The organism is Stenotrophomonas sp. X, assembly GCF_055721025.1.
The window spans coordinates 2,171,100-2,228,103 of the sequence record NZ_CM146756.1; the positions used below are offsets into that span (position 1 = coordinate 2,171,100).

General features: G+C 66.8%; 47 protein-coding genes and 3 pseudogenes (2 of these 50 only partly in view). 16 read left to right on the plus strand and 34 right to left on the minus strand.

Annotated features, from left to right (window positions below; genetic code table 11):
- The 4 genes from ptsP to ACZ75I_RS10060 form a co-directional block, all read left to right on the plus strand.
- A protein-coding gene (gene ptsP, locus ACZ75I_RS10045) for a phosphoenolpyruvate--protein phosphotransferase (protein WP_346476091.1) crosses the window boundary here: on the plus strand, positions 1–966 show its 3' end. The gene continues 1,548 nt to the left of window position 1, outside the view; the window shows 966 of its 2,514 coding nt (coding positions 1,549–2,514); its start codon lies off the left edge, out of view; its stop codon occupies positions 964–966.
- Complete coding sequence (locus ACZ75I_RS10050) at positions 963–1,919, plus strand: 1-phosphofructokinase family hexose kinase (RefSeq protein WP_180867822.1); 957 nt, start codon at positions 963–965, stop codon at positions 1,917–1,919. Before ptsP ends, ACZ75I_RS10050 begins: the two co-directional genes overlap by 4 nt.
- Positions 1,920–2,005: 86 nt before the next feature.
- Positions 2,006–3,712 (plus strand): PTS fructose transporter subunit IIC, encoded by a 1,707-nt coding sequence (locus ACZ75I_RS10055; RefSeq protein ID WP_180867820.1) that lies wholly within the window; start codon positions 2,006–2,008, stop codon positions 3,710–3,712.
- Positions 3,713–3,726: 14 nt separating this feature from the next.
- Positions 3,727–4,980: a carbohydrate porin gene (locus ACZ75I_RS10060; protein WP_346476090.1), complete on the plus strand. Its 1,254-nt coding sequence runs from the start codon at positions 3,727–3,729 to the stop codon at positions 4,978–4,980.
- Positions 4,981–5,069: 89 nt separating this feature from the next.
- Here the strand turns inward: ACZ75I_RS10060 and ACZ75I_RS10065 are convergent, their stop codons facing one another.
- The 7 genes from ACZ75I_RS10065 to ACZ75I_RS10095 are packed head-to-tail and all read right to left on the minus strand — an operon-like array spanning position 5,070 to position 17,106.
- The gene (locus ACZ75I_RS10065; RefSeq protein ID WP_180867816.1) at positions 5,070–5,915 is read right to left on the minus strand and encodes an aldose epimerase family protein; all 846 of its coding nucleotides are present in this window, start codon (positions 5,913–5,915) and stop codon (positions 5,070–5,072) included.
- Positions 5,905–6,942, minus strand: a complete 1,038-nt coding sequence (locus ACZ75I_RS10070; protein WP_180867813.1) for a glycoside hydrolase family 43 protein — start codon at positions 6,940–6,942, stop codon at positions 5,905–5,907. The genes ACZ75I_RS10065 and ACZ75I_RS10070 overlap by 11 nt, the downstream gene beginning before the upstream one ends.
- 16 nt (positions 6,943–6,958) lie before the next feature.
- Positions 6,959–8,443: an MFS transporter gene (locus tag ACZ75I_RS10075; protein ID WP_472957785.1), complete on the minus strand. Its 1,485-nt coding sequence runs from the start codon at positions 8,441–8,443 to the stop codon at positions 6,959–6,961.
- 59 nt (positions 8,444–8,502) lie between these two features.
- Positions 8,503–11,202, minus strand: coding sequence for a glycoside hydrolase family 3 protein (locus ACZ75I_RS10080; protein WP_258009375.1), 2,700 nt, complete (start codon positions 11,200–11,202; stop codon positions 8,503–8,505).
- Positions 11,199–12,893, minus strand: coding sequence for a glycoside hydrolase family 43 protein (locus ACZ75I_RS10085; RefSeq protein WP_472957786.1), 1,695 nt, complete (start codon positions 12,891–12,893; stop codon positions 11,199–11,201). The genes ACZ75I_RS10080 and ACZ75I_RS10085 overlap by 4 nt, the downstream gene beginning before the upstream one ends.
- 53 nt (positions 12,894–12,946) lie before the next feature.
- Complete coding sequence (locus ACZ75I_RS10090; protein ID WP_472959055.1) at positions 12,947–14,899, minus strand: sialate O-acetylesterase; 1,953 nt, start codon at positions 14,897–14,899, stop codon at positions 12,947–12,949.
- A gap of 32 nt (positions 14,900–14,931) precedes the next feature.
- The gene (locus tag ACZ75I_RS10095; protein WP_472957788.1) at positions 14,932–17,106 is read right to left on the minus strand and encodes an alpha-glucuronidase family glycosyl hydrolase; all 2,175 of its coding nucleotides are present in this window, start codon (positions 17,104–17,106) and stop codon (positions 14,932–14,934) included.
- Between the two features lie 92 nt (positions 17,107–17,198).
- Between ACZ75I_RS10095 and ACZ75I_RS10100 the strand changes: the two genes are divergently transcribed.
- Entirely contained in the window at positions 17,199–18,257 is a 1,059-nt protein-coding gene (locus tag ACZ75I_RS10100; RefSeq protein WP_032954175.1) for a LacI family DNA-binding transcriptional regulator, read from the plus strand.
- A gap of 8 nt (positions 18,258–18,265) precedes the next feature.
- Here ACZ75I_RS10100 and ACZ75I_RS10105 read toward each other — a convergent pair whose 3' ends face one another.
- From ACZ75I_RS10105 to ACZ75I_RS10140, 8 genes are all read right to left on the minus strand, one after another.
- A complete protein-coding gene (locus tag ACZ75I_RS10105) occupies positions 18,266–20,824 on the minus strand; it encodes a glycoside hydrolase family 3 protein (protein WP_472957790.1) in 2,559 nt (852 codons plus the stop codon).
- On the minus strand, positions 20,821–22,230 hold the full coding sequence (locus ACZ75I_RS10110) for a sugar porter family MFS transporter (protein ID WP_472957791.1): 1,410 nt from the start codon (positions 22,228–22,230) through the stop codon (positions 20,821–20,823). Before ACZ75I_RS10110 ends, ACZ75I_RS10105 begins: the two co-directional genes overlap by 4 nt.
- A gap of 31 nt (positions 22,231–22,261) precedes the next feature.
- Positions 22,262–23,596 carry a xylose isomerase gene (gene xylA / locus ACZ75I_RS10115; protein ID WP_346476083.1) on the minus strand — a complete coding sequence of 445 codons (1,335 nt, stop codon included), beginning with the start codon at positions 23,594–23,596 and terminating at the stop codon, positions 22,262–22,264.
- A 43-nt stretch (positions 23,597–23,639) separates the two neighbouring features.
- Positions 23,640–25,133: a xylulokinase gene (gene xylB, locus ACZ75I_RS10120; RefSeq protein WP_472957792.1), complete on the minus strand. Its 1,494-nt coding sequence runs from the start codon at positions 25,131–25,133 to the stop codon at positions 23,640–23,642.
- A gap of 162 nt (positions 25,134–25,295) precedes the next feature.
- Positions 25,296–26,828, minus strand: a complete 1,533-nt coding sequence (locus tag ACZ75I_RS10125) for a tryptophan halogenase family protein (protein WP_472957793.1) — start codon at positions 26,826–26,828, stop codon at positions 25,296–25,298.
- 11 nt (positions 26,829–26,839) lie between these two features.
- Positions 26,840–27,862 (minus strand): cupin-like domain-containing protein, encoded by a 1,023-nt coding sequence (locus ACZ75I_RS10130; RefSeq protein WP_472957794.1) that lies wholly within the window; start codon positions 27,860–27,862, stop codon positions 26,840–26,842.
- Between the two features lie 3 nt (positions 27,863–27,865).
- The gene (locus tag ACZ75I_RS10135; RefSeq protein ID WP_472957795.1) at positions 27,866–28,624 is read right to left on the minus strand and encodes a SapC family protein; all 759 of its coding nucleotides are present in this window, start codon (positions 28,622–28,624) and stop codon (positions 27,866–27,868) included.
- A 130-nt stretch (positions 28,625–28,754) separates the two neighbouring features.
- Positions 28,755–31,883: a TonB-dependent receptor gene (locus ACZ75I_RS10140; protein ID WP_472957796.1), complete on the minus strand. Its 3,129-nt coding sequence runs from the start codon at positions 31,881–31,883 to the stop codon at positions 28,755–28,757.
- Between the two features lie 423 nt (positions 31,884–32,306).
- Between ACZ75I_RS10140 and ACZ75I_RS10145 the strand changes: the two genes are divergently transcribed.
- Positions 32,307–32,867, plus strand: coding sequence for a fasciclin domain-containing protein (locus ACZ75I_RS10145; protein ID WP_180867790.1), 561 nt, complete (start codon positions 32,307–32,309; stop codon positions 32,865–32,867).
- 97 nt (positions 32,868–32,964) lie between these two features.
- Here the strand turns inward: ACZ75I_RS10145 and ACZ75I_RS10150 are convergent, their stop codons facing one another.
- From ACZ75I_RS10150 to ACZ75I_RS10160, 3 genes and pseudogenes are all read right to left on the minus strand, one after another.
- Positions 32,965–33,177: a hypothetical protein gene (locus tag ACZ75I_RS10150; protein ID WP_049411161.1), complete on the minus strand. Its 213-nt coding sequence runs from the start codon at positions 33,175–33,177 to the stop codon at positions 32,965–32,967.
- Between the two features lie 106 nt (positions 33,178–33,283).
- Positions 33,284–33,523, minus strand: a pseudogene (locus ACZ75I_RS10155) (penicillin-binding protein); the annotation flags it as partial.
- Positions 33,490–33,681, minus strand: coding sequence for a hypothetical protein (locus ACZ75I_RS10160; RefSeq protein ID WP_472957798.1), 192 nt, complete (start codon positions 33,679–33,681; stop codon positions 33,490–33,492). The gene ACZ75I_RS10160 and the pseudogene ACZ75I_RS10155, both read right to left, overlap by 34 nt.
- A gap of 295 nt (positions 33,682–33,976) precedes the next feature.
- Between ACZ75I_RS10160 and ACZ75I_RS10165 the strand changes: the two genes are divergently transcribed.
- Complete coding sequence (locus ACZ75I_RS10165) at positions 33,977–35,224, plus strand: arsenic transporter (protein WP_472957799.1); 1,248 nt, start codon at positions 33,977–33,979, stop codon at positions 35,222–35,224.
- A 24-nt stretch (positions 35,225–35,248) separates the two neighbouring features.
- Here ACZ75I_RS10165 and ACZ75I_RS10170 read toward each other — a convergent pair whose 3' ends face one another.
- The 5 genes from ACZ75I_RS10170 to ACZ75I_RS10190 form a co-directional block, all read right to left on the minus strand.
- On the minus strand, positions 35,249–36,682 hold the full coding sequence (locus ACZ75I_RS10170; RefSeq protein ID WP_472957800.1) for an OprO/OprP family phosphate-selective porin: 1,434 nt from the start codon (positions 36,680–36,682) through the stop codon (positions 35,249–35,251).
- 134 nt (positions 36,683–36,816) lie between these two features.
- Positions 36,817–37,593 (minus strand): ABC transporter permease, encoded by a 777-nt coding sequence (locus ACZ75I_RS10175; protein ID WP_005409726.1) that lies wholly within the window; start codon positions 37,591–37,593, stop codon positions 36,817–36,819.
- Entirely contained in the window at positions 37,577–38,410 is an 834-nt protein-coding gene (locus ACZ75I_RS10180; protein ID WP_049467258.1) for an ABC transporter ATP-binding protein, read from the minus strand. The genes ACZ75I_RS10175 and ACZ75I_RS10180 overlap by 17 nt, the downstream gene beginning before the upstream one ends.
- 14 nt (positions 38,411–38,424) lie before the next feature.
- Positions 38,425–39,483, minus strand: a complete 1,059-nt coding sequence (locus ACZ75I_RS10185; RefSeq protein ID WP_346476078.1) for an ABC transporter substrate-binding protein — start codon at positions 39,481–39,483, stop codon at positions 38,425–38,427.
- A 75-nt stretch (positions 39,484–39,558) separates the two neighbouring features.
- Positions 39,559–40,680: a 4-oxalomesaconate tautomerase gene (locus ACZ75I_RS10190; RefSeq protein ID WP_346476197.1), complete on the minus strand. Its 1,122-nt coding sequence runs from the start codon at positions 40,678–40,680 to the stop codon at positions 39,559–39,561.
- Positions 40,681–40,789: 109 nt separating this feature from the next.
- Here ACZ75I_RS10190 and ACZ75I_RS10195 point away from each other — a divergent pair, with 109 nt between their 5' ends.
- Positions 40,790–41,692 carry a LysR family transcriptional regulator gene (locus tag ACZ75I_RS10195; RefSeq protein WP_010485668.1) on the plus strand — a complete coding sequence of 301 codons (903 nt, stop codon included), beginning with the start codon at positions 40,790–40,792 and terminating at the stop codon, positions 41,690–41,692.
- 61 nt (positions 41,693–41,753) lie between these two features.
- Here ACZ75I_RS10195 and ACZ75I_RS10200 read toward each other — a convergent pair whose 3' ends face one another.
- A complete protein-coding gene (locus tag ACZ75I_RS10200; protein ID WP_346476077.1) occupies positions 41,754–42,134 on the minus strand; it encodes a hypothetical protein in 381 nt (126 codons plus the stop codon).
- 96 nt (positions 42,135–42,230) lie between these two features.
- The gene (locus tag ACZ75I_RS10205) at positions 42,231–42,770 is read right to left on the minus strand and encodes a DUF6622 family protein (protein ID WP_346476076.1); all 540 of its coding nucleotides are present in this window, start codon (positions 42,768–42,770) and stop codon (positions 42,231–42,233) included.
- 205 nt (positions 42,771–42,975) lie between these two features.
- Here ACZ75I_RS10205 and ACZ75I_RS10210 point away from each other — a divergent pair, with 205 nt between their 5' ends.
- Positions 42,976–43,254 carry a hypothetical protein gene (locus ACZ75I_RS10210; RefSeq protein ID WP_346476075.1) on the plus strand — a complete coding sequence of 93 codons (279 nt, stop codon included), beginning with the start codon at positions 42,976–42,978 and terminating at the stop codon, positions 43,252–43,254.
- Positions 43,255–43,260: 6 nt separating this feature from the next.
- On the opposite strand, the gene ACZ75I_RS10215 is transcribed toward ACZ75I_RS10210, so the two are convergent.
- Both ACZ75I_RS10215 and ACZ75I_RS10220 read right to left on the minus strand, forming a co-directional pair.
- Positions 43,261–44,130, minus strand: coding sequence for a methylenetetrahydrofolate reductase (locus tag ACZ75I_RS10215; RefSeq protein ID WP_346476074.1), 870 nt, complete (start codon positions 44,128–44,130; stop codon positions 43,261–43,263).
- Positions 44,130–45,044, minus strand: coding sequence for a LysR family transcriptional regulator (locus ACZ75I_RS10220; RefSeq protein ID WP_346476073.1), 915 nt, complete (start codon positions 45,042–45,044; stop codon positions 44,130–44,132). The genes ACZ75I_RS10215 and ACZ75I_RS10220 overlap by 1 nt, the downstream gene beginning before the upstream one ends.
- A 75-nt stretch (positions 45,045–45,119) precedes the next feature.
- Between ACZ75I_RS10220 and msuE the strand changes: the two genes are divergently transcribed.
- From msuE to ACZ75I_RS10235, 3 genes are read left to right on the plus strand one after another with little or no spacing between them, the layout of a single operon-like run.
- The gene (msuE, locus tag ACZ75I_RS10225; protein ID WP_346476072.1) at positions 45,120–45,707 is read left to right on the plus strand and encodes an FMN reductase; all 588 of its coding nucleotides are present in this window, start codon (positions 45,120–45,122) and stop codon (positions 45,705–45,707) included.
- 56 nt (positions 45,708–45,763) lie between these two features.
- Entirely contained in the window at positions 45,764–46,741 is a 978-nt protein-coding gene (locus ACZ75I_RS10230; protein WP_346476071.1) for a DUF1852 domain-containing protein, read from the plus strand.
- 39 nt (positions 46,742–46,780) lie between these two features.
- Entirely contained in the window at positions 46,781–47,815 is a 1,035-nt protein-coding gene (locus ACZ75I_RS10235; RefSeq protein WP_346476070.1) for a methionine synthase, read from the plus strand.
- Here the strand turns inward: ACZ75I_RS10235 and ACZ75I_RS10240 are convergent.
- The 3 genes and pseudogenes from ACZ75I_RS10240 to ACZ75I_RS10250 all read right to left on the minus strand — a co-directional run bounded on the left by ACZ75I_RS10240 (position 47,772) and on the right by ACZ75I_RS10250 (position 49,991).
- Positions 47,772–48,329: a hypothetical protein gene (locus ACZ75I_RS10240; protein ID WP_082783285.1), complete on the minus strand. Its 558-nt coding sequence runs from the start codon at positions 48,327–48,329 to the stop codon at positions 47,772–47,774. The two genes, ACZ75I_RS10235 and ACZ75I_RS10240, sit on opposite strands and share 44 nt — an antisense overlap.
- Positions 48,330–48,407: 78 nt before the next feature.
- Positions 48,408–48,882, minus strand: a pseudogene (locus ACZ75I_RS10245) (trypsin-like serine protease).
- Positions 48,879–49,991: a serine hydrolase domain-containing protein gene (locus ACZ75I_RS10250; RefSeq protein WP_472957803.1), complete on the minus strand. Its 1,113-nt coding sequence runs from the start codon at positions 49,989–49,991 to the stop codon at positions 48,879–48,881. The pseudogene ACZ75I_RS10245 and the gene ACZ75I_RS10250 overlap by 4 nt, the downstream one beginning before the upstream one ends.
- A gap of 199 nt (positions 49,992–50,190) precedes the next feature.
- Here ACZ75I_RS10250 and ACZ75I_RS10255 point away from each other — a divergent pair.
- Positions 50,191–50,886 (plus strand): annotated as a pseudogene (locus tag ACZ75I_RS10255) (TonB-dependent receptor plug domain-containing protein); the annotation flags it as partial.
- 531 nt (positions 50,887–51,417) lie between these two features.
- Here ACZ75I_RS10255 and ACZ75I_RS10260 read toward each other — a convergent pair.
- Positions 51,418–52,992, minus strand: coding sequence for a S15 peptidase family protein (locus ACZ75I_RS10260; protein WP_346476068.1), 1,575 nt, complete (start codon positions 52,990–52,992; stop codon positions 51,418–51,420).
- 159 nt (positions 52,993–53,151) lie between these two features.
- Here ACZ75I_RS10260 and ACZ75I_RS10265 point away from each other — a divergent pair, with 159 nt between their 5' ends.
- Complete coding sequence (locus ACZ75I_RS10265; protein ID WP_180867178.1) at positions 53,152–54,165, plus strand: DUF4034 domain-containing protein; 1,014 nt, start codon at positions 53,152–53,154, stop codon at positions 54,163–54,165.
- A gap of 311 nt (positions 54,166–54,476) precedes the next feature.
- Positions 54,477–55,217 carry a DNA/RNA non-specific endonuclease gene (locus ACZ75I_RS10270; RefSeq protein WP_072167103.1) on the plus strand — a complete coding sequence of 247 codons (741 nt, stop codon included), beginning with the start codon at positions 54,477–54,479 and terminating at the stop codon, positions 55,215–55,217.
- A 16-nt stretch (positions 55,218–55,233) separates the two neighbouring features.
- Here ACZ75I_RS10270 and ACZ75I_RS10275 read toward each other — a convergent pair whose 3' ends face one another.
- Positions 55,234–55,641 carry a hypothetical protein gene (locus tag ACZ75I_RS10275; protein WP_472957804.1) on the minus strand — a complete coding sequence of 136 codons (408 nt, stop codon included), beginning with the start codon at positions 55,639–55,641 and terminating at the stop codon, positions 55,234–55,236.
- Between the two features lie 194 nt (positions 55,642–55,835).
- Between ACZ75I_RS10275 and ACZ75I_RS10280 the strand changes: the two genes are divergently transcribed.
- Positions 55,836–56,531: an HAD family hydrolase gene (locus tag ACZ75I_RS10280; RefSeq protein ID WP_346476066.1), complete on the plus strand. Its 696-nt coding sequence runs from the start codon at positions 55,836–55,838 to the stop codon at positions 56,529–56,531.
- 7 nt (positions 56,532–56,538) lie between these two features.
- Here the strand turns inward: ACZ75I_RS10280 and ACZ75I_RS10285 are convergent, their stop codons facing one another.
- Together ACZ75I_RS10285 and ACZ75I_RS10290 are read right to left on the minus strand one after the other, a co-directional pair.
- A complete protein-coding gene (locus tag ACZ75I_RS10285) occupies positions 56,539–56,769 on the minus strand; it encodes a hypothetical protein (RefSeq protein WP_061478310.1) in 231 nt (76 codons plus the stop codon).
- On the minus strand, positions 56,766–57,004 hold the 3' portion of the coding sequence (locus ACZ75I_RS10290; RefSeq protein WP_346476065.1) for a VOC family protein. It continues 187 nt past the right edge of the window; 239 of the gene's 426 nt are visible here — the last part of the coding sequence; its start codon lies off the right edge, out of view; the stop codon is at positions 56,766–56,768. The genes ACZ75I_RS10285 and ACZ75I_RS10290 overlap by 4 nt, the downstream gene beginning before the upstream one ends.

Genomic DNA, 57,004 nt, shown 5'->3' on the forward strand with positions numbered 1-57,004 from the left:
GCCGAACAGCAGCAGATCCGCGAGCGCGAAGCCGCGCAACGCGCGCAACCCGCCCAGACCCCCGACGGCCACCGCATCGACATCGGCGCCAACGTCAACCTGCCCGACCAGGTGCCACTGGCACTGGAACAGGGTGCGGAAGGCGTCGGCCTGATGCGCACCGAGTTCCTGTTCCTCGAACGTGGCAGTACGCCCAGCGAGGAGGAGCAGTACACCACCTATCTGGCGATGGCCAAGGCACTCAACGGCCGCCCGCTGATCGTGCGCGCGCTCGACATCGGCGGCGACAAGCAGGTGGCGCACCTGGAACTGCCACGCGAGGAGAACCCGTTCCTCGGCGTGCGCGGCGCGCGCCTGCTGCTGCGCCGCCCTGACCTGCTGGAGACGCAACTGCGTGCGCTGTATCGCGCCGCCAAGGACGGTGCACGCCTGTCCATCATGTTCCCGATGATCACGTCGGTGACCGAGCTGGTCGCACTGCGCGCCATCTGTGAGCGCCTGCGTGCCGAGCTGGATGCGCCGGTGGTGCCGATCGGCATCATGATCGAAGTGCCGGCTGCCGCCGCTCAGAGCGACGTACTGGCGCGCCATGCCGACTTCTTCTCGATCGGCACCAATGATCTGACCCAGTACGTGCTGGCGATCGACCGCCAGAACCCGGAACTCGCCGCCGAGGCCGACAGCCTGCATCCGGCGGTGCTGCGCGCGGTCCGCGCCACGGTTGAAGGCGCACGGCTGCATGGGCGCTGGGTCGGCGTCTGTGGCGGCCTGGCCGGCGACCCCTTCGGCGCCATGTTGCTGGCTGGCCTGGGCGTGGACGAACTGTCGGCGACTCCGAACGACATCCCGGCGGTGAAGGCGCGCCTGCGTGGCACCGCGATGACCGAACTGCAAGCGCTGGCCAGCACCGCACTGGGGTGCGAAACCGCCGAGCAGGTGCGCGGCCTCGATGGGGCGCGCGCATGACTGCCCGCGCCGTCACCGTGACCCTGAACCCGGCCATCGACCAGACCGTGCGCCTGGCCCGCCTGCAGCCAGGCCGCGTGCATCGCGCCGGCAGCTCCCGCGACGACGCAGGCGGCAAGGGCATCAACGTGGCGGCCTGCCTGGCCGACTGGGGCGTGCCGATCACCGCGCTGGGCGTGCTGGGCGACGGCAACGACGGCGTGTTCCGCACGCTGTTCCGTGAGCGGGGCATCATTGACGGCTGCCTGCGCGTTCCGGGCCATACCCGCACCAACATCAAGCTGGTCGAAGAGGCCAACGGCGAAACGACGGACATCAACCTGCCAGGCCTGGCCGTGGACGCTGCCGATCTGGACGCGGTGTCGCGCCAGCTCGGCGCCCTGCTCGCGCCCGGCCTGCCGGTCGTGCTGTCCGGCAGCCTGCCGCACGGACTACCGGCCGATGCATGGGCGCGGTTGCAGGCGCAGGCCGGAACGGCCGGTGCGCGCGTGCTGCTGGACACCAGCGGCGATGCGCTTGCAGCTGCGCTGGACGGCGCGCAGGGCGCGCTGCCTTACGCCATCAAGCCCAACCGCCACGAACTGGAGGCCTGGACCGGCACGTCGCTGCCGGATCGCAGCGCACTGCGCGCTGCAGGCCAGGCCTTGGTCGAACGCGGTGTCGCACTCGTCGCCATCTCCATGGGGACCGACGGCGCGCTGTTCATTGATCGCGCCGGCGCACTGGTCGCGCGACCGCCGCGTCTGGCCCAGGGCAGCACGGTGGGCGCCGGTGATGCCATGGTCGCCGGCATCGCCGCCGCGCTGTTGGAGCGCTCCCTCGACCTGGCCGCCTGTGCACGACTGGCCACGTCGTTCTCGATGAGCCGGCTGGATAGCGGAGACGCGCGGCGGCTCGATCCGGCGCAGGTGCGCGCCGGGGCCGGCGATGTACTGATCGAGCGGTTGGATTGAAACACCTGCCGGAGGAGCAGCGGTTGGCTTCGGGCCACCCGCGATGCCTCCGGCAGGAACGAACCCGAAGCATTCCAGGAGTTCCCATGCACGCTTCCACCGTAGTCATCGCCGCTGGCGAACGCAGCATCGAGGCGGTACTTGCCGCCGAGGCCCTGCGTCGCGCGGCCCGCCAGCGCGGGCTTGAGCTGATGATCGAAATCCGCAGCGACCAGGGCGTGACCGGCGCGCTGCCCGCCTCGGACGCCGCCTCCGCGACCCAACTGCTGCTGGTGGGCGATAGCGAGGCAGACATCGCGCGCTTCGGCAATGCCCGGATCGTGCATGCCAGCCTGGGCGAGGTATTGGACGATCCGGTCGCCGCGCTTGCACCGCTCGCAGCCGCGCCGGCCAGTGTCCCCGCCACCGGGGCTGGCAAGCGCATCGTTGCCGTCACCTCCTGCCCCACCGGAATCGCTCACACCTTCATGGCGGCAGAAGGCCTGCAACAGGCTGCCAAAGCGCTGGGCCATGCGATCCGGGTGGAAACACAGGGCTCGGTCGGCGCGCAGGATGCGTTGAGCGATGAAGAAATCGCCGCCGCCGATGTGGTGCTGATCGCCGCCGACCGCGAAGTCGATCTGGCGCGCTTCGCTGGCAAGCGCCTGTTCAAGAGCGGCACCAAGCCGGCGATCAATGATGGCCAGAACCTGATCCGCAAAGCGCTGGCCGAGGCCGGCGTGCACGCGGGGACAGCGGCTTCGGGCCGTACCGCAGAAAAGAACAAGAGCACCGGCCCTTACAAGCACCTGATGACCGGGGTGTCGTTCATGCTGCCTTTCGTGACAGCCGGCGGCCTGTTGATCGCCCTGGCGTTCGCACTCGGCGGCATCTATGCCTTCGACGACGCACACAAGGGGACGCTGGCCTGGTCGCTGTTCCAGATCGGCGCCAAGTCCGGTTTCATGCTGATGGTGCCGGCGCTGGCCGGCTACATCGCCTACTCCATCGCCGACCGCCCCGGCATCGCGCCCGGCATGATCGGCGGGCTGGTTGCGGTCAACATGGACGCAGGTTTCATCGGCGGCATCCTCGCGGGCTTCATCGCCGGCTATGGCGTGCACTGGATCAACCGTGCGCTGCGCCTGCCGCGCAGCCTGGAAGGCCTCAAGCCGGTGCTGATCCTGCCGGTGCTGGGCACGCTGCTGGTCGGCCTGCTGATGATGTACGTGATCGGCACGCCGGTGGCCGCACTGCTGGCCTGGCTGACCGACTGGCTGCGCGGCATGGAGGGCAGCAGCGCGATCCTGCTCGGTTTGCTGCTGGGCGGCATGATGGCCGTTGACATGGGTGGACCGGTCAACAAGGCGTCCTACGCCTTCTCCACCGCGTTGATCTCCAGCCAGGTGTACACGCCGATGGCGGCGACCATGATCGGCGGCATGACGCCACCGCTGGGCATCGCGCTGGCGACGTGGTTGTTCAGCAACCGCTTCACTGCCGAGGAGCGCGGCACCGCCGGTGCCGCCGGCGTGCTCGGCCTGAGCTTCGTGACCGAGGGGGCTATTCCCTACGCGGCACGCGATCCGCTGCGCACCATTCCTGCGCTGATCCTCGGCTCGGCCGTGGCCGGTGCGATCTCGATGGCCGCAGGCGTCGAGTTGAAGGTGCCGCACGGCGGTGTGTTCGTGCTGCCGATCCCGAACGCGGTCACCCATCTTGGTGTCTACCTGCTGGCGCTGTTGGCCGGCGTGGCGGTCACCGCGATTGCACTGCGCATCCTCAAGAAGCCGGTCACGGCCCCCACCCTGTAAAAGGAACCCCGCCCATGACCTGCCCTTCCAGCCGCCTGGTGCCGGTAGCGATCCTGCTGGCCCTGCCCTCACTGGCCGTAGCTGCCAACGCGAGTGATGTCCTCACCCCCAAACTGGCTTACACCGGCGAGGCGGCCGCCACGCTCGATGGTGGCAAGCGCAGCGGCACCGCTTACGCCGGCCAGCTGATGTTCGGCGCCGATGTTGACCTCGACGCTGCGTTCGGCTGGCGGGGGGCAACGATCAAGGCCTATGGCATCAATCGCCACGGCAACAACCTCGCCAACAGCAGCACCGGCAACAGCACCTCGGTGCAGGAAATCTACGGCGGCCAGGGCACGCGCCTGGCCAACCTGACCCTGGAGCAGAAACTGCTGGATGACCGGCTGGTACTGGAGGCCGGTCGCAGCGTCGCCAACATCCACCACCTCGGGTCGGAGCTGTGCCAGTACTTCCAGGGCAACTCGGCGTGCGGCAACCCGACCTACGTTTTCCGCACCAGCAACTTCACCTGGTGGCCCGTATCAAGCTGGATGGCCGACGCCACGGCCTGGGTGACGCCCGATGTCTACGTGCGCATCGGTGCCTACCAGGTCGACCCGAGCCAGGCCGAGGATGGCCAGCATGGCCTGAAGTGGAATACGAACCAGGCCACCGGCTGGATCGTGCCCTACACGATCGGCTGGCGCAGACCTGCTTCGGCACGACTGAAAGCCCGCTACGAACTCGGTGGCTGGCAGGACAACTCGACCTATCGCGATCCGCTGCGCGATGCCAACGGCATTCCCGCGCTGCTCAGTGGCCAGGAGTACACGGCACGCCACGGTCGCTCCGGTGCGTTCGCGCGCTTCGAGCAGCAGCTTACCGGCGATGGCAATGGCCGCGGCCTGACCCTTTTCGGCGCGGCGCTCAAGGGTACCTCCGGCCAGCTGATCGAGGATCACTTCCTGCAGGCCGGGCTTGTGCAGAAAGGCACGTTCGCCGGCCGGCCGCAGGACAGCATCGGCTTCGTCGTCACCCGGCAGAAGTACAGCGGCATCGCGCTGGAGAACCTCCGCCTGGCCCGCGCTGCCGCCGGCGGCAGCGGCACCCCGCACGGAAGCCAGGTGATGATGGAGCTGAGCTATGGCATCCAGCTCACCCCGCAGCTCAGGATTGCACCGAACCTGCACTACATCGTGCATCCGGACCAGTTCAACGAACCTGCGCGGCAGCGGGACCTGCCGAATGCACTGATCGCGGGCATGCGGGTTGACTGGAACCTGTAGCAGATCGCACGTGGTGGTGAGGCGCTGCCCGTGTCAGGCACCAGGGTCCGCAACCGGTCCGGGCGGCGTACCGACACTCCGGCCGGGCTTCAGCTGCTGTCCGCCACCCACGCCAGTTCGAACGTCAACGCGAGGCGCTGGCCAGGCTCCAGCCGGTGCGGTGCCAGCGTGAAGCCGTCCGGCGGGCCACTCTGCGGTTCGACACAGGTGGCGTGCGGCGCAGCGTCGTAGACCACCCAGTGGTCGTGGTCCGACCTCAGCCGCAGGCGTTGGCCTTCGCGTACCAGCGTGATGTCACCGTCGGCAACGAAGCAGTCATCCCAGGGGCCGGTGGTGGGCTCCACGTGGGGCAGCGTGGCAATACCTTCCCTGTCCCGCGGATACATCGCGCGAGGATTGAACAGCAACCGGTCCGGCTTCCTGAACCAGGGGTGCCAGCCCAGCACCGCCGGCATCGCCTGCTCGCCGGCCTGGACCGAAAGGCGCATCTGCAGGGTGTGCCCCTGCAACCGCAGTTCCAGCATGGCAATGCCACCGAAGGGCCAGTAGCTGTCGCGCGGCAGCTGCAGCGACACCTCGGCCGCGGCCGCATCCAGCCGGTCGATCTGCCAGGGTCGCGAGAAGCCCACCCCATGGATGGCATGCCCGTCGAAGTTGAGCGGCAGCCGATGCGGCATGCCGTCAAAACGGAACTGTCCACGGCGGATGCGCCCGGCCCACGGCACCATCGGGTAGCAGCCCCAGGCGATCGCCGCCGCCCCGGTCTCCTGCGCGTCCACCAGCCATTCCACGCCCCGGTAACGCAGGTGCGCGATGCGCCCGCCCGCCGCTGCGGCGAGCGCAACCTCCAGTTCGCCGCACCTCAACCAGTGCAGCTTACCGGCCGGCAGCGGGGCCAGCGCATCATCCCTCGGCAACATGCGCTCAGGCCCCATAGGGATTGATCGTGCGGATGCTTCCGTCCGGCTCCATGTGCAGCGGGGTGCACTTGGCCGAGCGCAGGTGGGTGATGCCGCCGGACATCAGTGCATCGTGATAGAACAGGTACCACTGTCCGTCGAACTGGCAGATGGAGTGGTGGGTGGTCCAGCCGACCACGGGGGTGAGGATCACGCCAGCATAGGTGAACGGCCCGTACGGACTGTCACCCACGGCGTAGCACAGCTGGTGGGTGTTGCCAGTGGAGTACGACAGATAGTAGCGACCCTGGTACCTGTGCAGCCACGGGCCTTCGAAGAAGCGGCGCGCATGGTCGTCCGCACGCAGCGGCTGGCCATGCTCATCCAGGATCTGCACTTCGCGGGTGGGTTCGGCCAGCTCGGTCATTCCGGCATCCAGGCGGCCCACGCGCGGGCCCAGGGCCGGCGCGCTGCCCTCGGGTTCCTCGTGCGCTTCGCTGTACTGGTTGTCACGATACTTCTGCAGCTGCCCGCCCCAGATGCCACCGAAGTACAGGTAGTGGCTGCCATCGTCGTCTTCGAACACGGCCGGGTCGATCGAGTACGCGCCCTTGATCGGCTCCGGCTGGGGCACGAACGGGCCCTCCGGTCGCGCACCGATTGCCACGCCGATGCGGAACCGGCCCTCGGCGTCCTTGGCCGGAAAGTAGAGGTAGTAGCGGCCATCGCGGCAGGCAGCGTCGGGGGCCCACATCTGTTTCCGCGCCCAGGGCACGTCGCGCACGTGCAACGCCATGCCGCAATCGACGGCGGTGCCGTTGGGCGTATCCATCTTCAGCACATGGTAATCCTGCATGCCGAAATGGCCGCCTTCATCATCGAAGGGCTGGCCACCGTCGATGTCGTGCGACGGATAGATGTACAGGCGTCCCTCGAACACGTGCGCCGAAGGGTCGGCCGTGTAGATGTGGGTCACCAGCGGTTGCGAAATGGCGTGTGCGCTGAGCTGTGCAAGACGGGCTTCGCTGGCCTGGCCGTCTTCACCGGCAGAGAGGTCGATCATGGTTGTCATCTTGGCGTTACGCGGAGGCGTCGGCGGAACGGCGACGCAGGTGGAGATCCCGCTCGATGCGTGTTTCCGCGCGCTTGTCGATCCGGTAGAAGAACAGCAGCGCCACGGCGAGCAGGAAAGGAAGGGAGCAGTAGACGCTTACGGTCAAGCGGATGCCCTGCACCACGGCCTCAGGCTGCTGCACCAGGCCTGCCTGGTAGCCGTAGTGGGCAAGGATCGCGGCGACCAGTGCGCCGCCCACGCTGAGGCCGATCTTCAGGCCGCACAGCATCGCCGAGAAGATGATCGCAGTGGCCCGGCGATGGTTCTTCCACTCGGAGTAGTCCGCGACGTCCGCGATCATCGCCCACAGCAGCGGGATGGTGATGCCATAGCAGAAGCCATGCAGCATGAAGGCTGCGAACGCCACCGCCACCGCCGTGGGCGGGAACAAGTAGAAGGCCAGCAGGAACAGGGTCGAGACAAACAGGGCGCCACCGAAGACATCGCGCTTGCCGAAGCGATCCGCCAGCCGCCGTGATGCACCAATACCCAGGATCATGCAGAGGATGCCGCACGCGTTGAACAGGCTGAACGCCGAGGTGGCCGCGTCCTTCGGCCAGGTGAACGCCGCGAAGCCGGCGCTGGCGAGGGCGCCATTCAATGCACGGATCAGGCCGTTGAAGCCTGAGTTTTCCAGGAAGCCGGCCAGCGCCGCTTCGCTCATGTAGTACTGGAAGTAATAGATGTAGGTGCCGCCTTTCAACGCCAGGTTGATGAACACCAGCACGGTCAGCGCCAGCATCACCTGCCACGGGCGGTTGTGCAGCAGGTCGGACAGGTCCTGCACTATGCCGCCGGTCTGCTCGCGCGTCGGCACGATGCGCTCGCGGGTGGTGGCGAAGGTGATCAGGAAGAACACCGTGCCGATCACTGCGAAGGCGGTCATGACCTGTTCGAAGCCGCGCACCCGGTCGCCGTCACCCAGGATCAGCACCAGCGGCATCAGCAGCACCTGGATGATGAACTGCGCGATCATCACCGCCACGAAGCGGTAGGCCGACAGGCTGTTGCGCTGGGCCATGCTGCCGGTCAGCACGCCGCTCAACGCGGAGTACGGCAGGTTGTTCGCGGCGTAGACGCAGACCAGCAGCGCGTAGGTGGTCAGTGCATAGATCACCTTTCCGCGCTCGCCCAGGTCCGGGGTGCTGAACGCCAGCAGGGACAGTACGCCAAAGGGGATGGCCGTCCACAGGATCCACGGGCGGAAGCGGCCCCAGCGGGTGGACGTTCGGTCCGCCGCAATGCCGATCAACGGCGTGAACACGAACGCACCCAGCAGGCCCACCACGAAGATGATCGTGGCCGCGGTGGCAGCCGGCAGGCGGTAGACGTCGGTGTAGAAGAACGCCAGGTAGGTGATCAGGGTCTGGAAGATCAGGTTGGCGGCGAGATCGCCCAGGCTGTAGCCGAGCTTCTCGCGTACCGATAGCGCGTGTTCAGTGCTTGCCATGCAGCGGACGTCCTTGAAAAGGAATCTGGTCGAAGAGGAACCGATGCCAACGAGGGCGATCAGTCATGCGCGGGCACCACGGTGAACCTGCCCTGCGCACGTATATCGGCACTGGATGCCCCCACCCTGACCTCGTAGGCACCGGGCTGCACCGCGTACGCCGCACGCGCCTCGTCATAGTGGCGCAGGGCCTGCGCCGCCTGCAGGGTGAACGTCACCGTGCGGCGTTCGCCCGGGGCCAGCTGGACGCGCTGGAAGCCACGCAGTTCCTGCACGGCATCGCCGCTGCCGGCGTGTTCGCGCCGCACGTACAGCTGTACCACTTCGTCACCGCTGCGTGTGCCCGCATTGGTCACATCCACCGTCACGCCCAGGCGGCCATCGGCGCCGATGGTGTCCGCATCGAGGCGGAGCGCTCCAAAATCGAAGCGCGTGTACGAGAGCCCGTGACCAAACGGGTACAGCGGCGTGCCGCGGAAGTAGCGGTAGGTGCGGCCCTCCATGGCGTAGTCGTTGAATGCCGGCATCACTTCGCCGGCCTTGTAGAAGGTGACCGGCAAGCGACCCGCCGGATTGATGTCGCCGAACAGCGCCTGGCCGACGGCGGTGCCGCCGCGCTGCCCGGGGTACCAGCTCATCAGGATCGCCGGCAGATGCGCCTGCGCCCAGTCCACGGCGATGGCCGAGCCGCCGGTGAGTACCATCACCACCGGCTTGCCGGTAGCGTGCAGGGCCTCCAGCAGGGTGCGCTGCGGCGCGGGCAACCGCAGGTCGGTACGGTCGCCACCGGCGAAACCCGGATAGTTGACGGTCATCTCCTCGCCTTCGACATCGCCGGTAAGGCCTCCGACAAACACCACCACGTCGGCATCGCGTGCGGCGTCGAGCGCTTCATCGAACGGCGCCTTGGCGCCGGGCATGCGCCAGCCCAGGCGCACGCCGGCATCGCGCTGGTCGTCGTAGTACTCCAGTGTCAGCGCATAGGCACGCCCCGCCTGCAGGTCGAGTTCGATACCCTCGGCATGCAGGCGATCCGTGTTCCCCCAGTGATCGATCACACGCTTGCCGTCCAGGTACAGGCGGTAGCCATCATCGCCGGCCACCTCGAGCCGGTAACGACCGGACACGGGGGGCAGCAGCTGGCCACTCCAGCGGATGCTGAAGCGGTCGTTGGGAATCCCCTGCCCCGGTGCCGCTTCGCCGCGTGCCAGCAGGTTGTCGGTCGGCGAGCCGCGGTCCCAGCGGAAGCCGATCTGCGCGTCGGTACGTACCAGGGCCGGAGTGCCAGACAGGTTGGGCGTGCGGAAGTACTCGCCGCGCAGGCCGCGCTCGGGCGAGTCCGCCGAGGGCCGCAGGAAGGTCGGCTCGATCAACGGCGTGGCACCGGGATCGTCGCGCCCTTCCACCAGGTCCACGCCGCGGGCATAACGCACTTCAACGCCCTTGGCCGCCTCGCGTATGCCCTGCAGGATGGTGACCGGCGCGGCCGGTGTACCGAAGTAGTTGCCGAGCAGCGCCATGGTGTCGTCGGCGGTGGGTCCAACCACGGCAATGCGCCTGGTGTCGCGCGACAGCGGCAGGACGCCGTCGTTCTTCAGCAACACCAGCGATGCCTGCGCGGCCTTCAGGGCAAGCGCATCATGGGCCGGCGCCTGGTTCACCGAGGCCGGAATGCGCGCCCAGCGCACCCGCTCCGGCGGATCGAACATGCCCAGGCGCATCCGAGCGGTGAACAGGCGGGTCACCGCATCGTCGATCTCCGCTTCGCTGATCAGCCCTTGGCGCACTGCCGCAGGCAGCGTGGCGTACTCCTGGCCGCATTCCAGCTCGGTGCCGTTCCTGACCGCCAGCGCCGCGGCGGCTTCGCGCGTGCCGACGATATGGTGGTGCTTCCAGATATCGACGATGGCCCAGCAGTCCGAGACCACGTAGCCCTTGAAACCCCAGTCGCGTCGCAGCACATCACGCAGCAGGAAACGGCTGGCACTGGCGGACTCGCCGTACACGCGGTTGTAGGCGCCCATGACCGCATCCACTTCGCCTTCCTTCACCAGCGCTTCGAACGCCGGCAGGTAGGTGTCATACAGGTCGCGCCGGCTCGGGCGTGCATCGAAGTGATGGCGGTCAGCCTCCGGGCCGCTGTGCACGGCCAGATGCTTGGCGGTGGCGTCCAGCTTGCGGTAGACGGGGTCGTCGCCCTGCAGGCCGCGTACGAAGGCCACGCCCATGCGAGCGGTGAGGTAGGGATCCTCGCCGTAGGTCTCCTGTCCGCGACCCCAGCGCGGGTCGCGGAAGATGTTGACGTTCGGCGACCAGAAGGTCAGGCCCCGGTAACGGCCATGCGCGCCTTCTCGGAGGAACTGGTGGTGCTTTGCGCGGGCCTCGTCGCTGATGGTCGTGGCCACCTGCCCCATCAACGGTACATCGAAGGTCGCGGCCAGGCCGATTGCCTGCGGAAACACCGTGGCCTGTCCCGCCCGTGCGACGCCATGCAACCCCTCATTCCACCAGTCGTAGGCGGGCACTCCCAGCCGTTCGATTGCCGGTGCAGCATTCTGCATCTGCGCGGCCTTCTCTTCCAGGGTCATCTGCGCGACGAGTGCGGCGGCCCGTTGCTCGAAGCTTGTAGAGGCATCCAGCCAGGGCCGTGGCGCGGCCGCGGACGCGGACGCCGCGGCCGCCACGCAGGTGAGGACGAACAGGGTGGCCCGGCCACGCCACGTACGGCGGCGGGCCTTGGATGAAATCGACAGTCTCATTTGCTTCTCCCGGTGCGCTCGTCGCGCGCGAAGGGACCCAGCAGTGCGCCCACGAAGCCGCCTGCCCGGTCCGTACTCAGAACGGTGCCGTCCACGTCGCCCGCGAGCAGTTGCCAGCCCTGCCCGTCGCCGGTGTCGAACGAGAACGCGTAGTCGCCCTCGTTGCCGGCAATCTTCAGGCGCAGTGCTGCAGACGCCGGCACGTCATGGCTGGCCAGCGTCCGCGTGCTGCCACCCCCGTCACGCGCTTCGAGAAAGAGCGAGAGGCGCCCCCCGCCAAGGTCACGAACGCCGAGGAAGTACCAGTACGCCTCGCTCTGGAACGCCGCCAGACCGGCGGCGACACCAGGGGCTGGCGGGGTCATCGCGGTGCTCGCCTCGAAGCGCAGATGCTGCTGGCGCCGGCCGAGAAATGCCGGATTGCGCAACGTGTCCAGATCCTCGGCAAGCGGGTGCACGGCCAGCATCCCGGGGCGCTTGTGCAGGTCAGCCCAGGCATGCTTGGGCACGCGCACGCGCAGCCACTGGCGATCGAGCGCTGGGCCATCAAAATTGTCGCGCGCCACGAAATTGCCGGTCGACGGGGCCTGCGATGCCTCGCCCTGCATCCATGACGGCGCCTTGGCCACGTAGGGAATGGCCTGGTCGGTCGGCAGGATCTGCGGCCAGCCATCCTGCCATCGCACCGGCAACAGGTAGGTCTCGCGTCCGGTGTTGTAGTGGCGCGTCTGATAGTTGCGGCTGGCCAGAAACACCGCCCACCACGAGCCATCCGGGCCTTCGACCAGGTCGGCGTGGCCGGCATTGGTGATCGGCAGCGGACGGTCGTCCGGCAGCTCGCGCTGGGTCAGGATCGGATTGCCCGCATAGGGAACGTAGGGTCCCCACACCGCGCGGCTGCGCAGCACCACCTGTGAATGCTGCGGCCCGGTACCTCCTTCAGCGTCGGACAGGTAATACCAGCCCTCCCGCTTGTAGATGTGCGGTCCCTCGATCCAGATCGGATTCTTCGCCGGCTCCACGCCTCCATCAACCAGCACCCGGCGTGGCCCGACCGGCTTGAATGCCGGCAGATCGATCTGCTGCATCCAGATGGCGCGGTGCCCGTCGTAGCGCGGCGGACCGGGCGATGCATCGTTGTTGATCAGGTACACCTTGCCGTCGTCGTCGAAAAACAGTGATGGATCGATGCCATCGATGCCAGGCAGCCAGTGCGGATCGGACCATGGCCCGGCCGGGTCGCGCGCCGTGGCAATGAAGTTGCCGCCACTGTCGGTGGCCGTGGTCACCACGTAGAAGACCCCGTCGTGGTACTCGATGGTGGGGGCGAAGATGCCGCGCGACACGCTCAGCCCGTCGAAATCCAGCTGCGTGGGGCGGTCAATCACGTTGCCGATCTGCTTCCAGTGCACCAGGTCAGCACTCTCGAACACCGGAATGCCCGGGAAGTAGGTGAAGCTGGAATTGACCAGATAGAACCGGCCGTTCGCGCGCACGATGCTGGGATCGGCATGGAAGCCGGCCAGGACCGGATTGCGGTAGTGCCCGGCCGGCAGCGGCACTTCAAACGCCTGGTCATTGCCGCGGTACTCGAACCAGTCGAAGTACACTGGCGGAGCGTCCGGCGGCGCGCTGGCCCGGGCGGCTGCGGCCGACAGCAGGAACACTGCCGCCAGCAGCTGGCGCGCCATGGATCTCAGGCCGGCCCTGTCGCGGGCCACAGGGGACTGCGTGGACAACGTCATCATCGTCGGGCCTCGGCTTCGGCAATGGGAAGTTCGAACGGGCCGGCCGGCGCCCCGCTGCGATCGCGCAGCGTGCACACCGGGCCATCGGCCCAGCAGTAGCGAACATGCGTTGCGCGCGTCGACAGCGGGCCTCGCAGCAGGATCCGGCGTGCATCCAGTTCGGCGTCGGCGTACTCGCAGTGGCGCGCATGGCCCCTGGCCTCGCACAGTTCAAAGCCGATCGGACGCAGCGCACCGCTTGCGGTGAGCGCGCCTTCGACATCCTCGAACGCAATGGCGACGCCCATGGGCGTCCGCACGGCGGTGACCGCCCGCGGACCTGACGGTGCCAGACCCTGCTCGCCGTACACCACGTGGCGGGCCACGCGCGCCAGGCGGCGCCCGAGCTCCTGCTTGTTCGGTGGGTGGATGTCGTAGGCATCGCCGATGTCGATGGCGATGGCGAGCCCGCTCTGCTCATCCTCGGCGGCGACGCGCCGCTGCGCCTCGCGCACCTGCGCCCAACCGCTGTCGGCGGGCGAAACCGGTGGCTGGCCATAGCTGGCCAGCTGCGCGAACAGCAGTGGCGTGCGCTCACCGAACTGACGCCGCCAATCGTCGCGCAGCGCACGCAACCGCGCCGCGTACGCCGCGCCATCACCGGTGTTCGATTCACCCTGGTACCACAGCATGCCGCGCAGCCCGAAAGCGCCGAGCGGTGCGATCATTCCGTTGTACAGCGTCGACAACCCGGTGGCGGCCTGCCAGGGGGCAAATGGCGGCGCCTGTTGGCCCGGCGCCACCCGGTACTTCCACGGACCCTGCAGTGCCACCCGCTCACCGTTGTCGAACTGCAGGCCGTATGCCGTGGCGGGGCCAGCCAGGCCGCCTTCACCGTAGGTGTCCAGCACGTTGACCGCAATGCTGTTGGACCCTGCCTTCAGCAGGCCGCCGGGCAACGGGTAGCGCCTCTGGCCGGAGCCGTACTGGCTGCCCACAGAGACGCCGTTCACCCAGCTCACGTCCGCCTCGTCCGCCGATGCCAGCTCCAGGGTCGCGCCGCGTGCAGCCTGTTCAGCGCTCAGCACCACCTGCGTGCGATACCAGACCATGCCGTTGTAATCGGCAAGCGCGGGCACGTTCCACCGCTCCCACGCCCCCAGCGCGGCCGGTGCGCGTGACCAGCCGCCGTCATCGGTGTCCGCGCGCCAAGGTGCGTCGCCGGGCAGCGCGCCGTCACGCATGCCCCACCAGTGCTGCCAGTAGCGGCCCCAGGCTGCGCGTGCCTCCAGCGGATCACGCGCAGACCGCGCGAGGATATCGAGGGGCTCGTCCAGGCCGCCCTGCTCTCGCAGTGCACCCACGCTGGTCCAGGCCTCGATCCGCGAGCCGCCCCACGCCGCCTCGATCAGCCCCATCGGCACGTCGACGGTGCGCTGCAGTTCGCGCGCGAAGTAGAAGCAGGTGGCGGAGAAATCGCGCACCGTATCAGGCGTTGCCGATGTCCAGGCAGTGCTGCCGTTGAAGCTCTCCTGTGCCTGCACGGCGGCGTGCTGCGGCACGGTGAACAGCCGGATCCGTGGCATCGTGGCTGCGGCGATCTCGCTGGCTGCGTTGAGCGAGCGCCACACCGGCAGTTCCATGTTCGACTGGCCCGAGCACAGCCACACGTCGCCGACCAGCACGTCGCGCGCCATCTCCCAACGTGTCCCGGCGTTTACCTCCAGCGTATGCGGACCGCCCGCGGCCACCGGGGGCAGCGTCGCCTGCCAGCCGCCTGCGGCGTCCGCCCGGGTGCTTACCGCCTTCCCGGCAAACGTCACGGAAACCGCCTGCCGAGGGCCTGCGTGCCCCCAGACCACAATGGGCCGGTCACGCTGCAGGACGGCGTGATCCCTGAACAGGGGATGCAGCAGGCCCGCCACTTCCCGCGCCGAGGCCGGCATCGCCACCACTACCGCAGCCATCATCAACAGCGCACACCCGACCGCTCCGAACCTGCTCATCGGCCATCCCCCGGTGCGAACGGAAACTGCAAGGCCTGGTAGTACGACAACGGATGCGGCGGCGGCCGCTCGCCGGCGGGCAGTGGCCGGCCACTGAGCGACTGGAAGTACGCCACGCTGGCGTCACGCCACCATTGCGCTTCGTCGTGCTGGATCTGCAGGAACGCCGCGACGTACCCATGCCGCTGCGGATCGATCCGGTCGCGCAGGCCGGCCCAGGTCGCCTGCATCGACTGCACCTGGCGCACGCCGCGCGAATAGCGCCCGACCAGTTCGTCCCAGAGCGTCCGGCCCGAGCGCATGCGGCGGTCCCACGGCACATGATGGAACCACAGCAGCAGTGACTCGGGCACGCGCTCGGGGTCGCCATAGATCTCGGCGACCTGCGGGGCGTACTGGCCTACGGCGTTGCTTCCGCCGGCGCTGCGATCAAAACCGATGCCCTGGCTATCTGCGCGGTGGTAGTAGACCGACGTCCAGTCCGCACGCGGGCCGCCGTCCACCCAGGGGCCGGGGCCGTAGTGATGGCCGCGTGCCATGAGGTGATGCAGGCCCAGCGGCGTCATGTAATCCACTGCCGCCTCGCGCGAGTCCAACATCATCCGCACGATCGGGCCGGTCACCTGCGGGTCGGGCGAGAACGTCAGCGCTGCCCAGTCTTCGGCAATCGCGCGCGCGGATTGCTGCGGGTTCCAGGCCAGTCGGCCGAAGGCGTACCAGTTGGCCTGGTCGAAGTGCGAGCCACTCCAGGTACGGTCCATGCCGATGTTGGCGACGCCGGCGATACCGGTGAGTGCGTGGCCCTCCAGCGAACCATCGACCACGCGGGCAACCGTGGAGCCTTCGCCACGGGCATGGGTGTCGGCCTGCAGCACTTCTTCGTAGAGCGTTCCCAGGTACACCAGGTGCGTCGCAAAACCCAGGTACTCCTTGGTGATCTGCAGCTCCATCATCAGCGGCGTGCGCGGCATCGCGCCGAACAGCGGATGGAACGGCTCGCGCGGCTGGAAGTCGATGGGGCCGTTCTTCACCTGCACGATCACGTTGGGCCGGAAGGCGCCGTCCAGCCCGACAAACTCGCTGTACGCCTGCTTGGCGCGATCTTCGGGGACCTCGTGCGAATACACGAAGGCCCGCCACATCACCACGCCGTTGTAGGGCGCCAGCGCGTCGGCCAGCAGGTTGGCGCCGTCGGCATGGGAACGACCGTAATCCTGCGGGCCGGGTTGGCCCTCCGAGTTCGCCTTGACCAGGAAGCCGCCGAAATCCGGTATGTGCGCATGGATCTCATCGACCTTGTCGCGCCACCAGCGCCGCACGCCGGGATCCAACGGGTCAGCCGTCGCCAGGCCGCCGAGCTCGATGGGCGCACTGAAGCGTGCGCTCAGGTAGACCCGGATGCCATAGGGGCGGAACAGGTCGGCCAGCGCGGCGGCCTTGGCCAGATAGGCCGGCGACAGGCTCAGCGCACTGGCGTTGACGTTGTTGAGGACGGTGCCGTTGATGCCGAGCGAAGCGTTGGCACGGGCGTAGTCGGTGTAGCGCGGGTCACGCCATTGCGGCAACGTCTGCCAGTCCCACAGCGAGCTGCCCGCATAGCCACGCTCGACGTAGCGGTCCAGGTTGTCCCAATGGTCGAGCACACGCAGTGCGACCCGCGGCGACTCCCGCACGTTCAGCCCCTGCAGCGGCATGCCACGCTGCAACAGGCGCAGCAGGTGGAACGTGCCATACAGCACGCCGACATCCCGGCGTGCCGCCACCAGCAGCACATCGCGCCCCTCGGTCCGGACCTGCCGGATCAGGAAGCCCTCGTCGCCCAACGTCGCGATCTCGTTGCCGAACGCGGCAACCAGCGCCGAAGACTGCGGCGTACCCAGCACCAGGGCATGGTCAGTAGTGATTGCCGTTCGCATTGGCGGCGCCGCTCTGAGCAATCCAGGGAGGCTGCGCGCAAGCTCGTCGCGGGTGGCGCGCTGCATCGGCGTGCGATCCGGGGCCACCACTTCGGCCAGTTGCCGCCGGTAATCGGCAGCAACCGTTGCGGCAACCGGCTGGTAGCGCATCCACAGCCCGTAGCCATCCTCCGCCCGTGCCCCGCCAGCACAGGCCAGCAGTGCGAGCACGGCGCACAGGCGCGTGCCGACAGTACGCAACAACGGCGTTAACATGCGCTTTTGTAGACTACGTCCGGGCCCGGGGCGGCGCATCATCGTCCTTCGCACCCGCGCGGCAGCGCCACCAAGAACAAAGGGATCGTGCATTGGACAAGCCGAAGAAATCGGTTCGCCGCAGAACCGCAGGCGTGACGATCGACGAGGTTGCGGCCCTTGCCGGCGTTTCGCCGATGACCGTGTCGCGGGTGATCAACCAGGGCAAGGTGCGTGATGTCACCCGCGAGCGCGTGCTGCGCGCTGTGCGCGAGCTGGGCTATACGCCCAATCTTGCCGCCAGTTCGCTGGCCGCTGCACAGCACACGCGCATTGCGCTGATCTACACCAACCCCAGCGGCGCCTACCTGCGCGAACTGCTGGTGGGCCTGCTGCGCGTCGCCTCCAGTTCCGCCATCCAGCTGGTCATCGACTACTGGGACAACCTGGATGCCGAATCCGAACGCAAGGCGGCGCGTGCGCTCGCCGGACGCGTCGACGGGGTGATCCTGCCGCCGCCCCTGTGCGAATCGCAGGCCGCCGTAAGCGAACTGGTCAAGGCTGGCATTCCAGTGGTGGCCATCGCATCGGGTCGCCTGAGCGAGGCCCTGTCCTGCGTCCGCATCGACGATTTCAGTGCCGGCAAGGAAATGACCGATCACCTGCTCCGGCAGGGACACACCCGCATCGGTTTCATCCGTGGGCGCGATGACCTGAGCGCAAGTGCGCTCCGCTACGACGGCTTCGTCACCGCCCTGCGCGAGGCCGGGCTGGCGGTGGAGCCTGGCCTGGTCCAGCATGGTGACTACACCTACCGATCCGGCCTGGCTGCCGCCGAAAAGCTGTTGTCCCAACGCCGCCCACCGACCGCGATTTTCGCCAGCAACGACGACATGGGCGCCGCCGCCATCTCCGTCGCGCACCGGCGCGGGCTGGAAGTGCCGCGCGACCTGTCGGTCGTGGGTTTCGATGACACCTCGGCCGCCACCACCGTGTGGCCGGAACTGACCACGATCCACCAGCCCATCGCCTCGATGGCCAACGCGGCCGTCGACATCCTGCTGCGCACCATCCGCCGTCCGGCGGCGGACGCAACGGTGCTGCGCGATCATGTGATGCCGCATCGGCTGATCGCACGCGATTCGGTCGCCGCCCCGCCCCGGCGGCGGTAGCGCAGGCATCATGCTCCGCATCCGAGGGTGACCTCGGCTTCGTTCAGTGCGCCCAGCGCGACGCGTGACACGGAGATCGTCATCGCATCGCCCGTCGCCACCGACCACGGTCGGTCGATCGCGTCCAGCTTTGCACCCGCCTTGGCCAGGCACTTCAGCGGCACGCCGACACGCTTCCACTGGCCCTGTGGAAGCGCCGCCAGCGCCGGCCCGATGGCGATGCGCGCCGAGCAGCCCACGCCGCAACCGACCGACAGCCACGCCTCACCCTTCGGGGCTGCGTCCACCCGCAGCGTGGTCAGCAGCATCAGGTCGCCGTTGGATTCGCGCCGCAGGTCCAGCGCCGTGTGCGACTGCAGTGCCGCGACGGCCTCGCCATTGCCCGACCAGGCCAGGCGTCGTCCATCCTCCTGCGCCAGATGATCCACGCCGGTGATCTTCAGCCGATCATCAGGCAATGCGTCCGGCACGCGGGTCACGCTCAGGCCCTGGCCAGCAGCATCCTCGAGCCGCAGCGCCATGCCAGGACCTGCGTCGCCGCGCGCAAAGAACACGCCGGTCGCGCCTTCGTTGGCGGTCACGCCCGATGCCTCCGGCAGCGCGGCCAGGTCGCCGTTATCGGCGTAGGTCAGGCCGTAGCCGAGCGCAAACAACGGATCGTAGTCCTTCTGGCCGACGTTGTTGGCGTACTGGGTGGCAGTGCGCGGCCAGCTGAAACTGAGCTTGCCCTTGAAATCGTGCTGCACGCGTCCATCGCTTCCGCGAAGCAGCACATCGGCAATCCCGGCGCCTTCCGAACCCGGCAGCCACGCAGCTACGAAGGCATCGGCGGCATTGATTTCCCGGTTCACCCAGAGCGGCCGCCCGCTCAGGAAGACCGCGACAACCGGTATGCCATCGGCCTTGAGCCGCTTGAGCAGCGCCAGGTCCGTTTCGTTGCCGGGCTTGTAGGCCAGCGTCGGCCGGTCTCCCTGGAACTCGGCATAGGGGTCCTCGCCAAACACCACCACCGCGACCTCGGGCTTCACTGCATAGCGACCATCGACGGCAAGCACGGCTTCACCACCGGCCGCCCTGGCCTGGCGCGCGATGCCCTCGTAGATCGTGTCCGCATTGGGGAAGTCCTTGCGGGTGGTGCCGGTGCCCTGCCAGTTGAGCGTCCAGCCGCCGGCCTGCTTGCCGACATCGTCGGCACCGTCGCCGGCCACGAGGATCCGCTGCTTCGGCGACAGCGGCAGGAGGCCGTTCTGGTTCTTCAGCAGGACCAGCGATTCACGCACGGCCTGCCGGGCCACCGCGCGATGCGCCGGCGCGCCGATCAGTGCGAACTGCCCGCCGACGGCCCGCGTGGATGGCCTGCCGGCCTCGAACAGCCCAAGGCGGAACTTGACCCGCAGGATCCGGCGCACCGCATCGTCCAGGCGTTGCGGCGTGATCCGCCCATCTTTCACCGCAGCCAGCGTCGTCTCGTAGAAACCCTTCCAGCTGTCCGAGGCCATCGCCATGTCCAGGCCCGCGTTGATCGTGGCCGGGCAGTCTGTGGTGGTGCAGCCCTTGACCTGTCCATGACCATTCCAGTCACCCACCACGAAGCCACCGAAGTTCATGCGGCCCTTGAGCACATCGGTGAGGTAATGCCGGTGCCCATGCATCTTCTCGCCGTTGACACTGTTGAATGACGCCATCGCGGTCTGCGCGCCGGCGGCGATTGCCGGCGGATATCCGGCGGCGTGGATGCGCACCAGATCTGACTCGCTGATGCGGGTGTCGCCCTGGTCCTTGCCGTCAGTGGTGCCCCCATCGCCCAGGAAGTGCTTCACCGAGGCGATCACATGGCGGCCATCGAGGAACTCCGGGGTTCCCACCCTGCCCTGCAGCCCCTCCACCATGGCGGCGGCATAGCTGGCCACCACGTCCGGCGATTCGGAGTAGCCTTCGTAGGTGCGTCCCCAGCGATCGTCCTGGGGTACGGCAACGGTCGGCGCGAACGTCCATTCCATGCCGGTGACGCGGGTCTCCAGCGCGGTGATGCCACCGATCTGCCGCAGCAGCTCCGGATTGCGCGTGGCGCCCAGCCCGATATTGTGCGGGAACAACGTGGCGCCAATGATGTTGCTCTGCCCGTGCACGGCATCGATGCCGAACAGCAGCGGAATGGCCTTGCCGCCTTTCGAGGTGTCCATCGAGGCGTCGTAGAAGGCGTCGGCCAGCGCCAGCCATTCGGCCGGCGACGCGTCATAGCGGCCACCGGGATCGGAGTTGCCTCCGGCCAGGATCGAGCCGAGCCGGTAGCGGCGCACATCATCTGGAGTGACGCTGGCGATGTCGCCCTGCACCAGCTGGCCAACCTTGTCTTCCACCGTCATGCCGGCCATCAGGTCGGTGATGCGCTTCTCCAGCGCCGGGTCCGCAGCCAGCGGCCAGGTGACCTCCGGCCAGGGATCTTTGTCGGTGGCTGCTGCGGCGGCAGCCCGGTCCTGGCCGCGGCAGCCGAGCAATCCCAGCATCAGTGCGGCGACCAGCGCGCCGCTGCGGATTACGAAGGTCTGCGATGTCATGGCGCTCATCCTTCCATCTGCTCCAGTTCCTTGCCCTTGGTCTCGTGCACATTCCGGACGACGAAGATCACCGAGATCACGGCAGCCACCAGGTAGATGCCGTAGGTGGCCGCCAGCCCTGCCGCGGCCAGCAGCATCGGGAACATCACCGTGACCACGAAGTTGGAGGTCCACTGCGCCGCGCCGGCGACTGCCAGTGCCGAACCGCGGATCTGGTTCGGGAACATCTCGCCGAGCATCACCCACATCACCGGTCCCCAGGACAGATTGAAGAACACGACATAGGCATTGGCCGCCACCAGTGCAAGCGTGCCCATGCGGCCGGGCAGCTGCAGATGCCCGTCGGCCAGCGAACCGCTGGCAAACGCCACCACCACCAGTGCAAGCGACAGCGACATCCCGGCCGAGCCGAACCACAGCAGGGGTTTGCGGCCGATCCGGTCGATCAGCAGCACGGTGACCACGCAGGCACCGATGCTCAGTGCGCCGGACAGCACGTTGATCAGCAGCGCGTCGTTCTCGGAAAAGCCGACTGCCTGCCACAGCACCGCGCCGTAATAGAACACCACGTTGATGCCGACCAGCTGCTGGAAGCAGGCCAGCCCAACGCCGACCCACACAATCGGGCGGATCCGCCCGGTCGCCCGGCTCTTCAGATCGGACAGGCGCGGGCGATGATGGTCGTTGGACAGCGAGGCATCGATCTCCTCGAGCGTGGCCCTGGCCTTGTCGCTGCCCAGCAGCCGGGTCAGCACCCGCAGGGCGTCGTCCTTGCGCCGTTTCACCACCAGGTAGCGCGGGCTCTCCGGAATGGTCAGCAACAGCAGCAGGAACACCAGTGATGGCGCGGCCTGCATCCAGAACATCCAGCGCCAGGCGGCCTGCCCGCCCCACAGCGGTTCGGTCGACGCGCCCGCTGCGGCCGCCAGCAGGTAGTTGGACAGGAAAGCGGCAGTGAGGCCGGTGATGATCGCGATCTGCTGCACGGTAGCCAGGCGGCCGCGGTAACGGGCCGGAGCGACCTCGGCAATGTAGGCCGGCGAGATCACGCTGGCTGCGCCGACCGCGAATCCACCCACCACCCGCGCCGCAATGAACCAACCCGAGGAGACCGCCGCCCCGGCACCGAGTGCCGACAGCAGGAACATCACTGCCGACAGGATCAACACGTTGCGACGGCCCAGGCGGTCGGCCAGCCGGCCTGCACTGAACGCGCCCACCGCACAGCCCAACAGCATCGACGCGATCTCGAAGCCCTGCATCCACTCGCCGGACCGGAACGCCTGGTGCAGGCCATCCTGGGTGCCATTGATCACGCCGCTGTCGAAGCCGAACAGAAAACCGCCAATCGTCGCCACCACGCTGATCAGTACGATCAGCCGCGTGTTCTCACCGCTGCCTGCTGCCTGGTTCATCCCCGTCCCCTTGAGTGCACCGTTGCCGCGCTCAGCGCAGCAGGTACTGGTTGAGCAGGTTTTCGTAACGCTCCTGCTTGCCGCTGGCCTGGCGCGGTTCGCCGAGGCGGGCGGCCAGTGCCGCCAGGTCCGGCAGGCTGAGCGTGCCACGCTCGAAATCCTGGCCGCCGCCGGAATCGAAGCTGGCGTAGCGTTGCGCACGCCATTGTTCCCACGGCGACTCGGTCAGCAGTGCATGGGCAACCTCCAGCCCGCGTGCGAACGCATCCATGCCGCCGATATGGGCAATGAACAGATCCTCCAGGTCGGTCGACTCACGGCGCACCTTCGCATCGAAGTTCAACCCGCCCTCCAGGCCGCCCTGGCGCAGCACGACCAGCATTGCGCCCACGGTGTCGTACAGATCGCTGGGGAACTGGTCGGTGTCCCAGCCGTTCTGTGCGTTGCCGCGGTTGGCATCGATGCTGCCGAGCAGGCCATGATCGGACGCGACCTGCAGGTCGTGCTCGAAGGTATGGCCGGACAACGTGGCGTGGTTGGCCTCGATGTTGAGCTTGAAGTCCTTGTCCAGCCCGTGTTCCTTCAGGAAGCCCACCACCGTGGCACTGTCGAAGTCGTACTGATGCTTCATCGGCTCCATCGGCTTGGGCTCGATCAGGAAGTTGCCCTTCAGCCCGATGCTGCGGCCATAGTCGCGTGCCATGGTCAGGAAGCGCGCGAAATGCTCGATCTCCCGCTTCATCTGGGTATTGGCCAGCGACGCATAGCCTTCGCGCCCGCCCCAGAACACGTAGTGCTCGCCACCGAGTTCGACCGTGGCCTCCAGGGCGGCCTTGACCTGCACGGCTGCACGCGCGACCACCGCGAAGTCGGGATTGGTCGATGCGCCGTTCATGTAGCGCGGGTGCGAGAACAGGTTGGCCGTGCCCCACAGCAGCTTGACGCCAGTGGCCTCCTGGCGTGCCTTGGCCAGGCCCACCATATGCGAGAGGTTCTTCTGGTACTGGCCGATGTCGTCGGCATCCGGCGCCAGGTCGATATCGTGGAAGCACCAGTACGGCACGCCCAGCTTGGTGAAGAACTCGAACGCTGCGTCCACCTTTGCTTCTGCCGTGGCCAGTGGCGACGATGCCTCCCACGGGAACTGCCGGGTGCCGGGGCCGAACGGATCGTGCCCGGCATTGCAGAAGGTGTGCCAGTAGCACACGGCGAAGCGCAGATGCTCCTGCATGGTCTTGCCACCGATGACCCGGCTGGCATCGTAGACCTTGAAGGCAAGCGGATTGTCCGAGCCCTTGCCCTCGAACGGGATGCGGCCGACGCCGGGGAAGTATTCCTTGGCGCCGATGAAGGGCTGCGTGCTCATGGTGCGTGCTCCTGTCGTTGTACGGGGTGTCGTGGAGGAGCCATCAGCCGCGCTGCAGCGGCGTGATGGCATCAAGATGGCTGAGGAAGCGTGCGTAGGCCCGTGCATAGGCATCGCTGCGGTCCGGATCCGGGCGTGCGGAGCGCGCGGGATCGACGGTGACGTGGCGTGCGGTGATGTCGCTGATCGAAGTGGCGTTGCCCTGCGCCCGGGCGAGCGCCCACAGCGCCTGCAGCGCCGCTCCAAACGCCGCACCCTCGGCCTGCACCGGAACCTCCACCGGCAGGCCGAATACATCGGCCACCAGCTGACGCCAGGCAGCGCTGTTGCTGCCGCCGCCGGTGAGCACGATGCGATCGAACTGCATGCCCGCGCGGACGAAGGCGTCGTAGCCGTACTTCAGGCTGTAGGTCGCGCCCTCCATGGCGGCGCGGTAGAGATGCGCCGGGGTGAAATTGGCGATATCCAGGCCAGCCAGCACCCCCTTGCCGAGTGGCAGGTCAGGGGTACGTTCGCCATTGAGGAACGGCAGCATCACCAGGCCCCCTGCCCCCGGCGGCGTTGCGCGAAGATGCGCGTCGCCGTCGCGGGTGCTGAAACCGAAGGCGCTGGCCACGCGTTCGGTGGCCACGGTGCAGTTCATGGTGCAGATCAGCGGCAGCCAGCCCCCCGTGGACGAGCAGAACGCCGCCCACGCGCCATCCGGATCGATCACCGGCGAGCCGGAATACGCAAACAGCGTTCCGGAGGTTCCCAGGCTCATCGCCAGCCGCCCTTCCGTGACGCAGCCGGTGCCGATCGCCGCCATCATGTTGTCGCCGCCACCAACGGCCACCTTCACCGCCGCTGCAAGCCCGAGCGCGGCCGCAGCCTCCGGCGCGATATCGAACAGGGCATCGGGCGCAGCGACCGGCGGCAGGCAGGCAGCAAGATCACGATCAGGATCGGTGGCGCGCAGCAGTTCCTGCGACCAGGTGCGCGTGCGCACGTCCAGCCAGCCGGTGCCGGACGCATCGCCAAGCTCGCAGAACCGCTGCCCGGTCAACACGAAATTCAGGTAGTCGTGTGGCAGCAGGATGGTCGCCAGCCGCGCATAGGCGTCGGCACGGTGGATCCGGGTCCAGGGCAGCTTGGAGGCCGTGTAGCCGGCCAGGATCGGGTTGCCCGCCAGCGCGATGGTTCGTTGGAACCCGCCCACGGCGTCCATGATCTGGATGCATTCGGCCGAGGTGCTGGTGTCGCACCACAGCTTGGCCGTTGCCAGTACCTCGCCAGCAGCATCGACCGGCACGAACCCATGCTGCTGGCCCGATACCGCCAGTGCGACGATGCGCGCGCGCAGCGAGGGATCGATCCGGGCAAAGCAGTCACGCAGGGCCGATACCCAGTCGGCAGGCGCCTGTTCACGGCTGCCATCGGCACCGCTGTCCAGCGCGAGCGGCGCGCTGGCCGAGGCCACCACCGCCTGCTTCCGCGGGTCATAGACCAGCACCTTCAGGCTCTGCGTCCCTGCATCGATCCCTGCAACCAGACCCATCGAAACCGCCTCCGATCAAAAAGGTAGCGCTAACATTCCGTGGACTCAAAAAGGGGGCGTGGTGTCCGGCCCCCTCGTTGCCACCGCGCGCGTCATCGCCCGCGGTGTTGCCGCACTGTAACCAGCCGCAGCGGAAAAAGCGTGCTGCAACGCAAAACCCTGCTACGCACTTGCTGCCGTCGAACGCCACACGTCCACGCCGGACCTGCAGTACTGCGCGATGAACTCCGCCTGCGCCGGCATCTGCGCAGCGGCCTGCTGCACAGGCCGTTGAATGCCCTTCAACAAGGTGCGCAGATCGGCATCACTCACGGCCCGCGCCAGCGGGTGCGCAGGACCGGGCGCGATGCCCTGCCCGAGCAGCACGCTGGTCCAGGATTCGACGCGGAACAGCTCACTGGGGTCCTGCCACGCATGTGCTCGCTCGCACCATGCCTGCAGCCGCTGCTGCAGCGACTCGGGCACGCGCATCTCGCGACAGGCCTTCCACATCGGTTCGCTGCGCTGCGTGGCGTGGTAGTGCAGGATGATGAAGTCGCGCACGTGCTCCATTTCCTGGCGGCTGACATCGTTGTACAGCTGCACCAGCGACGCACTGATGCCGTCGAACGGGAACAGCTGGATCAGGCGCACTACCGCGCTGATCGTCAGATGGATGCTGGTCGACTCCAGCGGTTCGATGAAGCCGCTGGCCAGCCCGAGCGACACCACGTTCCTGTTCCAGGCCTTCAGCCGGCGTCCACTGCGGAACGGCACCTTCCATGGATCGCGCAAGGGTGGAGCCCCGGCATCGCGCAGCAGTTTCGCGGCGGCCTCGTCATCGGACAGATGGCGGCTGTCGTACACCAGCCCGCAGCCAACGCGGTGCTGCAGCGCGATGTGCCAGCGCCACCCCGCCTCGTGGGCGATCGCCCGGGTATAGGGCACCGGCGGCGCCACCGCTTCGGTCTGTACCGCCACAGCCCGGTCGCACGGCAGCCATTCGTGCCAGTCCTCGTAGCCGGTGCCCAGTGCCTGCTCGATCAGCAGGCCGCGGAAGCCGGTGCAGTCGATGAACAGATCGCCCTCGATCACCTGGCCGTCGTCCAGCACCAGCGCCTGCACCGAACCGTCGTGCGCGTGCTGCCTGACCTGGGCGATCCGGCCTTCGATCCGGCGCAGGCCGTGGGCCTCGGCCCTGCCGCGCAGAAACCGCGCATACAGCCCGGCATCGAAGTGATACGCATAGCTGGCCTGCGGCTGGGTGTGCAGCGAGAAGCGGTCGCCACGCGAGGCGATGCTCTCCAGGCAGAAGTCGCCCAGGTCCGAGGGCATGCCGCGGCGCAGGCTGTCCAGCCAGAAGTGATGGAAGGGGGCCGCCCAGGTGCCATGGCCGATGGTGCCGAACGGATGGAAGAAGCGATCGCCCGGCAGGCGCCAGTTCTCGAACGAGATCGACAGCTTGAAGGTGCCGGCCACCGCGCGCAGGAACTCCTGCTCGTCGATCTGCAGGAAGCGGTGGAAGGTGCGGATCGGCGGCACAGTGGACTCACCGACACCGACCGTGCCGATCTGCTCGGACTCGACCAGCGTGATCTGCAGCTGGTCACGGAACTGGTGCGCAAGCGCGCAGCCGGCCAGCCAACCCGCCGTACCGCCACCGGCAATGACCACCTTGCGGATGCGCCCTGAAGGCGTGCTCTGGGTATCCAACATGGTGCCCTCTCTCAACGGTTGAGCCTGCCCAGCAGCATCGCGCGCATGCGGCGGGCGCGCTGCTCGTCGAACGGTGCCAGATCCCCGCGCGCGGCGTCAGGCAGGTGCTGCCCCGCGCGCTCGCCAGGGCCGAATGCGTAGTAGCGGAAGAGCCCTTCCCAGGCCTGCTTTTCGCGCGCCGGCAGATCACGCACGGCCCACATCGCGTGGTGCAGCGCCGCCAGCGCGGATCCCAGCCATGCAGGCGAGCTTCGCCACCAGTAGTTCACCAGCACGTTGAACGGTTCCAGGCTGCGTACATGGTGCCACCACATGCTGGGAATGAAGATCGCATCGCCGGGCCCAAGCACCGCGCGGCGCGCGTGCGCCAGCGCCTCGCGGAAACGTGGATGCCGATCGAAGTCGGGCTGTTCGAAGTCCACCACGCTGACCACCTGTCCCCCCGGCGTGGGATCGAGCGGGCCCGGATACAGATTGTCGATCTGGTCGGGCGGGAACAGGGTGAACTCGCGCTGCCCCACCGCGCAGCAGGCGAGGTTGTCGGGTGTGTCGAAATGGCACGAGGCCGTCACCCGGTTGCCGATCCAGATGCTGGCGGTGGCGTCGATGCCCTGCTTCGCCAGACCGGCGTCGTTGGCCTGCGCGAATGCCGGCAGCAGTGCCCGCGCGATCGGCAGCGAGGCCAAGTAGTAGGTTGGCGGTTGCGGTGCATGCAGCGTCATGGCGATCTCTTCCAGCACCTGGGCCAGCCCACCGCGCCGTACTTCGAAGTTCAACCGGGTGAAGTCCGCGCTGTAGAACGGGCGCCCCCCGATCTCGGCGCCGCCGAACGAGTACTGGATGGGCGCACCCGCATCGACGCTGCACAGGTACGCCATTGCGTCCTGCACCCCGCCCAGCCCGGCCTGGACCAGTGGCCAATCGGTGGCGATGCCGCGCAGTACGACCGGGTCACCGGCCTCCACCAGGGCAGCCAGTGGCAAGGCGGCAGGATCGATGCCTTCCAGGATCCGCATCGGCAGGCTGGCGTGCACCGGTCAGTTCCTCGCCGCCTGCGCGGTGCCGTCCTGCACGCGGAGACGGCGCTGCTTCTCGGCGATCAGGCGGCGCATGTTATGCAGAGAGGCAAGCATCAGGTACGCACCTTCCAGGTAACCGGCGCGGTTCAACGCAGCCAGGCGCGAACTGTCCAGCGCCGCCAGGCGCTCGCGGTCGATGCCGTGCAATCCGCTCACGCTCACCCGGTGGTGCGGCGCGATCTGCACGTCGAGCGTGACCGGCTGGATGAGGCCGCAGTCGTCGAGCATCGTGAACATCCCGGCCGCGAAGGCACTGCCCTCGTGGATGCCGCGCAGCACCCCTGCGATGTGGTCCAGGTAAGGGGTGTTGCCGCCCTGCGGCAGGAACACCGGCTCGCCGCCCCCGTCGGTGACGCGCGGATGGTCCAGGTCCACGTGCATCACCGCATCCTGGGTGAGCAGGCCATCCACGTAGTGCTCCTGGAAGCCGATCAGGAACGGCCCTTTGGCCGCCGCGCCAGGCAGGTAGGAAGCATCCCAGCGCCCGTCCTGCAGGAACAGGTTCTCGTGTTGCTCGAAACCCAGCAGGGCCACGGACTGCCACGCTTCCGTCCCGGTTTCCCTGCGCAGGAAGATCGGATACTCACGCTGCAGTTCGGCGAACTCGCTGGGATAGGCCGGCACCATGCCCACGGCATCGCCGAACTGCGGCCCGAATCCGGTGGCGACCTTCAGGTCCCGATGCGCGATGTTGTTGAGCATTTCGTAGCGGGCCATCAGGGTATCCAGTCCAGTGCGGGGTGGCTGGCCGGCAGCGTAGCGCAGGCGCGACAGCTGCGGCGTCACCGTCCCGGCACGGCACCGCTGGCGGGCAGCGGTGCCGTGCCGGACGCGTCGGCAACCAGGCTCAGAACTTGTAGCGGACGCCCAGCATGTAGCGCGGGCTCTGGTCTGCCAGCTTGACGATCATCTGCGACGTGCGCGAGCGCCACCGCACATCCTCGCCGGTCAGGTTGATCGCCTCCAGGCTGAAGGACCAGTGGTCATCCAGCGCGTAGTTGACGCTGAGATCCCACTGCTCGTACGGCTCCACATAGTAGGGATTACGGCTGGAGCCCTGGTTGGCCAGGATCAGGTACTGGTCGCGCCAGTTCCATGCCAGGCGCACCGACCACCCGTACTTCTCGTACATCAGCATGGCGTTGGCGGTGTCGCTCAGGCCAGTGAGCGAGAACTGGTCGATGCCCGGATCGCCGCCATTGTTGTAGCCGACATCGCCTTTGACCACCGTGTAGTTGGCCAGCACGCCGAAGCCGGTGTCACCGAAGAAGTACTGGCCGCCCAGCTCCCAGCCATGCAGCTTGGATTTGTTCTGGTTGATCGGGCGATTGACGTTGAACTGGTACAGCGGATCGTTGGGCTGCCCATACAGATCGTAGGCCGCTTCGGTGGCCAGCACCTGCGCATCAGTGCCGTTGTAGGCGCCGAGGCCGGCAGGATTGTTGCGCAGCAATGCCAGCGCGCTGAACAGCGAGGTGTCGTTGGCCGAGCAGGCGGCCGCATTGGCCGGCCCGACCTGGGCGACGCAGGCGCCGCTGGTCAGGAAGTCCAACGCCGCCCGCGCATCCGGCCCGGAGGTCGGGTCGGTGAGGCCGTACAGGCTTTCCTGGACGACGGTGTTGCCGATGAAGTTGCTGACCGACTTGTTCCAGTAGGTCAATGACACATAGCTGGCATCGGCGAAGTACCACTCCAGCCCCAGGTCGAGGTTGTCCGATTCCAGCGGCTTCAGGCTCGGGTTCTGCGAATTGCCGCTGGCGCGCGACGAGGGATCGATCAGCACCGAGCCGAACGGCTGCTGGGCCCCGGGTCCTGCATAGAGATTGCCGTACGGCGCGCGGGCGATGCTTTTGCCGAACGAAACGCGGCCCTTCAGCTCCTCGGTGAGGTCGATGCTGAAATCAAGGTTGGGCAGGATGTAGCTGTACCGCGCCTTTTCCGTGAAGGGCTGCTGCTCATCGGACAGCACGATGCGGAAATCGTTGTTGGCCTGCCACTCGATGGACTCGGGGACGGCAATGACCGAGGTCGACACCACGTCAGTGGTTTCATAGCGCACGCCCAGGCGGGTGTTGGTGCGCATGCCACCCAGCTCCCCGTCCAGCTCCACCTGGAAGTACGCCGCCTTGGTCTTCTCTTCCACGAAGTTGTCGGCCGCGCGTTGCGGGTTCACACCCAGGCCGACGCCGTACTCGCGCGATGCCCATTGCGCGAGCTGCCCGGCATTGCCGCGCCAGGCGGGCCAGCTGTTGGCACTGTAGTCGTCGAACAGGCCGACGATGCTGACCGGCTGCAGCAGGTCCATCAGGCCTGCGGCGGTATCCCGGTCCACGTTGGCCACGCCCCAGTCGCCCAGGGTCGAGTAGGCCTCGGCGGCCTGGATGCGGTGGGTGGTGGACTTGTTGGTGTCCACGCCGAACTGGAAGCGCCCGTGGTCGAAGTTCCATTCGCCATCGACGCGCGCCTGCTTGATCTCGCTGATCTGGGTCTGCGCGTTGACGCGCAGCACCTGCGTGCCAACCTCGCCTTCCTGGAAGCCCGGATTGACCACGCCATTGGTCCCGGCGACCGCATCGGCGGTGCTGGGATACCAGACCTGGGTGCCAACCGGCAGGCCATTGTTGAAGTTCAGCTCCTGCACCCAGGAGCCACCGCAATGCGGGCCACGGGTACAGTTGTTGGTGCCGGCGATGCTCATGAAGATCGAACCACCGCCGGTGAGCGGATCATTCGGTCGGCTCTCGTTCTTCGAGTTGTGCGCATCGAAGCTGAGCTTGAAGCGGTCGCTGACATTCCAGACGGCGTTGAAGCCCAGCGAACCCAGCTTGTACTCCTGCATGCTGCGCTGCTGCTCCAGGCCGAAATCCTTGGTGCCGGCGATTTCGCGGATGTATACCGGTGTCGCGACGGCGCCACTGGTGTCGAACTCGACGTTGGTGTAGTTGCTGTTCTGCAACCACATGCCCTGCTCGCCACGATTCTCGGTGATCTCGTTGGTCGAGTAGGTGTAATCCACGGTCAGGGTCAGGCTGTCCGTCGGTGCGAACTGCAGCACGGCCTGGCCGTTGACGCGTTCGCGCTCGAATTCGGAGAACGCGTAGCGCAGGTCATTGGGCCGCGCGTAAAGCTGGCCGACGGCCGGAGCATTGACCACGGTCGGGTTGCCCGGCATCGACCCTGTCCACGGCTGCACGTTCCAGTAGTTCTCCGTGGCCTGCACCGAGCCACCCTTGCGCTTCTGCTGGCTCGCGCTGAGGCTGACGCCAAAGGTCTTTTCCGGATTGCTGTAACTGAAGATGCCCGACAGCTCCGGTGTCAGGTCATTGTCGAACGGCTGGCTCTGGTCGGACACCAGCTTCGCCCCCGCGCTGGCCACGATGCCGGCGTGATCGAGCGGACGCGAGGTCAGGATGTTGATCGTCGCACCGATGCCACCGCTGGGCACCTGCGCCTGGCTGGTCTTGTAGACCTCGATACCATTGATGGCCTCGGCGGCCAGCTGCGCGAAATTGAAGGCGCGGGTGCCGCCGTCGACACCGCCGATGGCGACCTGTCCAGAGGCACCGAATGCATCGGCACCCGGCATCTGCCGACCGTTGAGCGTGACCATGTTGAACTGGGGTCCGAAGCCACGCGCGGTCACCTGCGCACCCTCGCCGTCACGGCGCTCGATGGAGATGCCGGTGATGCGCTGCAACGACTCGGCAAGATTGGTATCGGGGAACTTGCCGATGTCCTCGGCACTGATCGCGTCGACCACGCCCGCCGAGTCGCGCTTGATGTCCATGGCCTGGCTCAGGCTGTTGCGTATGCCCGTGACCTGCACTGCATCAAGCTGGGTGGGTTGCGACTGGCTCTGCGGCTGCGGCCCGGTCGCCGGTGCGGCGTCCTGCGCAAAGGCGGGATTGATGACCAGGGCACCACCCACGAAGGTGAACATGGCCCGGGACCGGAACTTCGCCAACGCGCGGCTCATGAACCGGACCTCGGGCCCGGGGTGCCACGGAAACTGCAGGTGCTCATGAAAGTCCCCTCTGACATACGATCGAATGGATGTACCGCCCCCTCCCAGGGGCACGCACGGGCGTGGCCCGCATTCCAAACCGAACAGCACGGGTGCTCGGGCACGCCGCGACTTACACTTGCTTTTCAAGCCTGCCAGGACAAACACGCGGCAAAGAAGGCAGCCTCCCGGACCCTGGATCCCCGTCCGACTGGTAGCGCTACCATCGCGTTGCAGCGGAGAGTAATCACCGAGGTTCGCCGTTGTCACCATGCAGCGCAGCAAAACCGGCAGCGCGCCAAACAGCTGATGACTCGGCCGTTGCTGCATCCGGTCACGCTCGCCCGACGTAGGAAAGATGCCCGCACTTGCGGGTCATCCAGAAAGGAACGCACCGTGAACGCTCTTCAGCGCATCGCCGCCGCAGTCGGCTTCGCCGTACTCGTTTCGTCCGGCTCCTCGGTTTTCGCCGCCAACACCGTCATCGTGGGCGGGGCAGAAATGTACCCCACCAGGACCATCGTCGAGAACGCCGTCAATTCCAAGGATCACACCACGCTGGTTGCAGCGGTCAAAGCAGCCGGCCTGGTCGACACCCTCAACGGCGCCGGGCCCTTCACTGTTTTCGCGCCCACCAATGCGGCCTTCGAAAAGCTGCCTGCAGGCACTGTCGATACACTGGTGAAGCCTGAAAACAAGGCACAGCTGACCCGGATCCTGACCTACCACGTCGTCCCGGGCAACTACAGTTCCGCCCAGCTTCTGGCCGATGCCCGCAAGCACGGCGGCAAGGCCACCCTGAAGACCGTGCAGGGTGAGCCTCTCACCGTGGCGCTCCACGATGGCAAGCTCTGGGTCATCGACGCAAAGGGTGGAAAGGCAGGCATCAGCATTGCAGATGTCGGCCAGTCCAACGGCGTCATCCACGTGGTCGACACCGTGCTGATGCCCAAGTAAGCGGCCTCACGCAACGGGCATCCGGCGCGATGCCCGTTGCCCGGGCCCGGTCATCCCGACGTCACCATGCGGATCCCTGCCCGGCATGGCGTCGTGGCTACCACTCCGGCCCGAGCAGCTTGGTCACTTCGGCCTCCAGTTTCTGCGCGGCCTCGTCCTGGGAGGCGACCTTGATGCACAGCCCCGACTGCGCCGGCCCCGGCACCAGCTGGTAGCGGTTGATGGTGCCGCCACCGTCGCCGTCCAGCGCTACCCGCGCCACTACCGTTCGGCCATTGGCGTGGAAGGTCCAGTCCTGATAATCAAACATGCTTCAGTTGGTGTGCGGCCAAGATGTCATCCCACTTTAGGCGGCGCGCCAGTGAAGAACGCTCCAGGAAGATGTTCAGCGCGCGTGGACATGATGGCGACAGGGCCTATCGCAGTGTCCGCGCCAACTGCAGGATATCGGCGAAGAAGGAGGGATAGTCGTCCTGTGGAGCGCTGTGGGTCTCGCGCCGGTGGACCAGACGCACGGCGACCACCCGCTGTTCCGGCACGATCATCAGGTATTGGCCCAGGTAGCCGTTGGCGGCAAAGCCGACGACCGGTCCCCGTGTGATGTCGTAGAGATCGGCGAGCTTCAGGCCGCGCGCGGAGATCTGGCTCCGGCGGCGGCCTTCAACTCAAGCAGCGTCTCCCGGTCGTGCATCACCAGGATCGCATCGGAATGCGCGGCGCGCGCGTTGCGCTCGATCGCGGCAAGGGCTTCGGCACGCGTCGCCGCTTGGCTGGGCCCGGCGATGCCGAACACCAGGGCCAGGGCGCAGGACAACCAGCAGGATCCTGGCATCGCAATCTGGTCCAATGAGTGTGCGCGCAACGTGACTACATGTGTAGTCACACTGCAGTACCTGAAGTCATGGCGCGCTTGCGTGCTGGACGTGGGCTGGGCGCCGCCCCCGGCCCACCTGCAACGCGGTCGTCCGCAGCGGTCGCCATGCCGCGCCGCGCGGTATGATTCGGCGACCCGGAACCTGCGATGATTGCAGCGGCCGCCCATCCGCTGATCGCGCGCGCCAGGCCCCCCTGCGCCGGGGTCGCTGCAGGTGCCGCTGAAGCCCCACTCCATGCTTGCCTCCCAAGCCCCCCTCCTGATCTGGGCAGCGGTCGCCGTTGCCACCCTCGGCCTGCTGTTCCGTCCTTTCCGCATCCCCGAATATGTGTGGGCGTTGGGCGCTGCCGCCGTGTTGCCGTTGCTGGGCGCAGTGTCGCTGCACACCGCATGGGGCGCGGTGGCCGAAGGCCGCGACGTCTACCTGTTCCTGGTCGGCATGATGATGCTGGCCGAACTGGCGCGGCGCGAGGGCCTGTTCGATTGGGTCGCGTTGTATGCGGTGCGGCATGCGGGCGGATCCGGGCGACGCCTGTTCGACCTGGTGTTCCTGGTCGGTACGCTGGTGACGGTGTTCCTGTCCAACGATGCAACGGCCGTAGTGCTGACGCCGGCGGTCTACGCCGCCTGCAAGGCGGCGCGCGCCAATCCCCTGCCCTACCTGTTCGTCTGTGCCTTCATCGCCAATGCGGCCAGCTTCGTGCTGCCCATTTCCAATCCGGCCAACCTGGTGGTGTACGGCCAGCACATGCCACCGCTGCTGCAGTGGCTGGCGCAGTTCGCGCTGCCGTCGACGGCGGCGATCGGTGCCACCTATCTGGTCCTGCGCTGGGTGCACCGGCGCGAGATCGCCCAGCCGCTGGTGGCCGCGCCGGCGCATCGCCCGTTGACCGACGGCGGCCGGCTGAGCGCACTGGGCGTGCTGTTCACCGGCACCGTGTTGCTGGTCACGTCCGCCTTGAACGGGCCATTGGGCCTGACCACGTTCTGCGCGGGCACGCTGAGTGTGGCAGTGGTGGCGATCCGCCAGCGGCGCAGCCCGCTGCCACTGCTGCGCCACGTGTCCTGGGGCGTGCTGCCGCTGGTGGCGGGACTGTTCGTGCTGGTGGAAGCGGTGGCGCAGACCGGTGTCATCCAGAGCGCGGCCAGCGCGCTACAGGCCGTGGCGCAGGCGTCCCCCCGCCAGGCCAGCTGGCTGGCCGGTGGCGCGGCTGCGCTGCTGAGCAACGTGGCCAACAATCTGCCGGTCGGCCTGGCCGCCGGTTCGCTGGGGCAGATGGCCGACCTGCCGGCGCAGACCCGTGCCGCATTGCTGGTCGGCGTGGATCTGGGACCCAACCTGTCGGTCACCGGTTCGCTGGCGACGATGCTGTGGCTGGTGGCGCTGCGCCGCGAGGGCGAGCATGTCAGCGCGCTCGACTTCCTGCGCGTCGGCGCGCTGGTGATGCCGCCGGCGTTGATCGGAGCATTGCTGCTGCTCTGATCGGCGCGCGAGCGGCATGCGCTTCTAGAAGGCCACCTGCAGGCGGGTGTTGAAGGTGGTGCCTTCATCCCTGCCCTGGCCGGTGCCGCTGCGGTTGCGGGTCTGCCAACGGATCGCCTCGAACATCACGCGGCTGAAGTCGTTGAGATACCAGTTCGCACCCAGCGTCCACGCGTTGCCGGTACCGCCACTGGGCAGCTCGGCATAGTCCACGTCCTCGTAGCGCCCCTTCAGTTCCCATGCCCCGGCGCCGCCGCGGGTGACCGGGTCAGCCACCTTCACCCGGCCCCAGGTGCCGGCCCTGCCCGAATAGGCCGGCCTTGCACCGGCTAGGAACCAGCCCGCCGAAATCGCCCAGGCCTGGTGGTCCAGATCGTAGCGCCCGCCAGCGTCGGTCCCGCGCAGGTTGCGCGTACCCCATTCGCCGGTCGCCCAGGCCGGCCCGAAGAAGCCTGCCAGTTCCGCGCCATGGGACGTGCTGCGCTCGGCGCCCAGCAGTGTGCCCGGCGAGATCTTTACCAGGTCGTTGAAGTGCCCGGCGATGGCCGAACTGCGGACGACGCCGCTGGCGCCTGCGGCAATCTCCTCGTGGAAGGCCCAGGCCCCCAGGTGCACCGTGACTGCGTCGTTGGCCACCGGGTTCCAATGCACGCGCGTGGCCCAGGTCTGGCTGTCGTTGTCGGTGCCGGCGTTGTTGAGATCGTTGCCGGCCACCGACAGGCTGGCATGCCAGTTCTTGCCGTACACGCGCTCGGTCAGGCCGACACCGAACAGGCCGCGCTGCGGCAGCATCAGCGTGCCGACCACGTTGCGGTCCTGGAACGGCGTGTTGGAGGTGCTGCTTGAGCCGTCGATACCCTGGTCGTTGAGGCGGTTGCCCACGGTCAGGTCGGCCGGCAGCCCGAACAGGCGGTGGTCCACGGTGGCGTAGACCGACTTCCACGCCACCGTGTTGTCGGCGAAGTCACCTTCCACCGCCCAGCCGAGGATGCCGTAGCGGCCTTCGGCGCCCAGCCGCACCGAGCGGATCTCGGTACCGGAGATGTTGCGGTCACTCACTGACGATCCGTCGGTGCTGGATGCGTCGACGAACAGGCGTCCGCGCGGACGGAACGCCACGGTGCCATCGGCACTGCTGAACTCCGGTGCACCCTTGGACCAGGTGACCTTGGGCGCCTTGGCCTGGCTGGATTCCAGTGCGGCGACGCGGGTGTCCAGCGCGGGGGCCTGCGTTGCGACCGCCGCGCCGGCGGTGCCGTGCCCGCCCTCCACGGCGCGGAGGCGTGCTTCCAGTTGCTGGATCTGCAGTGCCTGCTGCTGCACCAGGCGTGACAGCTCAGCCTGGCTCAGCGGCGCGGGCAGCGAAGACGTGGACTGGGCGCCGGCATGGCCACTGGCCAACAGCAGGCCGAGCGCGACCGACAGCGCTGCCAGCGGCAGCACGGTGGAATGGTTCATGGACTCTCTCTCCGGCCAGCCGGCCCCCTGGCCCGGCGCTGGCCTGTAGCGGTGGTGCGGGGGAAGATCGGGGGAGGAAGCGCGCGCCGCCGGATCGTCCCGGCGGCGCGGCAGGCGGGCTCAGCCCGGCCCGGTCAGCTGGTGGCCTGGGCCTGGGCGTTGGGACGCCAGGTGATCAGCTTGTTTTCGACCACGTCCAGCAGCGCGTCGATGACCAGCACGAAGGCGGCCAGGATGATGATGCCGGCGAACACACCGACGGCGTTGAAGTTGCCTTCTGCCTGCGCGATCAGGTAACCCAGGCCCGCCGAGGCGCCGAGGTACTCACCGATGATCGCGCCGACCACGGCGAAGCCCACCGAGGTGCGCAGCGAGGACAGGATCCAGCTGGCTGCTGCCGGGAAGTAGACATGGCGCAGCAGGTCGCTGCGGCTTGCGCCCAGGATGCGGGCATTGGCCAGTACCACCGGATTCACCTCGCGTACGCCCTGCATGGCATTGAAGAACGTGGTGAAGAACACCAGGGTGACCGCCAGCGCCACCTTCGACCACAGGCCCAGCCCCAGCCACAACACGAAAATCGGGGCCAGCACTACGCGCGGAATTGCGTTGAAGCCTTTGATGAAGGGATCGAGGATGCGCGCCGAGCGGCGGCTCAAGCCCAACCAGACACCGCCGGCCACGCCGAGGCCGGTGCCGATGATGTAGCCCAGCGCGGTTTCGGTCAGGGTGATGTAGACGTGCTGGTAGAACGACGTATCGGACAGCCAGGTCCAGGCCTGCTGCACGATCGCCGTTGGCGAGGGGAAGAAGAACGGATCGATCACGCCCAGCGCGATGCCGCCCTCCCAGCCGCCGAACACGGCCACAACCAGGGCCAGTTGGATGAACTTGTCAGTCTTGGCGTGCATAGCTTTTCTCCACTTCGCCGCGCAGGCAGGCCCAGATGTCGCGGTACAGGTCGGTGAAACGGTCATCCAGCTTGATCTCGGCCACGTTGCGCGGGCGTTCCAGATCCACGTCGAAGCTGCGCACCACGCGGCTGGCCGGACCGGAGGACAGCACCACCACGCGGTCGCCCAGGGCGATCGCTTCTTCCAGATCGTGGGTGATCAGGATCACCGAGCGCCGGTCCTCCTGCCACAGGCGCAGCAGTTCGTTCTGCATCAGGTGCCGGGTGTGGATGTCCAGCGCCGAGAAAGGTTCGTCCATCAGGATCACCTTCGGCTCGACGATCAGCGCCTGCGCCATCTGCACGCGCTTGCGCTGGCCACCGGACAGCTGGTGCGGATAGCGGTGCTCGAAACCGGCCAGGCCGACCTTGGCCAGCCACGCGTTGGCCTTGGCCTTGCGTTCGGCTTCGGGCACGCCACGGAAGCGCAGGCCGAGCTCAACGTTCTGGTAAGCCGTCTTCCACGGCAGCAGCGCATCCTGCTGGAACAGGTAGCCGACCGACTCCTGCACGCCGCTGACCGCACGGCCGTCGATGCTGACCTGGCCCGACGACGGCTTCAGCAGGCCCGCCACGGAATTGAGGATGGTGCTCTTGCCGCAGCCGGTTGGCCCGACGATGGCAAGGAACTCGCCGTCCCCCACCTGGATGTCGACATCACGGACGGCGGTGAATTCGCCGAAGGACATGGTCACCTTGTTGATGGCGACCATGGTCTGTGCAGGCTCCAGCTGCGGTGCGCCATTGAGCTGGCGCACGGTGGCATTGAGGGCCATGGGGTTACCTCCGCTTACGGTTGGGCAGCCGGCGCCGCAGCGCTGGCACGCTCGACGAAGGCATTGGTGTAGGTGCGGGACAGATCGATGTCGGCCTTGGCCACATCCGTATTGAACTCGCGCAGCACCTTCAACGGCGTTTCCAGATCAGCCGGCGTGAAATGACCGTCGCGGGTGAATATCGCGCGGGCGTTCTCCACCGCGCGCGCATAGGTGGCGCGGTCGCCAGAAACGTAGCTGTCCGGCAGCGCCGCAACGATGTCTTCAGCACTGTTGTCGGCGATGAACTTCAACGCCATCTGTTCGGCGCGGGCAATCTTCTCGGCCGCTTCGGGGCGCTTGTCCAGGAAGCTCTGGTTGGCGTACATCACCGAGGTCGGGTACAGGCTGCCATAGACCTGGCGGGCGCCGTCATCGCTGCGCGCGTCGAGGAGGATCTTCCCGACCTTGCGCTCGGTGATCAGGGTGGCGGCCGGGTCGTAGTTGACCAGCAGGTCGATCTTGCCCTGCTCCAGCGCGGCGACCGCAGCGGCGCCCGAGCCGACGCCGATCAGGGAGACACTGTCGACGGGGATATCGTGCTGAGCGAGGAAGTGACGGACGAAGAAGTCCGATGATGAGCCCGGCGCGGTGATCCCGACCTTCTGGCCCTTGATGGTCTCCGGGCGGGCCGGATCGAAGCTGGCATCCTCGCGGCCGGCCATCACCAGGCCGGAATTGCGCGAGAGCAGCACGAAGGCCACCACGTCCTTGCCCTTGGCCTGCATCTGGATGGTGTGGTCGTAGAAGCCGACGGCCACATCGGTGGAATTGGCCACCAGCGCCTGCAATACCTTGGAGCCGCCCTGGGCGAAGTTCTCGGTCTTCACCTGCAGGCCGACGTCCTTGAAGTACCCCTTGGCGTCGGCGATGAAGAACGGCAGGTTGTTGAGGTTGTAGGAGCCGACGCTGATGCGTACCGGTGCATTGTCACCACCGCCGGCGGATGCGCCTTCGGTGCGCCCGCTGTTGCTGCATCCGGCCGCGGCCAGACCAGCCGCGCACAGCGCGGCCATCAAGAACTGCTTGTACATCATCCCTCCCAGGAGTGAAGCATCTACGTTGTAATGGCGGGCATGCGCACCTGCGCCGGCCCGTCCGGGTTCAGATCATGCCGCTGACGTCCATTGGCGGGCTTGGGTGGAACCGGCCACGGCAAGTGCTGGCGTGGTGGCAAACACGCGTCCTTCGAACAGCCGGCGTGCGGTGCGCACGACGCTGGCAACGACCGGCGCGTCCTGCGAGCTGCGACTGAGGCCCACCTCCAGGGCCCCGCTCGGATGTTCGAGGGTAATGCTGCCGGGAACGGACAGGCATCCGACCAAAGTGTGGGCCAGCGTGCCCGGCGTAACGGCGGCGGTGGCCAGGCCGACCGCGCCGGTAATGGCCAGCGCGGTGTGGCATTGATGCGGCATGAAATAGCGCACCTGCAGATCGCCGCCGTGTCGCGGCGCCGACAGCAGCACCGGCTTCGGAATGACCTTGTTGCCGGCGTCGGCGATGCCCATGCGGGCGCCCGCCTCGATGCGCAGCGCTTCCAGCCGGCGCATGAATACCGCGTCCGCGTTCAGTTCGGCGGGCGGGGTATCGCCGCGCACGCCCAGATCTTCTGCGCGCACCAGCATCATCGGCATCGCGCAGTCCACCAGGCTGACCGGCACGCCATCGATGGCCTCCTGCGCGTGGCCGCTGGGCAGCAGCTTGCCGGTGCGGGCGCCTGCCGCATCAAGGAAAGCGAGCCTGACCGGCGAGGCCGAGCCCGGCGCGCCGGCAATTCGCGTGTCACCTCGGTACACCACGTTGCCGCCGGGGGTTTCCACCGTGGCGATGATCAGCTTGCCGGTGTTGACGTTGTGGATGCGCACCTCGGTCTGCGGATCCTGCGCCTGCACCAGCCCACGCTCGATGGCATACGGGCCTACGGCCGCCAGCATGTTGCCGCAGTTCGGCGAGGTATCCACCACCTGCTGCTCTACCCGTACCTGGGCGAACAGGTAGTCGACATCGGCGTCCGGACGGCTGGAGCGGTCGATGATCGCCACCTTGCTGGTCAGCGCGTTGCCACCGCCGATGCCGTCGATCTGCAACGGATGGCCCGAGCCCATCACTTCCAGCAGCAGGCGATCGCGTTCAGCGATGTCCATCGGAAGGTCGCTGGCCAGGAAGAACGGGCCTTTGGAGGTGCCGCCGCGCATGAGGACGCAGGGAATGCTAAGCAGATCGTTGGACATACGTGTGCTAGATTGATGCGTATAGGGGATGAATGACCCCTCTGTGATTCGATACTGGCATGACCCCAATTGATCTGTGAATTGCTGATTTTTGGATGATTGATACACAATGAGCATCAATTGCGAAATCCTGGATCTACGCGCCTTCCTGCTGGTCTCGGAGACCCGCAGCTTCCATCGCGCCGCAGAAATCCTGCACGTCTCCCAGCCAGCACTCAGCCGCCGCATCCAGAAACTGGAGCAGGCCGTGGGGTCGCCGTTGCTGGAGCGCACCACGCGCAGCGTCAGTACCACCGCTGTCGGCGAGAACCTGCTGCCGCTGGTGCGCCGCATGCTGGAGGAGTTCGATGGCTCGCTGTTCTCACTGCGTGGCCGCGAAGACACCCGCGGCGCTACCGTCACCATCGCGTGCCTGCCGACGGCGGCGTTCTACTTCCTGCCCAGCGTGATGGCGCGTTTCCACGAAGCGCACCCGAACGTGCGCTTCCGCATCCTGGATATCCCGGCGACGGAGGGTCTGCAGGCAGTGGAACGTGGCGAAGTCGAGTTCGGCATCAACTTCATGGGCGCCAATGATCCGAATCTCGATTTCGACGTACTGGCCGAGGATCCGTTCGTGCTCGCCTGCCGACGCGATCATCCGCTGGCCCGCAAGCGCAAGGTGGAATGGGCCGATCTGGCCGAGCACCAGCTGATCACCGTGCATCGCACCAGCGGCAACCGCACGCTGCTGGATGGTGCGCTGGCGCGCGAGAACCTCAAGTTGAGCTGGCACTATGAAGTGACGCACCTGTCGACGTCACTGGGCATGGTCGAGGCGGGCATCGGCGTGTCGGTGCTACCGAAGATGGCCACGCCGGACGGGGATCACCCCACCCTGGTGACACGCGCGATCGGCAACCCGGTGGTGTCACGCACGATCGGCATCGTCCGCCGCCGCGGCGCCCTGCTCTCGCCCACGGCGGAGCGATTCCTGCAGATGCTGATGAGCCAGTGGCGCGGGGAGGCGTGAGCAACTGCGCGGTTCACGCGCCTATGCGTTCCGGCGCGCCAGACGCTGGCAGGGCCGCCCTTCATGACGAAGCCGCGAAGATCGACGCAATACCTGCAAGCGATCCCACGGCCACCCACGAGAGCGTGGCGAATGCAACCAGCAACACCTTCCGGTGCACGACCTGCGCTTCGTTTTGGGACTCCGGCCGCCGCGCATAGGGCCTGGAGAAACCCAGGAGTTCGCCGGTGACTGTCAGCGCCCCCATGAAGATCAGTGCGGTCACGCAGAAGCCAAAAATGGAACCAATGAGGGCCACATGCTGGGCATCGCCAATAGCCGGCTGAGTGCCGGCCAAACCCTCTACAAGCTGGCCCGTCCACCGTGCGGGCAGCCAGGCCAGGGCTGCGACAATACCGAAGTGACTGGCCACGTTGATCCAGAACCAGGATGTGGTCTTCATGACGTCAGCGTTTCCGGTGGTGGCCAGTGGTGGGCATCGTGACGCCTGCGTCAGCCCCGCACACCCCTGCATGGGGAAGCCGGCCAGCGGCCGGCACTACCCGGGCGACCAGCCTGCGGTTTCCAGTTTCTCGCCTGCCGCATCCATCCGCAGCGAGGCCAGGTATCGGCCGTACTTGCCGACGAAGATGCCGGTGAATCCGCCTGCCAGCAGCAGGTAGGCGGCATTGAAGCCAGCATTGGCGGACAGCGACGGCGACACCGCAAATGCGACTTCGAACCCGTACTTCACCAGGAAAGTGATCAACAGCAGCGGCAGCAGGCTGAAATCCGCGTTGCGCCAGAGCTTGCCGGTACTGCGGTCCAGCGTCAGCTTCAACCGATTCAGCAGCAGCCAGGCAAGCGCGGCGCCCGTGGCGATGCCGGCCAGCCATTCGCTCCAGGCGCTCAGCGACGCGCCGAAGCGATGACTGACCGACCACGCACCCCAGACGGCGAACAAGGCGGGTACGATCGCCAGCTTCTGCAGCGAGGTCTCGGCCGACTTCATGGCGGCGATGCCACGGGTGACCAGGAAGGCCAGGAGCAGCCAGACCCAGATCGGCGTCTGCGAGGCGAGGTGCTGAAGCATGCTCATGAGCGGTCCCCTTGGTGAGTGGTGGCGAGGTTCCCTCGCCTTGGCGCTCACTATTCGCTTCCGCCCGGGTTGCAGCCAGTGACAGCTGTCAGCCATCGCGGGTTACGCCGAGGCGCGCCCGCCCTGCCCTCACCCGGCCGGGCACATGCCGTTAACGGCCCGGCCCTATGCTGGGGCCTCATTGGAGACCTGCGAGGTAAAAACCATGACCAAGCTGCACGCACTGATGCTGGCCGGCGGCCTGCTCGCGCTGAGCCCGCTGGCCTCGGCCGAGACCGTGAATCTGACCAACAGCGCCGAGGGCGCCAACCGCGATGCCGGTATCACTGCGGTCAAGAAGAAACTGCAGGACGCGTGTACCGAGCGCAAGGGCACGCCCGATGCTGCCTCGTTCGAGGTGGTCTTCGAGAAGACCAGCCCAAACCCGAACGTACCCAAGCCGTACTACGTGGACGGCAGGATGAAGTGCGACCTGCCGGGCTGAGGCGATTCAACCACCGGTGCCGGAAATGCGCCGCCGGTACTGCGCCATCCACTCCAGCGACGGCGCAACACCGCCGAACGGGAAGAAGTGCGGGCTGACCGGGCCATGGGCGCTGGTCAACCCCTTCACCAGGCGGTCAACGAACACCTCCGGCCCCGCCGTTCCCAGCAGCCGGCCGATCGAGATGCCATACCGGGCCAACATCGATGCACTGGCGCCCACGCCGCACATCGCGGCGTAGCGCATCAGCCGGGGGATGCTTGCCGGCCCCGGAACCCCGACCAGCACCGGAACCGTGATGCCACGCGCGCGCAGTGCATCCAGCCAGGCCAGCACGGTATCGGCATCGAAGGCGAACTGGGTGACGACCAAGGGGGCCATGCCACGTGCTTCGATGGCCTGGCATTTTCCCTCCAGCGCCTGCCAGCGTTCGTCACTGCTCATTACAGGATGCCCTTCCGGGTGCCCGCCGATAGCAACGACCTTGATGCCGGATTGCTCCAGAACACCGGTCTGGATGATCGAAGCACTATCGGCAAACGGTCCAGCAGGCGTGGCCAGGTCGCCCGCGATCAGCAGGCAACGCGCGACCCTGGCTTCGCCGGCGGCACGCTGCAGAAAGCGTTCAAGCGCTGCGCGTGACCCGACGCGCCGCGCAGAGAGATGCGGCATCGGTTCGAATCCGAGCGCGCGCACAGTGCGCGCGGCGGCCAGTCGGGCGTCGTCATCCTCGCTGGCCAGCCAGGGAATGGAGATGACGGTACCGCGCGGGATCCGATCCGCCTCGGCGCACAGCGCGGGCATGGCCTTCGCGCTGACCTCCAATGAAAAGGTGTTGATGAAGGCTTCCGCCCGCAGTGATCCAGGTACAGGCATCAACGGGCTCCGCCTGCGTTGCCGGCAAGCGGCGAGCTGTTGCGGGCCAGCTCGATGAAGGCCTGCAGGTAATCGATGCTGGTATCGGCCTCGCGCGCACCCAGATAGATCTGCTTGGGAATGCCCTTGGCGCCCAGGCGCACCGGCACCACGTCCATGCGCGCGGCGTACTCCTCCACCAACCAGCGCGGCATGGCCGCCACGCCACGGCCGCTGGCCACCATCTGCATCATGATGTCGGTGGTTTCAATGGCCTTGTGCCGTCGCGGCGTGATGCCGGCCGGCAGCAGGAACTGGTTGTAGATGTCCAGGCGTTCGAACGGCACCGGGTAGCTGATCAGCACTTCCTGGCCGAGCTGGCGCGGCTTTACGTGGTCCACCTTGGCCAGGGCGTGATTGCTGGCCACCACCAGCACCTGCTCGTAGTCGAACACCGGGATGAACTTCAGGCCTGGCTTCAGCAGCGGGTCGGGGGTGACCAGCAGGTCGATCTCGTAGCCGAACAGCGCGCCGATGCCGCCGAACTGGAACTTCTGCTTGACGTCCACGTCCACATCCGGCCACGCGGCCAGATACGGCGAGACGATCTTCAGCAGCCACTGGTAGCAGGGATGGCATTCCATGCCGATGCGCAGCGCGCCACGCTCGCCCTGTGCGAACTGGCCCAGCCGCTCCTCGGCCAGGTCCAGCTGCGGCAGCACCCGGTTGGCGACTGCCAGCAGATATTGCCCGGCCTGGGTCAGCCGCAGGCTTCGGCCTTCGCGCAGCCAGACATCGGTACCCAGCTGCTGCTCCAGCTTCTTCATGCTGTGGCTGAGCGCCGACTGGGTCAGGTTGAGCACGCCGGCAGCAGCGGTGAGCGAGCCCTGCAGCTCGACCTGCTGCACGATGCTGAGGTGGATCCGCTCCAGCATGATGATGAATCTCGCTCATGGATTGGTGAAGTAATACCATTTTACGTCATGGAAGGCACTGACTAGGATCGGGTCATGCTTTCACCTGCCCGCCCCCTTCGAATCGTCGCCGTCTCCGGCGGATTGCAACGCCCTTCCAGGGCCGCCACGCTGGCCGAGCATCTGCTGGGCCTGATCGGCGAGGACATCCATTGCGAGCAACAGCTGATCGAACTGGGCGAGCTGGCGCCGCAGCTGGCCGGCGCACTGTGGCGCTCACAGGTGCCCGACGCTGTGGAGCGGCAGCTGGTTGCTGTTGAACAGGCCGATGTCCTCGTGGTGAGCACGCCGGTCTATCGCGGTTCGTACACGGGGCTGTTCAAGCACTTCTTCGACTTCATTCACCAGGACGCACTGGTCGACACCCCCATCCTTCTGGCCGCCACCGGTGGCAGCGAGCGCCACTCGCTGGTGATCGACCATCAGCTGCGCCCGCTGTTCAGCTTCTTCCAGGCGCGCACCCTGCCACTGGGTATCTACGCCACCGATCGCGATTTCGCCGACGGCCGCGTGCACAGCGACGCCCTGATCGAGCGGGCGCGACTGGCGGTACGGCGGGCCATGCCGCTGCTGGCGCTGCCCCGCCATCGTGCCACCGCCCTTGAGACCGCCGCAGCTCTTTGAATGCCGGATGCCCTCGCCCGCATCCGGATGCCACCCCGCAACACGGAACGCCGCCCATGACGACCGACGCTTTCACCTTCAGCATCACGCGCATCCCCTTCAACGAGGATTACCAGCCGGCCGAAGGCACGCGCATCACCACCAACTTCGCCAACCTGGCGCGCGGCGCGTCCCGGCAGGAAAACCTGCGCAACACCATCCGCATGATCAACAACCGCTTCAATGATCTGGCGCATTGGGACAACCCAAGCGCCGATCGCTACGCGGTCGAGCTGGACATCATTTCGGTGGAGATGCACATCGACGGCGCCGACGGCAGCGATCCTTTCCCGTTGATCGAAGTGTTGCGCCCGACCATCGTCGACACGCACACCGGCGCGCGCACCGAAGGCATCGTCGGCAACAACTTCTCGTCCTATGTCCGTGACTACGACTTCAGCGTCGTGCTGCCGGCCAGCAACGAAGGCAAGGACACCTTCGGCATTCCGGAGGGCTTTGGCGACCTGCACGGCAAGCTGTTCCAGCACTTCCTGGAGTCTGACGCCTACCGTGCCAACTTCAGCAAGGGGCCGGTGATCTGCATCAGTGTTTCCAGCAGCAGGACCTACCACCGCACCGAGAACCATCACCCGATCCTGGGCGTGGAATACCGCCAGGGTGAGTTCTCCCCCACCGACCAGTACTTCGACAAGATGGGCCTGCGGGTGCGCTATTTCATGCCACCGGGCAGCGTCGCACCGCTGGCGTTCTACTTCCAGGGCGACCTGCTGGGCGATTACTCGAACCTGGAACTGATCGGCACCATCAGCACGATGGAGGCCTTCCAGAAGATCTACCGCCCTGAGATCTACAACGCCAATTCCGTGGCCGGCAAGGTCTACCAGCCCAGCCTGAAGCACCAGGACTACTCCTCCACCCGCATCGTCTACGACCGCGAAGAGCGCAGCCAGTTGGCCATCAAGCAGGGCCGGTTCACCGAAGAGCACTTCATCAAGCCCTATCGCGCCGTGCTTGAGCAGTGGGCCGCCCGCTGATCCATCGATTCTCCATCCGCCCCCAGGAAACAAGACGCAATGTCGACGAAGAAACTGCTCCCCACCTCCACCGCAGGCAGCCTGCCCAAGCCTTGCTGGCTGGCCGAGCCCGAGAAGCTCTGGTCACCGTGGAAGCTGCAGGACGAAGCCTTGGTTGAAGGCAAGCGGGATGCGCTGCGCCTGTCGCTGCAGGAACAGCAGCATGCCGGCATCGATATCGTCAGCGACGGCGAGCAGACCCGCCAGCACTTCGTCACTACCTTCATCGAGCATCTCAGCGGCGTTGATTTCGAGAAGCGCGAGACCGTGCGCATCCGCAACCGCTACGATGCCAGCGTGCCGACCGTGGTCGGCGCAGTGAGCCGTCCGAAGCCGGTGTTCGTGGACGATGCGAAGTTCCTGCGCCGCCAGACCACGCAGCCGATCAAGTGGGCGCTGCCCGGCCCGATGACCATGATCGATACCCTGTACGACGCGCACTACAGGAGCCGCGAGAAACTGGCCTGGGAATTCGCGAAGCTCCTCAACGAGGAGGCGAAGGAGCTGGAGGCCGCCGGCGTGGACATCATCCAGTTCGATGAGCCGGCCTTCAACGTGTTCTTCGACGAAGTGAACGACTGGGGCGTGGCCGCGCTGGAGCGTGCGATCGAAGGACTGAAGTGCGAGACCGCCGTGCACATCTGCTACGGCTACGGCATCAAGGCCAACACCGACTGGAAGCAGACGCTGGGATCGGAATGGCGCCAGTATGAAGAATCGTTCCCCAAGCTGCAGACCTCCAACCTCGACATCATCTCGCTGGAATGCCAGAACTCGCACGTGCCGATGGACCTGATCGAGCTGGTGCGTGGCAAGAAGGTGATGGTCGGTGCCATCGACGTGGCCTCCAGCACGGTGGAGACCGCCGATGAAGTAGCCAACACCCTGCGCAAGGCCCTGCAGTTCGTGGATGCTGACAAGCTTTACCCGAGCACCAACTGTGGCATGGCGCCGCTGGCGCGCGATGTGGCCAGGGGCAAGCTGCGCGCACTCAGCGCGGGGGCGAGGATCGTACGTGAGGAGCTTTCAGCGTAGCCCTGGCTGGGGATGTGTTCCCGTTTCGGCGCGGGGAGGATGGAACCTGGCCGGGTACAGACCAGGCTCCACCTCGCCCCTGCACCTCGGGCCTGGCGGCCGTCATGCGCGGCCGTGGTGCCAGCGCTTCCTTGATCCGCCCCATCTCCCCTGCCCCGGCTTCGGCCAGGCGCCGGGCCTGCTGCCGCTGTTCCCGCGTGAGCGCCGGAGGCGGTGGAGTACCGGCATCCACCAATCGCGCCACCGCATCGCGCAGAGGCAACTGCGGGCAGAGCCGTACAGCACACCATCGCTCGGCGTAGCGCTTGGCCTGACGGGTGCTGGTGGCGGACACGACCTTGACCTGTGACATCTTGCGTGCGTCCAGGTACAGGCGGAACCCTAGCGCGGCATGCGGCACGATACTGGCCACCGAACGGCCGTTCCACCACAGATCCCAGCGCTCGCCGCTCTGCACCCAGCCGGATGGCCGGGAGGCGGTCATGCACGCAGGAAATTTGGACGAAGAGGCCATGGCGGGAAGGATACGAACACCCGTCGCATGACTTGAGACCGGGCGAACATCTGCGCGGAAGGCTGCCCGGATGCATGATCAACGTGACACGTCACGTTCGATGACGCTTTCGATCCAGTCGAGGTAGCGGGACACGCGGACGTTGTAAACCACCTGGCCATAGAAGCCCGCCTCTAGCGCATGCTCGGGAACGGCGGTGATCCACGATCCAAGACCCACCACCTCTGGCGTTCCGTGATCCTCGATCAGCAGCGGACCACCGCTGTCGCCGTTTCCCAACACGCCCTCCAGTGGCAGCCCCCCGCGCGGGCGGATCGAACCGGTACCAGAGATAGCGTTCGTTGCCGCCGGTGATGGTTCGGTGCTGCATGCGCAGCGGTCAGCACCCATTGCGGAGCATGAGGACGCCATGACCCTCACCCGGCATGTCGGCCAGTGCGGGGAACACCGATGCGTCGATGTGGTATCGGGCATCGTCAACATCGTCGCGGATGACCACGGCACCGGCGGCGAACGGGATCAAGGCAAGCACCAGGATGAGGCGGCAGATCATCGGAGCCCTCCATTGCCATCCCGTGCAGCAATTCTTTCGACGAGCGTATCGATCGCCGTTTCCATGGCGTGCGCCGTCTGGTCACCGCTCTGGTTGGTGATGACGAAGATGCCAAGATCGTGCTTGGGGATGATGTAGACGTAGCACTGCGAACGCGGCACTCCCCCATGGTGGGCGTAATACACGCCCTTCAGGCGATCGCCGGAAACGATGTTCCAGAAGTAGCCGATGCTGAAGGTGTCGTCGAACCTGGCCAGTGCACGATGCGATTCGGTTACCACCGGACCGTTGGCCAGCTGGAATTCAAGGTATTTCACCATGTCCGGAACGGTGGCCTTCACGTTCCCGGAGGCGCCCCACGGCAACGTCGGCATGGGGGTGGTCGGCACCGGGTTGTCGCTGTGGTAACCGATCGCCAGGCGTGATGCCTCGGTGTCGTCCAGGCCGATCCTGATGCCCGTCATTCCGGCCGAATCACTGAAGAAGCCACGCAGCAGCACCTCGTAATCGCGCTGATGGACCTGTTCCAGAATGTGCGCGACCAGCTGCGTTCCGGCGCTGGAGTAGGCGTACTCGCCTCCCGGCGCCCGGAGGATCTGCACCGCATGCAGGTCCCGCAGGAAGTCCGACTTGCCGTAGCTGGCATAGATGGCATTCAGCTCACCGGGCGTGCGTTGATCGGTGAAGTCCTCCAGCACCGTATTCGCGCGCTCCGGCAGCATGTTCGGCAGGCCACTGGTATGCGACAGCAGATGGCGGATGCGGATGGGCTCATCCTTGAACTGCAGGTTGGGATAGTCACCCTGCAGATACTTGCGAACATCGTCATCCAACCCCAGCCTGCCCTCCAGGACCGCATGGGCGATCAGAGTGCCAGCCAAGGTCTTGCTCAACGAGCCGATCTCGTAGAGCGTCGCATCGGTCGGTGCGCCAGACTTGCCGGCAACCATCTCGCCGTGATGACGGATGAACGTCCTGCCACGGTGCACGACGGCGATCGAAGTGGAGTGCAGCAGTGGCTGCTCGATCAGTGTCTGCGCCACCTGCTCGATATCCGTCCCAAGATCCTTCGCCGGTACGTCCTTGTGCGTGCAGCGTGCGGCCAGCAACGCAGTGGACAGGACAAAGGCGCTCAGCCACACCTTGCTTCGGACAGTCATCGAACGGGCTTCCATGCGTGGGCGATCCAGGCGGCGTGGGAACGGGCGCTCAAGATAGCCCATTGTCAGCCGCGTCTGGAGGTGCCATCTGGCACCTCCAGCGGGACTCGACCATGGCCGCCCCCGAACTGGCCTTGACCCAGCCCTTGCGTTTACCTCCGAGGCGCTGGACAAGATGAATGTCCAGGACATCAGCAACCTGGATGCGCAGGTGCCCAACCTGACCATTTACGCCGCCCGCGGCGCCAGCAGCACGATTACCGCCTACATCCGCGGCATCGGCCAGTCCGATCCCACCTGGGGCGCGGATCCGGGTGTGGGCATCTACCTGGACGACGTCTATATCGCGCGTCCGCAGGGTGCGCTGCTGGATGTGTTCGATGTCTCGCGCATCGAGGTGCTGCGCGGCCCGCAGGGCAAGCTGTGTGGCAAGAACACCATCGGCGGCGCGATCAAGTACATCTCGCGCGGCCTGCCCACCCAGACCGAGGGCTTCGCCCAGATCACCATGGGCAACTACAGCCAGCTGGATGCGAAGGCGGCCATCGGCGGCCCGATCGGCGGTGCCAACAGTGGCCTGCGCGCCCGTGTGGCAGTGGCCAGCATGAACCACGACGGGTTTGGCGAGAACACCTTCAACGGCCAGCCGGTCAGCGACAAGCAGATCAACGCGGCACGCCTGAACCTGGGCGCGTATGCGGGCGATGACTTCGACGTGCAGTTCGCACTGGACTGGATCGACGATCAGTCCGGCATGCGCGGCTCGAAGATGCTGGCGCCCAATCCGTTCCTGCGCGCCTACCCGCCGATGGACAGCCGCTATGACATCCGCTCGGGCATGCGCACGCGATACCGTGGAGGCCGTGACAGTGTGGTCGGACATCATCCGCAACCATCTTGTGATTGTCGAGGATCTCGGCGCGCACATGACCATCGAGGATTCCCTGCACTCGACCGTACGCGCCACAGGCGTCAGCTACGAGCGGACGCTGGTGATCTTCGATGCGCCGCGTCCGCCGTCGGCGCGCGTCGCCAAGGCAATCCTGACGTTCACCACGGCTGGCCCGGTCGATTGCCCGTTCCGTGACGTTCCCGAGGATTCCGGGCAGGCCATCGCGCCGTTGCTGGACATGGACAACCAGCGCAAGGTGGCGGCCTCGATCATCCAAGGCTTCGTGCAACGGGCCAACCCGTCCAGGCAGCACGAAATGATCCGAGTGTTGCTGCCGCAGGGGGAGTGAGCCGCGCCACCCTGCCCTGCACCTGGATCGCATCCATCGCGCAAGCTCCGCCGCAGCGCGGGTGCGGAGCAACTGATCCACCCGGAAACGCCTTCGCCCGGCATGGCGTCGAGCGAAGGCCGTGTGGCTTTGAATCAATGCAGCGGCACCTTCAGCACCGAAGGCGCGTTGGCCGGCGAGCTGAAGGTGACCGCACCGCCCAGCTGGCTGATGCCCGCATAGCGCAGGTCCACGGTATCGACCACCAGGGTCAGCCGGCTGCCGGTCGGTAGGTTCCAGCTGCTGGCTTCCAGGCGAAGATCGATGGTTCTCGGCTGGCCGGGCGTGGCACCGCGCAGGGTGTACGGCTTGTGGCTGATCAGCTGGCCGTTGCCCAGCATATCCTCGGCATACAGGTAGGCATACAGCGTGGTGTTGGCGCGCGTGGGCGTCACCGTCAGCCGCACTTCCGGTGCGCCATCCAGGCGGCGTGCACTCCAGTAGATCGGGCCTTGCCAGACGCCTGCGGCGTTGCGGCCAACGAACGGCACATAGGCGCCGGGCGGCAGGTTGAACATCTGCAGCGCGCCGGACGCCATCACCACGCCGGAGTTGGCGGCGGTCAGCAGGCCGCTGCCGATCCGGTAGTTCCAACCGGTGCCGCCACCGCTCTCGGCCAGCCCTCCGGTGGGCAGCAGAAACCCGGTCGGCGCGGTCAGCCCGTAGCTTACGGCGCCGGTAGAGGTGGCCTGCCAGTCCGCATAACGGCTCCAGCTGCCCTTCTGCGACTTCAACTGCACCGCCGGCTGGCGGTCGATGCCATTGGCCACGCCCTTGAGGTAGTGGTCGAACCAGTCGCCCACCGCGGCATAGACTTCATTGGGAATGCCGAGCGCACCGAAGGCTTCGTTGAGGGCGTGGTCGCCATGGCGCAGCTGCAACTGCTTGGGTCCCTTCAGGCGGGTAAAGAAGTCGACCAGCTGGCCCGGCGGGAACAGGCTGTCGTTGAAGGCGTTGGCGAGGAATACCGCGGGTTGGTTGGCATTGATCTCATCAAGGCTGCTGGCCGGGCTGCGCTGTGCCGCTACCGGCAGCAGCGAGTCCACCGCCCCCTGGTAGTTGCCGACCAGCACATTGCGGTTGATGGTGGCCAGCTCCGCTCCGGGGCGGCCAGTGGCCAGGCCCGCTGCCACCAGCAGGGCGATGCCCTGTGCGCTGGGCGTGTCATGGCTGTAGAGCGACGCCTGCAGGTCGGCCCAGCCGCTCAGCGCGGCAACGGCCTTGATGCGCGGATCGCGTGCCGCCGCCAGCAGGCTGGTGCCGGCCCCGTAGGAGATGCCAGAGACACCGATCCTGGCCGGATCGGCCCGGGTGTTGGCCAGCGCCCAGTCGATCAGGGCACTGACATCTTCGACCGTGGCGGGCCCGGCGATGTCGATGCTGCCGCCGGACTCCCAGAAGCCGCGCGAGCTGTAGCTGATGACCACATAGCCGCGCTGCGCCAGCGACTGTGCCGCGCCCACGTACTCCACGCTGGGCACTGCCCAGCTGCTGGGCATCACCAGCAGCGGATAGCGGCCACTGCCGGCATCCTGGGGTTCGATGACGAAGGCCCCGAGGGGCGTGCCATCCCAGCTGGGGATGGTGCGATGGGTGGTCTTGACCGTGGCCGCCAGGGCCGTGGGCGCCAGCCCGGTCAGCAGGATCAACAGCAGCAGAACCTTGCGCATCGTTGTCTCTCCCCGTCGGTGGTGGTGCAACGGATCGGACCGTACCAGTGCGAATGGTGGCTGGCACCTTGCGACGCAACATGCCGCAAAGCGCGCCTTGCTATGCTTCGAGGCACTGCGGGCCCTCCGCAGTCTCCCATCAAAGCAAGGACGCCCCCGATGCACAGGATGCTCGTCGCAGGCACGCTCTCCAGCGTCGCCTGTCTGTTCGCCCCTTCAGTGTTGGCGGAAGATGCCCCCGAACCGACCAACGACTGCGCGGAGATTGCGCGGCTGATGGCCAACGACGACTTTGCGGCACTCGACGCGATGGCCGCGCGTTTCCGCAAGGGCGAACTCAACGCCGCCGGCCAATCCCGGCTCGGCCGTTTCTACATCTGCATGTCGCGTGCAATCGGCACGTCGCGGCAGGAGGTTCAAGCCTGGAACGACTGGTCTGCATGGGCGGCGCGCTGGGTTCAGTACGCGCCGAAGTCTGCGGCGGCCCATCTGATCACCGCACGGATTCCACTCAACCTGGCCTGGAGCTACCGCGGCAACGGTTACGCCAACACCGTCAACGCCGAAGACTGGGCACAGTTCCATGAGTACAACGCGGTTTCGCGGGCCTACCTGCAATCGCATGAGGATGTTGCCGGCGGCGACCCGTTCTGGCACGAAATGAACGTGCTGATCGCGCTGCGCGAAAGCGCGGATGACGACGAAATGCTGGCGCTCGTTGATCGCGCAGCGAAGGCCTTCCCCGACTACGAACCACTGCACCTCATTGCCATGGAGTACTTCACGCCGGCCTGGGGTGGCAGTGCGCAGAAGATGGAAGCCTTCGCGCGGCACTCGATGGCCAGCGCACCGAAGAAGAAGCGGGCCATGCGCTACGCACGGCTGTACTGGTCGGCCACCGAATATTCGCCCGATCACTTCCGCGCGGCGAAGCCCGATTGGCCGCTGATGCGCCAGGGGCTGGACGAAATCGCCCAGCAGTACCCGACCATCGACAACCTGGAATCGATCGTCCGCTATGCCTGCCTGGCACGCGACGGCGACGCACTGGTCCGCTGGAATCGTTTGTGGTTGAGCCGCGCCGGTTTCGACGAGGCGGCCATTGCGCACTCGACCGAGCAAAGCAAGGCCGCATGCCTGGCGCCGGACGAAGAACAGGAAACATTCCTGTAGCGCCCGCCGCCGCAGGCCCAGGGGCGCAGCTGGCAGGCCTGCCAGGCGCCTAGCACGCGCGCGTGTCATCCACGCGCCGCGTGATCTGACATATCACCAGTGCTTGCGCATGATCACAGCTTCGCCCTTTCGTCATTGACCACAAGGCGCCAGCTTGTGACGCTTATGACACCGCAGGGCTGATGGCCCAACAACGCGGCCAGGTTCCACCGCAATCCGCAGCATCCGTCTCCGCAGCATCTCCGCATGTCCTCGCCCCGGCCAGGTCGTGACGGGCGGCTGCGCCCTGAATCTTCTGCTGGAGAATCGAAATGCGCCTTGCAAGCTTTGTCTTTGCTTTCGTACTCAGTGCTTTTGCCGGTGCTGCACAGGCCCAGGTGGTCACCCTCAACAAGGGCGGCTTCGTGCTGACCTACGACTGCAGCATCCACAGCGCCACCCGCTACGAGTACACGCTTACTGCCGATACCGGTTCGGCCGCACGGCCGTCCAGCTTCTACAAGGACCCGGACCTGCCGGCCGGTTGCTTGGGCCAGACCAGCACCGCGTCCTACGCCAGCATCAGATCCGGCTACGACCGTGGCCATCTGGTCACGTCCAACCACATGGACTACGACGCGACCTACATCCGCCGCGCCAACTACATGACCAACATCGTGCCGCAGGTGTCCAGCTTCAACCAGGGCATCTGGGTGAAGGCCGAGAACGTGGCCGAGTGCTACCGCGACATCGCACCAGTGGACGTCTACGGTGGCGTGGTCTACGGCGACGCCGCCAACGATTACTTCCTGGCCAGCCATGGCATCCCGACCCCGGAGTTCTTCTGGAAGACGATCATCACCCGTGACCCGAACACCGGAACCGCCAAGGCGATCAGCTGGATCATTCCCAACGAGGCCAACCTGGGCAGCCTCGACAACTACCTGGTGACGATTGCCGATCTGGAGGAGCTGCTGGGCGCCAGCTATGTGGCGATCAACGCACCGACCTCGCTGAAGAACATGCTGCCGGCCAGCACCTGGCCGCAGCCTGCAGGGTGTGACCTGGGCTGATCGGCAGGCAGAGGAATCACGATGCCTGCACGCGCAGCCATCGTGGCGCCAGCACTCTGGCAACCAGGAACTGCACTGCGGCGCCGACGACGGTGGCAACGACAAGCCCGCGCCCTGTCGTTGGCGCACCGCCGGACAGCATTCGCATCAGGTAGGCCATGCTGGCCAGGATGATCAGCAGCATCGTGGCAAGCAGGATCAGCGACGCCACCATCCTGCGCGCCGTCGATGCGGGTTCTGGCGACGGCGCGCTGGCCCACAGGCCGGCAAACGTGGCCAGTGCGCAAGACCCCAGCAGGACCAGGCTGGCAATCTGCAACTGCGCGGCGCCGTCGGCGACGGGCATGATGAACTCGCCTGGCGAGAATCCCGCAGGCAGCAGCAACACCAGGACGGGGAGCAGGCAGCTGCCGGCCAGCGTCACCGCGCCGGCGATGCCGGCACTGAAGAGGCGATGTTGCCGGGCCTGGGATCGCACTCGGTTCAAGGGGTATTCCCGTACAGGCGCTGGGTGAGGTGGCCCGGCAGTCTAGCGTTCCTGTGGCCGGCGTGCCCTGCCCGTCCCGCTATGGGAAAATGGCGGGCGCTTCGCCCCTTTGGCTGTTCCCGGAGTAGTTGATGTCCCGTTTCCCCTTCGATGCCGTGCTGTTCGACTGCGACGGCGTACTGGTCGATTCCGAGCCGCTGGTGGCCCGCGTGCTCTCGGAGATGCTGACCGCACGCGGCTGGCCGCTGACGCCTGCGCAAGCCGGCGAGGTCTTCCTGGGCCAATCCGTGGCCCATCTGGCCGGGCTGATCGCAGAGCGCACCGGCAAGCCGTTCACCGAGCAGTGGCTGGAGGAGTTCCGCCAGCAGCGCAACCGGGCGCTGGAACGGGATCTGGAGCCGATCCGGGGGGCGCCCGAGGCCGTGCGTGCGATCGCCGCAGCGACCGGTGGCCGCATTGCCTGCGCGTCCGGTGCCGACCTGATCAAGGTGAAACTGCAGCTGGGCAAGGTCGGCATCCTCGATGCATTCGGCGACCACGTCTACAGCGGCCAGGACATGCCGAACACCAAGCCGCACCCGGACGTCTACCTGGCGGCCGCTGCCGCGCTGGGTGTGGATCCGAAGCGCTGCGCGGTCATTGAAGACACCGTGACCGGCGCGACCGCCGGCGTCGCGGCGGGTGCAACCGTGTTTGGCTTCAGCGAGGGCGGCCCGCACCACAGCACGCCGGAGGCCCTGCGCGCTGCGGGTGCGAAGGTGATCTTCCAGCGCATGGACCAGCTGCCGGCATTGCTGGCGGCCTACGCCGCCGACGCTGCCGCCTGAGGCGGCCTCAGCCTGCAGCGCCCAGCGTGGCGCTGCGGCGTTTCCCGGTGTAATGCAGCACGAACAGGTACAGGCCAGTGAACAGCTGCAGGAACAATGGCGGCAGCGGCGAATAGGTGATCCACGCTGCCGGCTCGCCCTGCCCCAGCCCGCGAGCGGCGAAATTGGCGATCACCGCCAGGGTGAAGACGATCGAGGTCCAGCGATGCACGGGCCGTGCCCAGCCACCGCGGCTCATTGCCGGCGCCTCGCTTCGGAACGGGCTTCGATCATCTTCCAGCCATTGCCTGACGGGTCACGGAATCCGGCGTCGACGGCGCCATAGCGCTCGATCGGCTCCTGGGTGAATTCCACGCCCTGTGCCAGCCATTGCGTGTAGCGCGCCTGGCAGTCATCCACGGCCAGCACCAGCGGCGGCATTGCGCCCTTGGCCACCAGCTGCTGCAGCGCAACTGCGGTAGCGGCGTCGTGGG

Excerpts from the sequence above, each read along its gene's own strand:
- ACZ75I_RS10125 (WP_472957793.1), bottom strand. The coding sequence starts at position 26,828 with ATGTTGGATACCCAGAGCACGCCTTCAGGGCGCATCCGCAAGGTGGTC.
- ACZ75I_RS10265 (WP_180867178.1), top strand. The coding sequence starts at position 53,152 with ATGCACAGGATGCTCGTCGCAGGCACGCTCTCCAGCGTCGCCTGTCTG.
- ACZ75I_RS10190 (WP_346476197.1), bottom strand. The coding sequence starts at position 40,680 with ATGTCCAACGATCTGCTTAGCATTCCCTGCGTCCTCATGCGCGGCGGC.
- xylA (WP_346476083.1), bottom strand. The coding sequence starts at position 23,596 with ATGAGCACGCAGCCCTTCATCGGCGCCAAGGAATACTTCCCCGGCGTC.
- ACZ75I_RS10060 (WP_346476090.1), top strand. The coding sequence starts at position 3,727 with ATGACCTGCCCTTCCAGCCGCCTGGTGCCGGTAGCGATCCTGCTGGCC.
- ACZ75I_RS10210 (WP_346476075.1), top strand. The coding sequence starts at position 42,976 with ATGACCAAGCTGCACGCACTGATGCTGGCCGGCGGCCTGCTCGCGCTG.
- ACZ75I_RS10205 (WP_346476076.1), bottom strand. The coding sequence starts at position 42,770 with ATGAGCATGCTTCAGCACCTCGCCTCGCAGACGCCGATCTGGGTCTGG.
- ACZ75I_RS10080 (WP_258009375.1), bottom strand. The coding sequence starts at position 11,202 with ATGAGACTGTCGATTTCATCCAAGGCCCGCCGCCGTACGTGGCGTGGC.
- ACZ75I_RS10215 (WP_346476074.1), bottom strand. The coding sequence starts at position 44,130 with ATGCCTGTACCTGGATCACTGCGGGCGGAAGCCTTCATCAACACCTTT.
- ACZ75I_RS10095 (WP_472957788.1), bottom strand. The coding sequence starts at position 17,106 with ATGTTAACGCCGTTGTTGCGTACTGTCGGCACGCGCCTGTGCGCCGTG.
- ACZ75I_RS10180 (WP_049467258.1), bottom strand. The coding sequence starts at position 38,410 with ATGGCCCTCAATGCCACCGTGCGCCAGCTCAATGGCGCACCGCAGCTG.
- ACZ75I_RS10235 (WP_346476070.1), top strand. The coding sequence starts at position 46,781 with ATGTCGACGAAGAAACTGCTCCCCACCTCCACCGCAGGCAGCCTGCCC.
- ACZ75I_RS10090 (WP_472959055.1), bottom strand. The coding sequence starts at position 14,899 with ATGATGGCTGCGGTAGTGGTGGCGATGCCGGCCTCGGCGCGGGAAGTG.
- xylB (WP_472957792.1), bottom strand. The coding sequence starts at position 25,133 with ATGGGTCTGGTTGCAGGGATCGATGCAGGGACGCAGAGCCTGAAGGTG.
- ACZ75I_RS10195 (WP_010485668.1), top strand. The coding sequence starts at position 40,790 with ATGAGCATCAATTGCGAAATCCTGGATCTACGCGCCTTCCTGCTGGTC.
- ACZ75I_RS10280 (WP_346476066.1), top strand. The coding sequence starts at position 55,836 with ATGTCCCGTTTCCCCTTCGATGCCGTGCTGTTCGACTGCGACGGCGTA.
- ACZ75I_RS10055 (WP_180867820.1), top strand. The coding sequence starts at position 2,006 with ATGCACGCTTCCACCGTAGTCATCGCCGCTGGCGAACGCAGCATCGAG.
- ACZ75I_RS10165 (WP_472957799.1), top strand. The coding sequence starts at position 33,977 with ATGCTTGCCTCCCAAGCCCCCCTCCTGATCTGGGCAGCGGTCGCCGTT.
- ACZ75I_RS10285 (WP_061478310.1), bottom strand. The coding sequence starts at position 56,769 with ATGAGCCGCGGTGGCTGGGCACGGCCCGTGCATCGCTGGACCTCGATC.
- ACZ75I_RS10175 (WP_005409726.1), bottom strand. The coding sequence starts at position 37,593 with ATGCACGCCAAGACTGACAAGTTCATCCAACTGGCCCTGGTTGTGGCC.
- ACZ75I_RS10135 (WP_472957795.1), bottom strand. The coding sequence starts at position 28,624 with ATGGCCCGCTACGAAATGCTCAACAACATCGCGCATCGGGACCTGAAG.
- ACZ75I_RS10075 (WP_472957785.1), bottom strand. The coding sequence starts at position 8,443 with ATGGCAAGCACTGAACACGCGCTATCGGTACGCGAGAAGCTCGGCTAC.
- ACZ75I_RS10230 (WP_346476071.1), top strand. The coding sequence starts at position 45,764 with ATGACGACCGACGCTTTCACCTTCAGCATCACGCGCATCCCCTTCAAC.
- ACZ75I_RS10085 (WP_472957786.1), bottom strand. The coding sequence starts at position 12,893 with ATGGCGCGCCAGCTGCTGGCGGCAGTGTTCCTGCTGTCGGCCGCAGCC.
- ACZ75I_RS10105 (WP_472957790.1), bottom strand. The coding sequence starts at position 20,824 with ATGAGCGCCATGACATCGCAGACCTTCGTAATCCGCAGCGGCGCGCTG.
- ACZ75I_RS10240 (WP_082783285.1), bottom strand. The coding sequence starts at position 48,329 with ATGGCCTCTTCGTCCAAATTTCCTGCGTGCATGACCGCCTCCCGGCCA.
- ACZ75I_RS10170 (WP_472957800.1), bottom strand. The coding sequence starts at position 36,682 with ATGAACCATTCCACCGTGCTGCCGCTGGCAGCGCTGTCGGTCGCGCTC.
- ACZ75I_RS10200 (WP_346476077.1), bottom strand. The coding sequence starts at position 42,134 with ATGAAGACCACATCCTGGTTCTGGATCAACGTGGCCAGTCACTTCGGT.
- ACZ75I_RS10185 (WP_346476078.1), bottom strand. The coding sequence starts at position 39,483 with ATGTACAAGCAGTTCTTGATGGCCGCGCTGTGCGCGGCTGGTCTGGCC.
- ACZ75I_RS10270 (WP_072167103.1), top strand. The coding sequence starts at position 54,477 with ATGCGCCTTGCAAGCTTTGTCTTTGCTTTCGTACTCAGTGCTTTTGCC.
- ACZ75I_RS10070 (WP_180867813.1), bottom strand. The coding sequence starts at position 6,942 with ATGATCGACCTCTCTGCCGGTGAAGACGGCCAGGCCAGCGAAGCCCGT.
- ACZ75I_RS10065 (WP_180867816.1), bottom strand. The coding sequence starts at position 5,915 with ATGGGGCCTGAGCGCATGTTGCCGAGGGATGATGCGCTGGCCCCGCTG.
- ACZ75I_RS10220 (WP_346476073.1), bottom strand. The coding sequence starts at position 45,044 with ATGCTGGAGCGGATCCACCTCAGCATCGTGCAGCAGGTCGAGCTGCAG.
- ACZ75I_RS10260 (WP_346476068.1), bottom strand. The coding sequence starts at position 52,992 with ATGCGCAAGGTTCTGCTGCTGTTGATCCTGCTGACCGGGCTGGCGCCC.
- ACZ75I_RS10150 (WP_049411161.1), bottom strand. The coding sequence starts at position 33,177 with ATGTTTGATTATCAGGACTGGACCTTCCACGCCAATGGCCGAACGGTA.
- ACZ75I_RS10140 (WP_472957796.1), bottom strand. The coding sequence starts at position 31,883 with ATGAGCCGCGCGTTGGCGAAGTTCCGGTCCCGGGCCATGTTCACCTTC.
- msuE (WP_346476072.1), top strand. The coding sequence starts at position 45,120 with ATGCTTTCACCTGCCCGCCCCCTTCGAATCGTCGCCGTCTCCGGCGGA.
- ACZ75I_RS10050 (WP_180867822.1), top strand. The coding sequence starts at position 963 with ATGACTGCCCGCGCCGTCACCGTGACCCTGAACCCGGCCATCGACCAG.
- ACZ75I_RS10110 (WP_472957791.1), bottom strand. The coding sequence starts at position 22,230 with ATGAACCAGGCAGCAGGCAGCGGTGAGAACACGCGGCTGATCGTACTG.